The 57671-nt window shown below is 43.1% G+C and carries 54 protein-coding genes, 5 pseudogenes and 1 riboswitch (1 of these 60 running past the window's edge); of the genes and pseudogenes, 46 read left to right on the top strand and 13 right to left on the bottom strand.

What is annotated here, in order from left to right; genetic code table 11:
- A pseudogene (locus OCV68_RS07775) lies at positions 1–97 on the top strand (IS5/IS1182 family transposase); the annotation flags it as partial.
- Here the strand turns inward: OCV68_RS07775 and tnpB are convergent.
- Together tnpB and tnpA are read right to left on the bottom strand one after the other, a co-directional pair.
- Positions 83–349: an IS66 family insertion sequence element accessory protein TnpB gene (tnpB, locus tag OCV68_RS14755; protein ID WP_394803503.1), complete on the bottom strand. Its 267-nt coding sequence runs from the start codon at positions 347–349 to the stop codon at positions 83–85. The pseudogene OCV68_RS07775 and the gene tnpB sit on opposite strands and share 15 nt — an antisense overlap.
- The gene (tnpA, locus tag OCV68_RS07780) at positions 342–653 is read right to left on the bottom strand and encodes an IS66 family insertion sequence element accessory protein TnpA (protein WP_022476044.1); all 312 of its coding nucleotides are present in this window, start codon (positions 651–653) and stop codon (positions 342–344) included. The genes tnpB and tnpA overlap by 8 nt, the downstream gene beginning before the upstream one ends.
- Before the next feature lie 102 nt (positions 654–755).
- On the opposite strand from tnpA, the gene OCV68_RS07785 reads away from it, so the two are divergent.
- Positions 756–1226, top strand: a complete 471-nt coding sequence (locus tag OCV68_RS07785; protein WP_262571926.1) for a hypothetical protein — start codon at positions 756–758, stop codon at positions 1224–1226.
- A gap of 71 nt (positions 1227–1297) precedes the next feature.
- Here OCV68_RS07785 and OCV68_RS07790 read toward each other — a convergent pair whose 3' ends face one another.
- Complete coding sequence (locus OCV68_RS07790) at positions 1298–2245, bottom strand: alpha/beta fold hydrolase (protein WP_022476042.1); 948 nt, start codon at positions 2243–2245, stop codon at positions 1298–1300.
- 145 nt (positions 2246–2390) lie between these two features.
- Here OCV68_RS07790 and OCV68_RS07795 point away from each other — a divergent pair, with 145 nt between their 5' ends.
- Positions 2391–2933 (top strand): recombinase family protein, encoded by a 543-nt coding sequence (locus tag OCV68_RS07795; RefSeq protein ID WP_022476041.1) that lies wholly within the window; start codon positions 2391–2393, stop codon positions 2931–2933.
- Here OCV68_RS07795 and OCV68_RS07800 read toward each other — a convergent pair.
- The 3 genes from OCV68_RS07800 to OCV68_RS07810 are packed head-to-tail and all read right to left on the bottom strand — an operon-like array spanning position 2890 to position 3951.
- Complete coding sequence (locus tag OCV68_RS07800; RefSeq protein WP_022476040.1) at positions 2890–3504, bottom strand: hypothetical protein; 615 nt, start codon at positions 3502–3504, stop codon at positions 2890–2892. The genes OCV68_RS07795 and OCV68_RS07800 overlap by 44 nt on opposite strands.
- Positions 3505–3562: 58 nt before the next feature.
- Positions 3563–3847, bottom strand: a complete 285-nt coding sequence (locus OCV68_RS07805) for a DUF960 domain-containing protein (protein ID WP_022476039.1) — start codon at positions 3845–3847, stop codon at positions 3563–3565.
- A complete protein-coding gene (locus tag OCV68_RS07810) occupies positions 3820–3951 on the bottom strand; it encodes a hypothetical protein (protein WP_262571927.1) in 132 nt (43 codons plus the stop codon). The genes OCV68_RS07805 and OCV68_RS07810 overlap by 28 nt, the downstream gene beginning before the upstream one ends.
- A gap of 389 nt (positions 3952–4340) precedes the next feature.
- Here OCV68_RS07810 and OCV68_RS07815 point away from each other — a divergent pair, with 389 nt between their 5' ends.
- Positions 4341–4508 (top strand): helix-turn-helix domain-containing protein, encoded by a 168-nt coding sequence (locus tag OCV68_RS07815; RefSeq protein ID WP_022476037.1) that lies wholly within the window; start codon positions 4341–4343, stop codon positions 4506–4508.
- 131 nt (positions 4509–4639) lie between these two features.
- Here the strand turns inward: OCV68_RS07815 and OCV68_RS07820 are convergent, their stop codons facing one another.
- Together OCV68_RS07820 and OCV68_RS07825 are read right to left on the bottom strand one after the other, a co-directional pair.
- Positions 4640–5476 (bottom strand): HipA domain-containing protein, encoded by an 837-nt coding sequence (locus OCV68_RS07820; RefSeq protein ID WP_262571928.1) that lies wholly within the window; start codon positions 5474–5476, stop codon positions 4640–4642.
- Positions 5476–6012 (bottom strand): hypothetical protein, encoded by a 537-nt coding sequence (locus OCV68_RS07825; protein WP_262571929.1) that lies wholly within the window; start codon positions 6010–6012, stop codon positions 5476–5478. The genes OCV68_RS07820 and OCV68_RS07825 overlap by 1 nt, the downstream gene beginning before the upstream one ends.
- A 289-nt stretch (positions 6013–6301) precedes the next feature.
- Between OCV68_RS07825 and OCV68_RS07830 the strand changes: the two are divergent.
- The 20 genes and pseudogenes from OCV68_RS07830 to OCV68_RS07925 form a co-directional block, all read left to right on the top strand.
- Positions 6302–7111: pseudogene (locus OCV68_RS07830) on the top strand (YeiH family protein); the annotation flags it as partial.
- 183 nt (positions 7112–7294) lie between these two features.
- On the top strand, positions 7295–7969 hold the full coding sequence (locus OCV68_RS07835; RefSeq protein ID WP_262571930.1) for a response regulator transcription factor: 675 nt from the start codon (positions 7295–7297) through the stop codon (positions 7967–7969).
- Between the two features lie 14 nt (positions 7970–7983).
- Positions 7984–9534: a sensor histidine kinase gene (locus OCV68_RS07840; protein ID WP_262571931.1), complete on the top strand. Its 1551-nt coding sequence runs from the start codon at positions 7984–7986 to the stop codon at positions 9532–9534.
- Positions 9535–9566: 32 nt separating this feature from the next.
- Positions 9567–10052, top strand: coding sequence for an HD domain-containing protein (locus OCV68_RS07845; protein WP_262571932.1), 486 nt, complete (start codon positions 9567–9569; stop codon positions 10050–10052).
- Positions 10053–10128: 76 nt separating this feature from the next.
- Entirely contained in the window at positions 10129–10905 is a 777-nt protein-coding gene (locus OCV68_RS07850; protein WP_022476030.1) for a Fic family protein, read from the top strand.
- Between the two features lie 364 nt (positions 10906–11269).
- Positions 11270–11785 carry a VanZ family protein gene (locus tag OCV68_RS07855; RefSeq protein WP_262571934.1) on the top strand — a complete coding sequence of 172 codons (516 nt, stop codon included), beginning with the start codon at positions 11270–11272 and terminating at the stop codon, positions 11783–11785.
- A gap of 520 nt (positions 11786–12305) precedes the next feature.
- The gene (locus tag OCV68_RS07860; RefSeq protein ID WP_262571936.1) at positions 12306–13235 is read left to right on the top strand and encodes a sugar phosphate nucleotidyltransferase; all 930 of its coding nucleotides are present in this window, start codon (positions 12306–12308) and stop codon (positions 13233–13235) included.
- Entirely contained in the window at positions 13232–13990 is a 759-nt protein-coding gene (locus OCV68_RS07865; RefSeq protein ID WP_022476027.1) for a sugar transferase, read from the top strand. Before OCV68_RS07860 ends, OCV68_RS07865 begins: the two co-directional genes overlap by 4 nt.
- A gap of 257 nt (positions 13991–14247) precedes the next feature.
- Positions 14248–15498 (top strand): nucleotide sugar dehydrogenase, encoded by a 1251-nt coding sequence (locus tag OCV68_RS07870; protein WP_022476026.1) that lies wholly within the window; start codon positions 14248–14250, stop codon positions 15496–15498.
- A 117-nt stretch (positions 15499–15615) separates the two neighbouring features.
- Positions 15616–16923 carry a sugar phosphate nucleotidyltransferase gene (locus tag OCV68_RS07875; RefSeq protein ID WP_022476025.1) on the top strand — a complete coding sequence of 436 codons (1308 nt, stop codon included), beginning with the start codon at positions 15616–15618 and terminating at the stop codon, positions 16921–16923.
- A gap of 340 nt (positions 16924–17263) precedes the next feature.
- Positions 17264–18421 carry a glycosyltransferase gene (locus OCV68_RS07880; RefSeq protein WP_022476024.1) on the top strand — a complete coding sequence of 386 codons (1158 nt, stop codon included), beginning with the start codon at positions 17264–17266 and terminating at the stop codon, positions 18419–18421.
- A 13-nt stretch (positions 18422–18434) separates the two neighbouring features.
- A complete protein-coding gene (locus OCV68_RS07885) occupies positions 18435–19346 on the top strand; it encodes a glycosyltransferase family 8 protein (RefSeq protein WP_022476023.1) in 912 nt (303 codons plus the stop codon).
- Positions 19343–20506, top strand: a complete 1164-nt coding sequence (locus OCV68_RS07890) for a glycosyltransferase family 4 protein (protein ID WP_022476022.1) — start codon at positions 19343–19345, stop codon at positions 20504–20506. Before OCV68_RS07885 ends, OCV68_RS07890 begins: the two co-directional genes overlap by 4 nt.
- A 3-nt stretch (positions 20507–20509) precedes the next feature.
- Entirely contained in the window at positions 20510–20914 is a 405-nt protein-coding gene (locus tag OCV68_RS07895) for a serine O-acetyltransferase (RefSeq protein ID WP_262571942.1), read from the top strand.
- A gap of 52 nt (positions 20915–20966) precedes the next feature.
- Positions 20967–21329, top strand: coding sequence for an LbetaH domain-containing protein (locus tag OCV68_RS07900; protein WP_262571944.1), 363 nt, complete (start codon positions 20967–20969; stop codon positions 21327–21329).
- Positions 21330–21340: 11 nt separating this feature from the next.
- Entirely contained in the window at positions 21341–22489 is a 1149-nt protein-coding gene (locus OCV68_RS07905) for a glycosyltransferase family 4 protein (RefSeq protein WP_022476020.1), read from the top strand.
- Entirely contained in the window at positions 22476–23732 is a 1257-nt protein-coding gene (locus tag OCV68_RS07910; protein WP_022476019.1) for an O-antigen ligase family protein, read from the top strand. The genes OCV68_RS07905 and OCV68_RS07910 overlap by 14 nt, the downstream gene beginning before the upstream one ends.
- 128 nt (positions 23733–23860) lie before the next feature.
- On the top strand, positions 23861–25402 hold the full coding sequence (locus tag OCV68_RS07915; RefSeq protein WP_022476018.1) for a lipopolysaccharide biosynthesis protein: 1542 nt from the start codon (positions 23861–23863) through the stop codon (positions 25400–25402).
- A gap of 344 nt (positions 25403–25746) precedes the next feature.
- Positions 25747–25887: pseudogene (locus OCV68_RS14760) on the top strand (DapH/DapD/GlmU-related protein); the annotation flags it as partial.
- A gap of 276 nt (positions 25888–26163) precedes the next feature.
- Positions 26164–26661: pseudogene (locus OCV68_RS07925) on the top strand (IS256 family transposase); the annotation flags it as partial.
- Here OCV68_RS07925 and OCV68_RS07930 read toward each other — a convergent pair.
- Positions 26628–27776 carry an IS3 family transposase gene (locus tag OCV68_RS07930; protein ID WP_022476014.1) on the bottom strand — a complete coding sequence of 383 codons (1149 nt, stop codon included), beginning with the start codon at positions 27774–27776 and terminating at the stop codon, positions 26628–26630. The pseudogene OCV68_RS07925 and the gene OCV68_RS07930 overlap by 34 nt on opposite strands.
- Positions 27777–28231: 455 nt before the next feature.
- Between OCV68_RS07930 and OCV68_RS07935 the strand changes: the two genes are divergently transcribed.
- From OCV68_RS07935 to OCV68_RS07990, 12 genes are all read left to right on the top strand, one after another.
- Positions 28232–29632: an ethanolamine ammonia-lyase reactivating factor EutA gene (locus OCV68_RS07935; RefSeq protein ID WP_022476013.1), complete on the top strand. Its 1401-nt coding sequence runs from the start codon at positions 28232–28234 to the stop codon at positions 29630–29632.
- 22 nt (positions 29633–29654) lie between these two features.
- Positions 29655–31022, top strand: coding sequence for an ethanolamine ammonia-lyase subunit EutB (locus tag OCV68_RS07940; RefSeq protein ID WP_147621722.1), 1368 nt, complete (start codon positions 29655–29657; stop codon positions 31020–31022).
- Between the two features lie 17 nt (positions 31023–31039).
- Positions 31040–31828: an ethanolamine ammonia-lyase subunit EutC gene (gene eutC / locus OCV68_RS07945; RefSeq protein WP_262571946.1), complete on the top strand. Its 789-nt coding sequence runs from the start codon at positions 31040–31042 to the stop codon at positions 31826–31828.
- A 56-nt stretch (positions 31829–31884) separates the two neighbouring features.
- The gene (locus tag OCV68_RS07950) at positions 31885–32064 is read left to right on the top strand and encodes a hypothetical protein (RefSeq protein WP_262571948.1); all 180 of its coding nucleotides are present in this window, start codon (positions 31885–31887) and stop codon (positions 32062–32064) included.
- A 374-nt stretch (positions 32065–32438) separates the two neighbouring features.
- Positions 32439–33353, top strand: coding sequence for a nitrilase-related carbon-nitrogen hydrolase (locus OCV68_RS07955; RefSeq protein ID WP_262571950.1), 915 nt, complete (start codon positions 32439–32441; stop codon positions 33351–33353).
- Positions 33354–33368: 15 nt separating this feature from the next.
- A complete protein-coding gene (locus OCV68_RS07960) occupies positions 33369–33623 on the top strand; it encodes a hypothetical protein (protein WP_022476009.1) in 255 nt (84 codons plus the stop codon).
- Between the two features lie 89 nt (positions 33624–33712).
- A complete protein-coding gene (locus OCV68_RS07965) occupies positions 33713–35317 on the top strand; it encodes an ABC transporter substrate-binding protein (RefSeq protein ID WP_262571952.1) in 1605 nt (534 codons plus the stop codon).
- Positions 35318–35410: 93 nt separating this feature from the next.
- Positions 35411–36340 (top strand): ABC transporter permease, encoded by a 930-nt coding sequence (locus tag OCV68_RS07970; protein WP_022476007.1) that lies wholly within the window; start codon positions 35411–35413, stop codon positions 36338–36340.
- Position 36341: 1 nt separating this feature from the next.
- Positions 36342–37244, top strand: a complete 903-nt coding sequence (locus OCV68_RS07975) for an ABC transporter permease (RefSeq protein WP_262571954.1) — start codon at positions 36342–36344, stop codon at positions 37242–37244.
- 12 nt (positions 37245–37256) lie between these two features.
- Complete coding sequence (locus OCV68_RS07980) at positions 37257–38288, top strand: ABC transporter ATP-binding protein (protein ID WP_147621718.1); 1032 nt, start codon at positions 37257–37259, stop codon at positions 38286–38288.
- A gap of 12 nt (positions 38289–38300) precedes the next feature.
- Positions 38301–39287, top strand: coding sequence for an ABC transporter ATP-binding protein (locus OCV68_RS07985; protein ID WP_022476004.1), 987 nt, complete (start codon positions 38301–38303; stop codon positions 39285–39287).
- 68 nt (positions 39288–39355) lie between these two features.
- Positions 39356–40528, top strand: coding sequence for a hypothetical protein (locus OCV68_RS07990; protein WP_262571958.1), 1173 nt, complete (start codon positions 39356–39358; stop codon positions 40526–40528).
- 165 nt (positions 40529–40693) lie between these two features.
- On the opposite strand, the pseudogene OCV68_RS07995 reads toward OCV68_RS07990, so the two are convergent.
- Positions 40694–40828 (bottom strand): annotated as a pseudogene (locus OCV68_RS07995) (AbrB/MazE/SpoVT family DNA-binding domain-containing protein); the annotation flags it as partial.
- Between the two features lie 271 nt (positions 40829–41099).
- Positions 41100–41318, top strand: a riboswitch (cobalamin riboswitch).
- Positions 41319–41572: 254 nt separating this feature from the next.
- Here OCV68_RS07995 and OCV68_RS08000 point away from each other — a divergent pair.
- From OCV68_RS08000 to OCV68_RS08030, 7 genes are all read left to right on the top strand, one after another.
- A complete protein-coding gene (locus tag OCV68_RS08000; protein WP_022476001.1) occupies positions 41573–42664 on the top strand; it encodes an ABC transporter substrate-binding protein in 1092 nt (363 codons plus the stop codon).
- Complete coding sequence (locus OCV68_RS08005) at positions 42664–43656, top strand: FecCD family ABC transporter permease (protein WP_022476000.1); 993 nt, start codon at positions 42664–42666, stop codon at positions 43654–43656. Before OCV68_RS08000 ends, OCV68_RS08005 begins: the two co-directional genes overlap by 1 nt.
- A 6-nt stretch (positions 43657–43662) precedes the next feature.
- A complete protein-coding gene (locus OCV68_RS08010; protein WP_022475999.1) occupies positions 43663–44454 on the top strand; it encodes an ABC transporter ATP-binding protein in 792 nt (263 codons plus the stop codon).
- Complete coding sequence (locus OCV68_RS08015) at positions 44451–48134, top strand: cobaltochelatase subunit CobN (protein ID WP_262571961.1); 3684 nt, start codon at positions 44451–44453, stop codon at positions 48132–48134. The genes OCV68_RS08010 and OCV68_RS08015 overlap by 4 nt, the downstream gene beginning before the upstream one ends.
- The gene (locus OCV68_RS08020; RefSeq protein ID WP_262571963.1) at positions 48131–49156 is read left to right on the top strand and encodes an ATP-binding protein; all 1026 of its coding nucleotides are present in this window, start codon (positions 48131–48133) and stop codon (positions 49154–49156) included. Before OCV68_RS08015 ends, OCV68_RS08020 begins: the two co-directional genes overlap by 4 nt.
- Positions 49153–50970, top strand: a complete 1818-nt coding sequence (locus tag OCV68_RS08025; protein WP_262571965.1) for a VWA domain-containing protein — start codon at positions 49153–49155, stop codon at positions 50968–50970. The genes OCV68_RS08020 and OCV68_RS08025 overlap by 4 nt, the downstream gene beginning before the upstream one ends.
- Positions 50971–51215: 245 nt before the next feature.
- Positions 51216–51767: a hypothetical protein gene (locus OCV68_RS08030; RefSeq protein WP_262571967.1), complete on the top strand. Its 552-nt coding sequence runs from the start codon at positions 51216–51218 to the stop codon at positions 51765–51767.
- A 297-nt stretch (positions 51768–52064) separates the two neighbouring features.
- Here OCV68_RS08030 and OCV68_RS08035 read toward each other — a convergent pair whose 3' ends face one another.
- From OCV68_RS08035 to OCV68_RS08045, 3 genes are all read right to left on the bottom strand, one after another.
- Complete coding sequence (locus OCV68_RS08035) at positions 52065–52499, bottom strand: GGDEF domain-containing protein (RefSeq protein ID WP_262572048.1); 435 nt, start codon at positions 52497–52499, stop codon at positions 52065–52067.
- A gap of 6 nt (positions 52500–52505) precedes the next feature.
- Positions 52506–53228: a hypothetical protein gene (locus tag OCV68_RS08040; protein ID WP_262571969.1), complete on the bottom strand. Its 723-nt coding sequence runs from the start codon at positions 53226–53228 to the stop codon at positions 52506–52508.
- Positions 53229–53517: 289 nt separating this feature from the next.
- Positions 53518–54363, bottom strand: coding sequence for a helix-turn-helix domain-containing protein (locus tag OCV68_RS08045; RefSeq protein WP_262571971.1), 846 nt, complete (start codon positions 54361–54363; stop codon positions 53518–53520).
- Positions 54364–54494: 131 nt separating this feature from the next.
- On the opposite strand from OCV68_RS08045, the gene araA reads away from it, so the two are divergent.
- From araA to potA, 3 genes are all read left to right on the top strand, one after another.
- Positions 54495–55961 (top strand): L-arabinose isomerase, encoded by a 1467-nt coding sequence (gene araA, locus OCV68_RS08050; RefSeq protein WP_262571973.1) that lies wholly within the window; start codon positions 54495–54497, stop codon positions 55959–55961.
- A 140-nt stretch (positions 55962–56101) separates the two neighbouring features.
- Positions 56102–57076 (top strand): hypothetical protein, encoded by a 975-nt coding sequence (locus tag OCV68_RS08055; RefSeq protein WP_262571975.1) that lies wholly within the window; start codon positions 56102–56104, stop codon positions 57074–57076.
- A 212-nt stretch (positions 57077–57288) separates the two neighbouring features.
- On the top strand, positions 57289–57671 hold the 5' portion of the coding sequence (gene potA / locus OCV68_RS08060) for a spermidine/putrescine ABC transporter ATP-binding protein (RefSeq protein WP_147621705.1). The gene runs 661 nt beyond the window's last position; only the first 383 of its 1044 coding nucleotides appear in the window; the start codon lies at positions 57289–57291; its stop codon lies off the right edge, out of view.

Consider the following 57671-nt stretch of genomic DNA (forward strand, 5'->3'; position numbering starts at 1 on the left):
AATAAAAAATGAATTTGAAATTCAGCCTGTTCGTTGGGTAGTTGAACGAACATTTGGCTGGATGACTTGGTCCGGGCGTTTGTCAAAGGACTATGAAATTAGGACTTTTTACCAAGAAAATATTTGTATTATTTCCAATTTCCAAACCCTGTTGCGTCGATTTTAGCTTGTGAAGACAAGTTCTCAGTTTACGTGGATTTTTACCGCAGAACAGGAACAAGGCTTTGCTGTATGGGTCAAGGGATAGTTTGCCTTGTACTATTGCAGCAAGACCGTCTATACCTTTTCTCATATCTGTATATCCTGTCACTATGTAGACCTTTTTCTTACCAATGATACCGTTAAGCATTTCGCATCGCCATGATGAGTGATGTCATCATCTGCTCGCTTATGCCTTCGGGCATTTCGGCTGTCACTTCTCCGATACTGATCTTCACGCTGTGAGATTCTTCGGGAACTGTCATTACAGGCACAGGTATCTGCTCACATATTTCCTTTCGGAGTTTACGAAGATGATAGTAATACGTCTTTAAGTTGATTCCGTTCTCCCTGCACCATTCAGATACTGTCAGTCCGCTTTCACTGCACCGTTGGATCCTTTCAGCCCATTCTGCCTGTTGTCCCTGCTTTTTCACTATTGCGATTTCGTCCATTTTGCCCTCCTGCTAATTTAGTCCATCAGACCTTTTTAGTGTCTCATTTACTCCATTGGAGTTGGTGGGATGCTTAACTCTATTTTAGCATTTGGCTTATTTATGGGTAAAGGCGGGGGTGGGTTTGACGGGTACCTTGCAAAATTTATGGTCATGTCAACTCCGCAGATGGAATTGAGCGACCGTATCCACAAAATGGAGGAGCAGATTCCTGCAATCGAGAAGTATCATGAATTTGTGGCGTATCACAAGAAATATACTTCTCTGGAGGGCAAGGCGAAAACCAAGTACAAGAGCGATTTTTGTTATGAACTTGACGAGTACCACAAGGCTTACAAGAAACTGATAGAGCTATTTCCCGACGCTCATATACCGAAACTCAGCAAGCTGAAAACAGAGCTTGAAAAAGCCAGAACAGATTACGCACAGCAGAGTGCGGAGCGTAAAGCCCTGAAGAAAGAAGCGGACAGGCTTTCAAGGCTTGCACAACAGAAGCGTGACAGTCATAGAACGCTTGCCCGATATATGGAAAACGAACAAGCTGCCAAGAGAAAGAAAGGTCAGCTTGAATAAAAATACGGCAGGGAGAATGTTCTCCTTGCCGTGGTGATGTGTGTTGTTGTTCTAAGATAAATCAGAAGTTATCACTTAATATTACCAATAAATTCTTTTATTTCCTCGCTTATCTGCTCCTGCTTATAATTATGAACATAGTGTCCGCAATCGAGTTCAATAACAGATGCATTTGACAGTTCAGAAGCATACTCTTTTTGTATCTCCGACCAATTTTCAATGCCTGTTTCTTTTCCGTCAGATACAAACATCAACATTGGTATATCAGGCTTAGGCGCTCCGTCAATCTTTTTGACGGCATCGGGGATAGCAAGTCCTTCATTTATGACTGCATCGTTTACAGCTATTTTACAAGCTATGGCTCTATATAAACTTTTTTCATCTTCTGAAAGTCCTTGAGGAAGTGAGCTGTCAGAATAGTAAAATCTGACGATCCCCAGTTCCCGTCCAATAGCCGCAATTTTTTCAAATCGCTCTGTTTTTGAAAAATTAAAGTTGTCATAAGAGCGTGGCAGAGACATATCAAGACCTACAATTGCTTCGACTTCATCTGGATATTCTTGTGCCCAAAGTATTGCTTCAAGTCCGGACATTGAATGAGGACAGAGGATAAACGGAGCATCAATTCCAGCCTTTGAAAGAGCTTCTCTGTCCTGCCTTAGTATTGTATCAAATGACCTCTCAGTATTTACTACATCACTGAAACCGTAGCCAAATTTTTCAACAACTACTATCCTGTAATCATCATCTAATAAACTATAAAGACTTCTGAAATCAAGTATAGGAGAAGCGGTTCCTGAACCTGAAAGAAAAACTAATGTATGTTCACCTTTTCCCTCAGAGTATATGCACATATTGTGTCCGTCAACCTCTATCATTTCACCAAGAGGTTCTTCCAATAGTGTCTTTTCCTTATTCATCATAATTTTATTGTATGTGAACACTATTAGCAAGAAAGTGATTAGTAATATTATGATTACAAGAAGTACCTTACCAATTATCTTAAATGCTTTTTTCATATTAACATTGCTCCGTATAATTCCAGTTTTAACAAGCAAGCCGAGTGTCTGCCTTCATCAATAATTATACATCATAACTGCCAAGAAGTCAACCGCTAATCATCAAAAAGAAAAATATTATTACATCAGAAAGGAAACAACAACTATGAGCAAAATTGGTTATATCCGTGTTTCCACCGAACATCAGGAAACAGCGAGACAGCAGGAAATCATGTGCGATTATCAGGTTGACCGCATCTTCTCCGAGAAGATTTCGGGAGCGAATAAAGACCGCCCTCAGCTCAGGGCAATGCTGGACTATGTGCGTGAGGGTGACACGCTCTACATCGAGAGTATCAGCCGTTTGGGGCGCTCCACAAAGGACTTGCTGAACATCATCGACACTCTCACCCAAAAGGGAGTAAAGCTCATCAGCCACAAGGAGAAGATCGACACCGACACACCTGCGGGCAAATTCATGTTGACCGTGTTCGCAGCGCTCTCTCAGTTGGAGCGTGAACAGCTCAAACAGCGACAGCGTGAGGACATCGAGATTGCTAAGGCTCAGGGCAAGTACACCGGGCGAAAGCCTATTGAAATAGACTGGACGAGGTTCGGGCAACTCTATGGGGAATGGAAGTCCAAGAGTATCACAGGGCGTGACTTTATGCGGAAAATGGGCTTGTTTTGTGAGAACGGTAGCCCATAACAACGGCCTCATGGCATATATCCTCCCAAGGCATTTCAATGCAGTGATAATCAAGGCTCATGGGGTGTGTGACAAGCTCCATGCCCTCATCAAGACTGCCGTCCCTTTTGATATAAAGATTGGTGCAGTCGGCGTTTGCAATATCAAGCAGCTTTTCAGCATTGCTGTCTATCTCACCTCCACGGTCAAGCTCAAGCTCTACGCCCATGTACAAATCAGAATTTCCGTAAAAGATAGGGTCAGGCTTGTAGCTGTAGCAGTGGATATGGCTTCTGCCTCTGCGCTCATAGCAGCTGCGGCAGTAGGCGTAGTCATCGTCATCAAAGTAGCAGGCATCATCATCGTGTATAAGACGGCCGCAGTCATTGCAGACGGTGTAATGATTTTCACGGCAGTGAGAGCAGAGTGAGATATTGTCATCTCCCGCATCATCGTCACACCATATCCTGTCACCGCAGCAGTCGCATTCTCTTGTGTTTTCATAATAGCAGTCAGCGCAAAGCAGCTGACCGTCCATTTCATAAACATCATTCTCATTTATTGAGGATCCGCATATTTCACAAACTTTCATATGAATATTCCTTTCAAAAACAAAATGCCCGTACGGAGTGACCGCACGGGCATAAAATTCAGTATTCTTCAGCAAGAAGCATGGTGCAGTGAGTATCGTCATCAATGACATATACCTTTGCATTTACGGGATAAGGGTAGGGGAGAAGTACTTTCCTACAATACACAGGCTCCTCCTGCTCATGCAGAATGCTTTGCTCTCCGTCTTTGCCTGTGAGGGTAAAGATTTGCAGATAATCGGGAGTGGGTATCTGCTCTATCATTCCCCACATGGTGAGCTGCAGGGGGAGTGGAATAGAAGAGGCAACTCCACGGGTCAGAAATCGCTGAGATCTAAATCGCATATGTCCGACACTCCTTCCTTGATTACATCTGAGAGTATTCCGCATACAGCAATGCCTGCTGCGCTGAGTGCTGCCGAAACAAGTTTTGATACAATAGGGTTCATAATATTTCTCCTTCCTGACTGACAGGTACTGCAATTTATCGCACAAAAGCGCATAAAAGTTGCGGTACGAATAATGTAAAACTTCCTGAGATGCCTGTATTCACAGGCGCTTTGGCTAAGATGACATAAGTTCGACCTCCTTTTTGAAAGATTTGGTTTTATGATAAAATACGTGCTTTTTGCATGGAAAAGCTTCATTTCTGCCATACTTTCCAACATAAACAAAAATGCCCTGTGTGATCGTATATGGCGGTAAACACAGGGCATAAGCATGTATATCAAGTATATAATATATAATTATTTTTCGTTAAAATACGGTAAATTGCGATAAATTGCGACAATACGTTAAGGCGAGTATCATCGCCTGAAAATATGAAGGGGTTGATAATATGTACTTTAATACAAACGACAAATACATTACTCCCGAAGAGGTTGCCGATGAGCTTGGTCTGTCTCTTACTACTGTTTACAATCTGCTGAGAAAAGGTCAGCTGCCGGGGGTAAAGGTGGGGAGAAAGTGGTTTATTCTTAGGGAGAAGATTGAGAGGATTTGTTGAAATCTGCGCATTTTCAGAGCTTATACAAATGGCTGTTGCGGCATACGAGTGCTGCAACAGTCATTTTTTTCATTGACTTATATTTGTGCTTTCACGTTTTTTCTTATGATTTTTATAGTACGATCTGATCTTCACCGATCATCGGATTTTCTGAATGCTTTCTGGCGTGTAATTACACATTCCACTATTCTGTCAGCAATAATTCCTTTGTCACGCTCGGCATAATATTCCAGCATGGGTGCAATTATCTGCTTTATCTGTGTTTTTGTAAATTGTGGGATACGAAGCTGCTTTCCGAATAAAGACTGTGCGCTTTTCATCTGCCGGTTAAAAGTTGTATTGAATGGGCGTGCCCTTAACACGGAGATCAGAGCCTTTGGCATAATATCCATCTGTGACATCTGAGTATTTGAAAGCAGCGCCGCTCCATTGTCAAAGATAGGACAATATGAATACCCATTATTGCTTTTTATAACAGCAATATTATTTAAATGACGGTCGTCATTAAGAAAAAGAGAATCTATTTCAAACACAAGCGTAAGGTATTCGGGAAATTTATCCAGACCCGTATATTCCGCTGCTTTTTCGGCAAGATATTGTATTCTTTTCTTATCACTTGTCAGAGTGCTTAACTTTTCTTTCAGTGGTGCGTCAAGCACCTTGTTGAGTAGATTGCTTAAAGTTATTAATGACTGACCCTTCTCAAGAAAATTCTGACTTGAACATCCGATGCGGCTTCGTCTGTGGACAGTCATATTCTCCATATTATAACGCACGAAAGTAAAGGGTGTATCATTTTCTATGTTGCTGTATTCAAGCATTGCTGATACAGCACATTCGCTGAGGGCTTCATATCCGAACTGATCCAACTTATACCAACGGTCAGTATCATTATCATACCATTTTTCCTGATTGCCTTTTGATGATGTTTCGGCGATTTTGTCGTCTGTTACAAAATGCAGCTCCATTATAGTTCCTCCACATCTATCCATTGAGAATCTTCTGCCATTTTACCCTTGGTTTTCATTATTATTTTAAATGGTTCGTATTCGTCCAGACCGATACATTCAAGATATTCACGCAGACCGCTTCTTCCTGCAGGGACGCATCGTTCTTCAATAAATGCACAAAAATCGTCCCACGTGGGAAATTGCTTCTTTCCAAATGCCGTTTTTACAAGATCATCGGTGAAATTCTCCGCAAAAACAGTTTTGTCCGTATGGTCAGCATAAATAACCGTGCAAAGCTCATTGTTATCATAAAATGAGTATTTCTTCAATGTATGTCCTGATTGCTTGTGAAGTGCTATATACGAATCGGCAGTCTGCTTTTTGCAAATTGATATAGTATGACCATCAAAATGAAGTTCTGCTTCACGGTCATCTTTATCAAATCCAAGCGCTTTTATCCATGCTGTTGGCAGAGATATTTTGCAGCTGACAGAATTTTTCTCTGCAGTTCCGCCTGATGATGAGAAAATAACCTTTCCTGCACGTATTTCCATAATATCACCTCTTAAATATTATATCATATTCGTACCGAATAGTCAATAATATCAGCATAGTTTCCATAGACTGTCGGAAGAACTGATTAGTTAAAAAAATATATAAAGCCTCAAAAATTCACCCCCATACCGCATAATCTCTTAATTTTACATAATTTTTTAATTATATTATTGCAATTCTCACGGCAGGCTGTGTCAGATGAAGTCTTTCCGCAGCTATTCGGTAATTCATGCAGTCGCACAGCACTGCAAAGGTTTTTATCCTGTGATCTGTCAACCGTTTTTTTCTGTGGGAAGCAAAAGCCTTCCTGTAATAATCTGTACAATTTCCTCATCGCTCATAACGGCTTTTATAATGATGAAGCTGCTGAAAATTGAATCCAAGACAGCCGTGCTTATCGGAGTAGGCTCATCAATATGCGGAGGCTCGGCCATTGCCGCCACTGCTCCGGTTATTGATGCCGATGATGAAGATGTTGCCCGTTCAATATCGGTAATTTTCCTGTTCAATATCCTTGCAGCACTTATATTTCCTGCCCTCGGTCATTCCATAGGACTTGGCACGGAAGGCTTTGCTGTCTTTGCGGGCACGGCGGTGAATGACACATCGTCTGTGACAGCGGCAGCTTCAACAGCCGAAAATCTTTATCATACAAGCGGGATACTTTCAGCTGCCGTGACCGTTAAGCTGACGAGAACACTTGCCATAATTCCAATTACCCTTGCGCTTGCCCTTTACCGCACCGCAAAAGCAAAGAAAAGCGGAAAAACAGCTGATGGCTTTTCTTTTAAGAAGATTTTCCCCTGGTTCATACTTTATTTTATCGCCGCCTCTGTCATTACAACGGTCGTTACAAGCCTTGGTGCAAGCTCATTTTCTGCCGCATACTCCTCATATTTCATACCCGCAATGAAAAAGCTTGCCAAATTCTTTATTGCAATGGCAAGGGGAGCTATCGGGCTGAATACAAATATCGTGAGCCTTGTGAAAAAGGGCGGCAAGCCTATAATTCTCGGATTTTGCTGCTGGACTGTGATAACCCTTGTTTCTCTGGCAGTTCAATATATGACGGGAATATACTCCGGCAATATTTTATAAATCATATGATCTCATAACGTAAGACACAGCGCTCAGCAGGGTGCTGTGTTTTTTTGCCCTTTACAACCCGATTTCATAATGCTATAATAAAAATAACTTTTTTCTCAAAAGACCTAAAAGACACCCAAAGGATATACAAAGGATACACGGTCAGGGTATTATATTATCAAGGAGGGCGGAAAAATGGCTTACAGCGTGTTACTGGTGGAAGATGATGAGCAGATCAGGGAAGTCATCACAGACTACTTTGCTGCCAAGGACGGCGTTATATCCGTGGAAACAGCAGCGGACGGCGATAAGGGCATAGAGCTTATACATAACAATGAGTATGACCTTATCCTGCTTGATGTGATGCTTCCCGGAACGGACGGCTTTTCACTTTGCCGTTATATCAGAGCGGAAAGCAGTGTTCCCATATTGTTTCTCACAGCAAGGGGACGTGAAGAGGATAAACTCTACGGATATGACCTTGGCTGTGATGATTATATGGTCAAGCCATTCTCTTTAGCCGAGCTTTACGCAAAAGTCAACGCCATTCTGAAACGTTCAAAGGGAATGACTGTATCAAAAGTCATGACCTGCGGAAAAATATCCCTCGACCCTGTGAAAATGACGGTAATGGCTGACGGCAATGCCGTTGAGCTTCCCCCGAAAGAATATGAGATACTGAAATATCTCATGGAGCACAAGGATTGTGTTGTCGGCAGAGACACGCTTCTTGACAGGGTGTGGGGATATGATTATTTCGGAGCGGACAGAGTTGTGGATAATCACATCAAGAAGCTAAGAAAAGCAATGGGTCCCGCAGGCAGTCAGATAAAAACAGTTATTTCCAAAGGCTATAAGCTGACAGACTGAAAGGATATGATCTTATGAGAAAAAAGAACACTGCCAAAAGCGTCCGTATATCAAAAAAGCGTGTATTCGCAAAAAAGCTTGTCTCCACATTTATTGTATGTGCATTGTTTACAGCTGCAATTACAGCGGGAGTTGTTACATATATCAGAGGCGAGTGCATTTCCGTGTCAGGTCAGGCTTCGCAGAGCATCAAGCTCGGCTATGACAAAGGCTTGGGCGAGCCTTTTATCAGAATGGCAATTACTGAGCTGAGCGGACATAATGACATTACCGACACATTTGTTGCTGTGTATGATGAAAACGGTGATTATTATATTTGCCCCGAGGATACGGCGATCCTCAGCTTTAAAAAGGACGATGCCTCCGATATTCATTATTATGAGCCTGACAGCAGTGCGGAATGCGTTATTGAAGAGATGAAGTCCCAATATGGCTCAAATGCCGATGAGCTTGGCGATCTGTATGATTTTGCCTGCGACCGTTTCTGCCTAACGGATAACACCTTTATCCCGCTTGAGATAAGCGTTTACAGCGCTGAAAATAAGGTCGATACCATATTTACCGACATAGTTGTTCCCGAGGGAGCGGAGGTATATACTTCAGCTGACGCTCAGGTGTCAAGGCTTTTCTTTATTTACGCACAGGTTGACAAGGATAAGTTTGCATATGTTCAGCAGCTTGTAAAGGACAACGGAGGCATTGACAATACAATAGAAGAGTTTGACAGAATTACCGATATTTCAGGCATAGAGCTTGGCGGCAAAAGCTGTTACATAGGCGAAACGCTTATATTCAACTCCGGTGCCGTTGTCGGTAAAGCTCTGCGGTTCATTGTCCCTGTAATGATAGCCGTTACGCTGATAATAGCATATCTCAGAGCATCAAAGGAATATGCCGTCCTCAGCGCACATTATGAGATAGAGGACCGCCGCAGAGATATGACCAACAAGCTTGCCCATGACCTGAAAAGCCCTCTTATGGTGATATCAGGCTATGCGGAAAATCTTCAAAGCGGAGTAAGTCCCGATAAAAATGAGCATTATATCTCGGCAATTCTTGATAACGTAAGATATATGGATTCCATAATCGCAAGCGTTCTGGAGCTGTCAAAGCTTGAAGAGAGCGACATGGATCCAGAAGCCTCGGAGCTTGATGCAGCCGAACTGCTTCACGGCATTGCGGCAAACTATGAAAATGAGCTTGAAAAGAATGACCTGAAGCTTAGCATAAACGGAACCGCCGATTTCACGGCAGATAAAAAGCTTATGATGGACATTCTGACAAATCTCATTGAGAACGCCGTAAAATATACTGATGTATCGGGCAGTATAACCGCAGAATGCCGCAAAGGATACATCTGCATCACAAACGACTGCACGGAAGCTGATAAACTTAATGCCGATGAGCTTACAAAGCCTTTTGTAAAGGGCGACAACAGCAGAAACGGCAGAAAGGGGAGCGGTCTTGGGCTTTCAATAGCGGCCGAGGCTGCCCGCAGGCAGGGGCTTTCCCTTGAAGTAAAGGCTCAGGACGGAAAGTTTTCTGTTACAGTCAGCCAAAAATAAATAATTGACCAATCAAAGAAGGAGTGTCCTAAATGATAAACAAATTACACCTGGCAATGATAGAGCTGTACAGCGGAGACGCAAAGAGAATACAGCATTTCTGCAAGGTGCACAGCTATGCAAAACTTATCGGCGAATCGGAAAATCTGGACAGCAGGAGCCTGTTCATTCTTGAAGCCGCTGCCCTTACCCACGATATAGGAATTCACACCTGCGAAGAAAAATACGGCAGCTGCGGCGGCAAGCTGCAGGAAAAGGAAGGCCCTGCAATAGCTGCAAAGCTGCTCAGTGAGCTGGGCTTTGATGACGATGTTTCCGAGAGGGTACAGTTCCTGATAGCCCATCATCATACATACGACAACATTGACAGTGCGGACTATCAGATGCTTGTTGAAGCCGATTTCCTTGTAAACATCATGGAGGACGGACTTTCAAAGGAAGCTGCTCTGAGTGCGTATAACAAGATATTCAGGACAGAGTGCGGAAAGAAGATATGCAGGAATATGTTTGGGATTTGAGGTAGGTTATAGTTCTTTACATTTTTCTTTATATGTGTTAGAATGAAAGTAACCTAATAAGACTGGAGTAATTTGAATGTCAGTATCAAGACAACTTCTGCCGGTGCTGCTTTCTGAAAAGAAAAATGCTGTAAAAGGCGGAATATACAATAAGATGCAGGTGGATTTTGCATACAACTCCAATCGTATTGAAGGTAACTGCCTGACTTATGAGCAGACTCGCTATATATTTGAAACACATACAATAGGCGGTACTGCATCAGTGAATGATGTTTTTGAGGCAGCTAATCATTTCAGATGCTTTGACTATATCCTCGATACTCTCGATACTATAGATGAGCCTATATCCGAAAAGCTTATCAAAGAGCTTCATCGCAAACTTAAATCAGGAATTATTACAGACGATGATTCTGCTGTGGTAGGGGACTATAAGAAATATCCCAACACAGTGGGAGAGATAACAACTACACTTCCTGAAGAGGTTTCGGGGGCTGTCAGAGCGCTCATAGAAGAATTCAGTCACCGTAACGCAGCGGATATGTATGATGTGGCAGAGTTTCATGCCGAGTTTGAAAAAATACACCCTTTTTATGATGGCAACGGTCGTATCGGCAGGCTGCTTACACTTAAAATGTGCCTGCAAAATGGCATAGTTCCCTTTATCATCAGCGATCAAATGAAGCATTTTTACTATGCAGGGCTGAAAGAGTGGCAGATACAGCAGAAATATGCCCATCTGATAGATGTGTTCCTCGAATCTCAGGACGACATGAAAGCAGCTCTTGATTATTTCAGGATAGATTACGATCATACCGATGTAACAGCAAGAGAGCTTATAAACAAGAGAAAATAAAAGTCACACTGATATACTTATGTGTATGAAACACAGAGCATATCAGTGTGATTTTTTATTTTACATACGATAATATTCCTTAAAAATGTAAAAATGTTCCGCAATGACACTGAGTGACTATAAGAATGATGTATAATAATATTAAAGGGAGATATCCGTGTGCGCTGGGGAGCGGTACAGTCCGAATATCATCATTTTGAAAGTTCTGTCTGATAAAATTTCGTTAAGATATATAATTTTGGCGTACCGCAAATAGCAGTAATGAAAAATATGTTACAAAAGGCGACTTTACTATTTACAAATCGGCTTTTGGGGTGTATAATATTTAAAACCAATAAATGCCTTTTACCAAAATGGAGAGAACATGGAATCACATAGATCTGAAAAAAAGCGGACGATATTCTGGTCGGCTGCGGCGATAATTCTTATGGTCTGCATATTCGGCTTTTCCACCCAGAGCGGTACGGAAAGCAATGGGCTGAGTATGAAAGTGACCAAATTTTTTGCGGAGCTTCTTTTCTTCCGTTTTGACTCAATGGACATTGGGCAGCAGACCTTTATAATCACCGAATTGAATTTTTTTATAAGAAAGCTTGCGCATTTTACTGTCTATACAGCTCTCGGAATGGTTGTTTATACGGCTGTGGTATCTTCGGGCATTAAGCTCAGACACAAGAGGCTGTTCTCGCTTGCAATATGTGCATTGTACGCTTCTGCCGATGAAATACACCAGTATTTTGTGTCAGAACGAACAATGCGTTTGAAGGACGTTTTTATCGACAGTATGGGTTCGCTTTTGGGCATTATTATAATAAGTGTTATAATTATTGTATATATGTATATCAAACAGCGTCAATGTGACAGGCAAAAATCAGAATAAATTTTACAGAAACATCATATTTTGCCTGCACAGCACATGGTTAGCACTTTAAAGAGATGAAATGTGAAGCAAAAGTTAATATAAAAGCCGTATCTGCATGAATTTTGTTACAAAATGATTACTATGGCTTTTGAAAAATATTATTGCCATATTGCACAGCACCTATCGGCGGTCGGGTGGTATTTATTGTTATATAGCGCATTGACAAGAATAATGCCTTGTGATATAATTTAAAACAGAATTGGTACATAATTTGTTTTAATGTGTAACATTTCTTATTCGCTTCTTAATCAAATTGTATTTGCCTTGAAGATGAATTTTATTCGGCGTATAAACTGCATATTGGTGTGAATGGCTGCTGATGAATGTCATCATTATAACTGTTGCTGTTTCTGCAGTTACAGTCATACAGATGTCACAATCAAGTGCTGATATAGGCAGATTTTACCTGAATATGTCGAATTCTAAGGAAAAGTGACAGTTATATGTTATTGGAATTGTCAATGGTAAGGAGGACCTTATGCACACTTCACTTGTAATAATGGCGGCAGGGATTGGGTCACGCTTTGGAGGCGGTATAAAGCAGCTGGAAGCGGTAGGCCCCGAAGGCGAGCTTATTATTGATTATTCCGTTCACGATGCTATTGAGGCAGGCTTTGACAAGATAATTTTCATTATCAGGCGTGCAATAGAAGAGGACTTCCGAAATATCATCGGAAACCGCATTGAAAGTGAATGCGAAAAGCTTGGTGTAAAGGTCTGCTATGCTTTCCAGTCACTGGAGGATATTCCAAACGGCAGGAAGCTTCCGCAGGGTAGGACAAAGCCATGGGGAACAGGTCAGGCAGTGCTTGCGGGCAAAGAGTTCATCAATGAGCCGTTTGCCGTGATAAATGCCGATGACTATTATGGCAAGAAAGCCTTTGTTCAGATACACGATTTCCTTGTTGAGCATGGGAGCAGTTCTCCCGATATGCTCTGCATGGCAGGATTTATTTTAAAGAACACTCTCAGTGAAAACGGTTCCGTTACCAGAGGTATTTGCCATGTTAACGATGCGGGATTTCTCACTGATATTACCGAGACAAAAAATATCGTAAAAAAAGGCGATGCGGCATATGCTGATGATATGCTGCTTGATATAAATTCTCATGTATCAATGAATATGTGGGGATTTGCACCTGAGTTTATCGGCAGGCTTGAAAAGGGCTTTGAGGAGTTTTTTGACAGCATTGACGATGAGCTTACAGCTGAGTATTTGCTGCCAATATTTATCGGAAAGCTTCTTACGGAAAAAAGCATTTCCGTAAAAGTGATTGAAACCACCGACAAGTGGTTTGGTATAACTTACAAAGAAGACGTTCCGTCAATAAAAGCAGAATTCAGAAAGCTTGCTGAATGTGGGTATTACAGCGAAAAGCTTTTTGATGACATTAAGGTACGGGTATGATGAAATATTCTGGGGGGATAACATTGGATAATCTGCAAACTATTGAAAATGAAGCTCAGTCTGAAATAAAATCGGTTTCTGATACAATATGTGTATCTAAACCTGTATATGATTTTTTTAAGAGAGCATTTGATATTATATCAACGATTTTGGCAAGTGCTTTATTAATAATACCATTCATAGTGATTTCTGCTGTTATTGTTGCAAAAGATGGATGGAGTCCGTTTTATGTACATAAAAGAATTGGCAAAAATTTTAAAAGTATTGGTGTTTATAAATTTCGGAGCATGAAGAAAAATGCGGATGATATTGAAAAAATGTTGACTCCCGATCAATTAGCTGAATATAAAGAAGAGTATAAGCTTAAGGATGATCCTCGACTTATCGGATACAGAACAGTTGGTGATGGTGAAAAATGCTTTGGGGCCAAGCTGCGCAGGTCAAGCCTTGATGAGCTTCCACAGATAATGGTAAATATTCTTATACTTGGAAATATGTCGGTTGTTGGTCCAAGGCCTATACTGGAAAGCGAATTAAAAGAGAATTATACTTCCGACGAACAAAAGCTTCTGCTTTCTGTGAAACCTGGCTTGACAGGTTATTGGCAAGCTTATGCAAGGAATAATGTGGGATATTCGGATGGAGAACGTCAGAAAATGGAATTGTATTACGTACAAAATAGATCTTTTTTGCTTGATTTGAAGATAATTTTTAAGACGATTGAAGCAGTTTTACTTAGAGAAGGCTCAAGATAAATAAAATGGAAAAATTTAAAGCTAACAGTTAACTGAAAATTATTGTACCAATGGCAGATAACTAACGTACACCAATATCCGCTGAAGAGTGCCTTGAGCACATAAAGAATTTTTGATTTTGACTGACGCTTAAGGTGATATTTATGGCTGATTTTGGAAAATATTGAGATTTTACGTATCAATCTTGGTAATGATGCAAATCTTACAATAAAAACTGCTATTAGCTAGATCAAAATTTTTTTAGGAGATTATAGATTATGAAAAATGATTACAAAATTGCAGTTGCAGGCACTGGATATGTTGGCTTGTCAATTGCTACACTTCTTTCGCAGCATCATAAAGTAACTACTGTAGATATAATTCCAGAGAAAGTCGATATGATAAATAATCGTAAATCTCCTATACAGGATGATTATATTGAGAAATATCTTGCTGAAAAGGAGCTTGATTTGACCGCAACATTGGATGCAAAGGCAGCTTACAGTGATGCGGACTTTGTTGTTATTGCAACACCTACAAATTATGACAGCAAAACTCAGCATTTTGATACATCTGCTGTAGAGGCTGTTATAAAGCTGGTTATGGAATGCAATCCTAATGCTATTATGGTAATTAAGTCCACGATTCCCGTGGGTTACACAATTTCTGTGCGTGAAAAGTTCGGCAGCAAGAACATAATCTTTAGTCCGGAGTTCTTGCGTGAATCGAAGGCTCTTTATGATAACCTGTATCCTTCGCGTATTATCGTTGGTACTGACTTGAATGATGAGCGTTTGGTTGAAGCTGCACATGAATTTGCCGGTTTGCTGCAGGAAGGCGCTATAAAAGAGAACATTGATACTCTATTCATGGGATTCACTGAGGCTGAGGCTGTTAAGCTGTTTGCCAATACCTATCTGGCACTGCGTGTGGCATATTTTAATGAGTTGGACACCTACGCAGAGAGCAAAGGCCTGAACACTCAGCAAATTATCGATGGAGTCTGCCTTGATCCTCGCATAGGTAGCCACTATAACAATCCATCATTTGGCTACGGCGGCTACTGTCTGCCGAAAGACACCAAGCAGCTGCTGGCAAACTATGCCGATGTGCCGGAGAACCTTATTGAGGCAATAGTGGAGTCGAATCGTACACGCAAAGATTTTATTGCCGACCGTGTTTTGAAATTGGCTGGCTACTATGGCTACGACGAGGACAATGAGTATAACAAGGCACAGGAAAAGTCTGTTACTGTTGGAGTGTACCGCTTGACTATGAAGAGCAATAGCGATAACTTTCGTCAGAGCTCTATTCAGGGGGTTATGAAGCGCATTAAAGCCAAGGGTGCCAATGTTATTATTTATGAGCCAACATTGAAAGACGGGGATACTTTTTTTGGAAGTCTTATCGTTAATGATTTGAATAAATTCAAGAAGATGTCCCAGGCTATTATTGCCAATCGCTACGATAAGAGTTTGGATGATGTAAAAGAAAAGGTTTATACTAGAGATATTTTTCAAAGAGATTGATACTGCGAAAAATACGTATTGATTTTTTTGAAGAAATACTCAAGTGATTATTTTAATACTATAGTATAGTTATGGCTATCTATGACTGAAAAATGGTGATGATGGGGGAACAAATATATGAATATCATTTTACTTTCTGGCGGTTCTGGAAAGCGCCTTTGGCCTCTTTCAAATGATGTGCGTAGTAAGCAGTTCATTAAGCTATTTAAGTATGATGATAAATATGAATCTATGGTACAACGTGTATATCGGCAAATTACTTCTGTAGATGCAAATGCGAAAATTACAATTGCAACTAGCAAGTCGCAGGTTAGTGCTATAAAGAATCAACTTGGTGATAAAGCGTCTATTTGCGTAGAACCTTGTCGAAGAGATACTTTTCCAGCAGTTGTATTGGCTTCAGCTTACCTCCATTATGAGTTAAATATTAATTTAGATGAGGCAGTTATTGTTTGTCCTGTTGATCCGTATGTTGATAATACATATTACGAAGCGGTCAGGAAATTGCAAGATCTTGTGGAGCAAGGCAATGCAAATCTTACATTGATGGGTATTAATCCAACCTATCCCAGTGAGAAGTATGGTTATATTATTCCTGAAAATGCAGAGAAAGTTAGTAAAGTTAAAGAATTTAAGGAAAAACCAGATGTGGAGACTGCAAATGAGTATTTGATGCAAAATGCATTGTGGAATGCAGGTATTTTTGCTTTTAAATTGGGGTATTTGCTTGATAAGGCACACAGTATGATATCGTTTAATAACTATACTGACCTTTTCAATATGTACAATACACTTGAAAAAATTAGTTTTGATTATGCAGTAGTTGAAAAAGAGGATAGTATTCAAGTTTTGCGCTATTACGGAGACTGGAAAGATGTCGGCACTTGGAATATGATGGCCGAGGTTATGTCAGATGAGACCAAGGGTAAAGCAATTCTGGATGAAACATGCAAGAATACTAACGTTGTGAATGAATTGAATATTCCGATTCTCTGCATGGGATGTCAAAATATGATTGTTGCAGCCAGTGGTGATGGCATTCTGATTTCAGACAAAGAACGTAGCGGTTATATGAAGCCTTATGTCGAAAGGGTTGAAACTGAAGTAAAGTATGCAGAAAAGTCATGGGGTACTTATACTGTTATAGATGTGCAGCCTGGTTCTATGACGGTAAAGATTTCTATGAAATCAGGTGAAAAGATGAGTTATCACATGCATAATAATCGTGAGGAAGTGTGGACAGTTGTTTCTGGAAATGGCAAGGCGATCATTGATGGTGTAATATGGTGGTTGAAAAAAGGAGATGTTATAACTATTGATGTAGGCTGTAAGCACACAGTTGAAGCGATTACTCAGTTGGATATCGTAGAAGTACAATTGGGTAACGATATTAGTGTGAATGACAAAATCAAATTTCAATTGTAATATATGAAGGTAAGACTGTGTAAGATTAGATTCACATCGATATAGTTGTAAATTTAAATTAAATGAGTGATGAATGTTACTAGAATCTAAACAATATACCAGTGAAGATAGACTATGTCATATAGAATTAAGGATGCGTACAATTTGTATACGGTCTTTGTTCATAGAAGTGACAAAAAGTAGCTCTTTAAAATCTTAATCACCAAACAAATAATATGTTAAATAAATTAGATGCAAAGAAGCTGCTTTAATTTGATTAACTTCAGCTTTGAGCATATAAAACACAAGAATTTTGTGAAAATTTATAAGTTGGACAAGAAATATAATTAAGAGGAATGGTATGAAGAGAATATTACAAATTTCGAATTATCAATATCCGCATATTGGGGGTATTGAGCAGGTTGCACGGGATATTACTGATTCATTGATTGAAAATGAAAGTGTTCAGCAGAAAATCATTTGTTTTAATGAGGATGCTCATGACGGCGATTACATTTGTCATCGTAAGGAAACGGTTTATGATAAAGTGGATGGAGTTGATGTTATCCGATGCGGATGTTTTGCAAAAGTGGCCTCCCAATCAATTTCGCTGACTTATCCACGAGAACTCAAAAAAATTTTAATGGAATTTGATCCGGAGATTGTAATTTTCCATTATCCAAATCCATTTGTTTCAAGCTTTTTGCTTCCAATGCTTTCTAAAAAAACTAAATTAATACTTTATTGGCATCTGGATATCACAAAACAAAAAATATTACGAAAATTGTTCTATGGACAAACGATAAGATTGCTTAAACGTGCGGATAAGGTGATAGCCACAAGTCCAAATTACATTGTAGGAAGTCCGTACATGAGTCGATTTAAAGAAAAATGCATGGTTATCCCAAACTGCATTAGACCAGAACGACTTGCTGTTACGGATGATGCTAAAAATCGTGCAGCTCAAATTAAGCAAAAGTATAAAGAAAAAACTATATGCTTTGCTGTAGGACGTCATGTGCCTTATAAGGGAATCACTTATTTGGTTCAGGCGAGCAAGTTGCTTGATAATAGTTTTGAAATTTTGATAGGCGGAAAAGGCCCGCTGACTGATTCACTTAAAAAGGAAGCTGCTGGTGATTCGAAGATAACTTTTTTGGGACGTATAAGTGATGAGGATTTAATTGCGTACTATCTTGCGTGTGATATTTTTGCGTTTCCATCTATTACGAAAAATGAAGCTTTTGGCATTGCATTGGCAGAAGGCATGTATTTTAACAATCCCACTGTCACATTCACAATTCCTGGAAGTGGTGTAAATTATGTCAGTTTGAATGGTGTTACAGGCATTGAGTGTCCAAATGGAAATGTGGAGGCTTTGGCTGAAGCAATAAAGCTATTGCAGAAAGATAAAAAACTTGCTCAAAAATATGGAGAAGCTGCCAACGAGCGAGTGAAACGATTGTTTATGTTTAATCAGATGAAACAATCTATAAATTCTTTGATAAATAAAATTTAGGGAGTTTTAAAGTGTGGATTTTTGCTTTGTTGTAAATGATAAATATGTTACGCCGCTAATTGTTACTTTACAATCAATAGTTGATAATAACAGCGGATTTCATCGCTTTTTCATTATTTCTTCCGGTCTTATGGAAGAAAATGTTTTAAAATTATCGAAATGCGCTGAAGCGCTTTGTTGTAAAATTGAGGTGATTACAGTTGATGATACTCGTTTAGGAGAGGTTCCAATTCTTCGTAACGATTTTAATAAAACACCGTATTATAAGCTTTTATTGCCTCTATATCTTCCGCAGGACATAGATAAGGTACTATATTTGGATGTTGACATAATTATAAATAGAGACTTGAAAGAACTTTTTAACAGTGATTTGGGTTCCAATTATTTTGCGGCAGTTCCTGATCCTTTCATCAATAAAAGGAATCTTCAGTATGTAGAGTCATTGGGAATCATACCAAATGAGGGAAATCTATACTTTAATTCAGGTGTAATTTTGTTTAACATGAGCGTTTTTCGAAAAGTTTATAATTTTGATGAGGTATTGTCTTATATTAAAGCAAATGGAAAGAATTTTAAATTTCATGACCAGGAAGTGCTGAATGGTCTATTTTTTAAAAATTATATTCAGCTAGATGAAACATATAACTATTTAACAGTATTTCGTGGAGTAGGTGATGCGTTAGGTTATTTAGTTGGAATAGACAAGAATCCTACATATCATATTCTACACTATGCAAATTCATTTAAGCCTTGGAGTAATGCTTATTTAGGTAAGTATGAAAAAGAATATTGGAAGTATGCTTCGAAAAGCTTTGTATGTCAGGAAATATGCCAAAATAAGAAAAAACGAGTATTAAATCAAATAAATGCTATGCTTTCGATTGCGATGAGAAAAATAAATAAATTGTTTGGTAGGCGAAAATGAAAATATTATTTATTGCACACAATTCATTGTTGTCAGGTGGCGCTAACCGCTCGCTACTTATGGTATTAAAACAACTTAGGTTACAATATGGTGTAGAATGCAATGTCGTTGTGCCTCAAAAAAAGGGTGCGTTAATTGATGCACTTAAGTCAGAAGAAATTCGATATATCGTTGCTGTTCCTTATTATGGGGTTATCTCTGGATTTTATCACGATGGAAGGGATTGGCTGCGCTGTATTAAGGTTTGGATTGGCGGAATTTTGGAATGTTTAGGGGCTCTTTTTTTAATACCAAAATTAAAAAAAGAACAGTATGATCTTGTATATACAAATACGCGTGTTCCAATGATTGGTGCCATAATTGCGAAAGCATTAAAAATAAAACATATATGTCACGTTAGAGAACTTGGCCCTGAAAATCCATATTGGCCATTTTGGGACTGCCAGCAGATTTATGATAATTCAGATGCGTTAATATTAATTTCAGAAGCGGTAAAGCAACAGTTTGTACAGAAAACTTCGGAAGAAAAATTGCATGTGATACATAACGGAATAGATAGTACAATGGCATTAGACATTGCTCCAAAGGAAAATGGTGAATGGTTTGAATTACTGATTACTGCGCGCCTAATGGAGGATAAAGGACAATTAGAGGCTGTCAAGGCACTGGATGTGTTAAAAAAACGGGGCTATTCTAACATACGTATTCATTTAGCTGGTAGTGTACGTAATGCAGCTTTTAATTCGCAATATGTTAATGAGGTGAAATCATTTATTGAAGCTCATGATCTTAAAGAAAATGTTGTATTTCATGGTGAAGTGAAAGATATGATCTCGTTAAGAAAACAGATGCATTGCGAATTAGTTTGTTCAAAATGTGAAACATTTGGGCGCGTAACAGTTGAAGGGATGCGCAGTGGTTTGGCAGTCATAGGTTCTAATACAGGAGGAACTAAAGAAATTATTGATGATGGAAATACCGGACTTTTATATCAGCAGGGAAATCCAATAGATTTGGCTAATAACATTGAAAAACTTTATTTGGATCGTAATTATATGGATCAATTGGCTAAAAATGGATATATATATTCTCAAACACATTTTACTGCTGAGCAAAATGCAAATCAAATTTGGAGTGTTATCAAGGAGGTTTTGGGTTAAGAAATGAAGAAACAAGGCAAATACTCTAGATTGATTTATTTTTATACGAATTTGTATTGCTATAAGAATATAAAATGGAATTTTTTTGAAAAAATGAACAAACTAGTATTTGGTGCCGATATTCCAAAATCAACAATCATAGGTTCTGGAATTTATTTTCCCCATTATGGACTAGGGGTAAGGATAGGTTTGAATGTCGTTATAGGTAAAAACTGTACAATTTATCAAAATAGTCAAATAGGTGAAGGTGTTAACATAGGGGATAATGTTCTTATTGGTGCGGGTGCTGTAATAAAGTCTGGTAAACGAATTGGATCAAATTGTAATATTGGTGCAAACGCATATATTGATTTTGATGTATCGGATTATTGTACGGTTGTTGGCAATCCAGGTAAAATTATAGGGTAGGTTAAATATGTTAATTGTTTTGAGGTTGAAGGCATGGATGTATAGACATAGAATGAAGCCAATTGCTAAGTTATTTGATATTATTGTTAGAATTTTGTGGAAGTGTGACTTTCCAGCATCTGTAAAGTTTGGAAAGGGACTATCGCTATCAGGAAATGGCAGAGGTACAGTAGTACACTTTAGGGCAATTTTGGGACAAGATGTTATAATAGGTCAAAGCGTTACAATAGGAAGTAGAAATAATATTGGACCCCCAATTATTGGTGAGCATGTTAAAATTGGAGATGGTGCTTGTGTTCTTGGCGATATTCGTATAGGTGATTATGTTATTATTGCACCAGGAGCAGTAGTCATTCATGATACACCTAATAATTGCTATGTTGCTGGTGTTCCAGCGAAAATTATTGAACAATAAGGATTGATAATATGAAAGATAAGAATGTTCAATCTGTTGTGCTGATTGATTATTTTTTACCTAAGAATTTTTATACATATGAATTATGTTGTGAGTTGTCTAAATTTGCAGATGTAACATTGATTTGCAAAGATAGTTATGAAAAAAAATCGAATGAATTATTTAATATAAAGCCAGTTCTCCATTCTAAGCCAGATAGAAACAAAGTTAAAGCGTTTAAAAAATACTTATCAGATTTAATAAAAATAAAAAAAATAGTAGAAGAAATTAAACCAGATGTTCTCCATGTGGAAGGGATTATTCATCATGAATGTGAGGTTCCTTTCTATAAAATCTTAAAAAAACATGTGAATGTATTCTGCTTTACAGTGCATAACATTCTTCCTCACGAAGCAAAAAAAAGTGATGAAAAAAAACTAATTAGTATTTGCAGTTTGGCAGATATGCTTGTAGTACATAATGAAAGTAGCAAAAGATTGCTATTAGATCATATTGGAGACCAGAAAAAAGACAATGTATTTGTTATTCCGCATGGTTGCTATACAAGTTATCATATAAAGCATATGGAGACTGGCGAACCTGTAAAATTCTTGATGTTTGGATTGCTCAGAAAGTACAAGGGAATTGATATACTTTTAAATGCTATTGCATTGCTTCCTAAAGAAGTAACAAAAAGATGTCATTTTGTTATAGCTGGTAACCAGCAAAAAAACTATGATGACACAGATTATATAGCGATGCGCAATAGATTAAATATTGATGAGAAAATAGTTAAGTTTGATATTCGTTTTATTCCAGATGATACTCTTGAAAATTATTTCAATGAGGCAGATTGTATTATTTTTCCATATAGAGAAATATACGCTTCGGGTGCACTGTTGATGGCATATTCTTTTGAAAAGCCAGTAATTGCTAGTAATATTCCTGTTTTTTATGAAGAAACATGCATGGGAAAAAGTGGACTTTTGTTTGAAGCGGGGAGTCCGCAGCAATTGGCGAATGCAATAGAATCATTCGTAAAATTAGATAAGCAAAAGCTCAAGGATTATCAGGCGAATGTTAAACAATTAAAAGATGAGAAATATTCATGGGAGCAGTCTGCTAAGATTACTGCAATGGCATATCGTAAAGTAGAGGAAAAATATAATGAAATTCAGTAAACAAACGATATATTGCAATATTAATGAGCTTTTGTTAGTAATGTTGTTAACACAATATATGGGTGCTTTAGGAAATTTTGAAAATGCAATTCCTAAGCCAGTGGCACATGTTATATATTTGGTGTACAATACATTGTTTATGTTCTATGCTATATATGGCCTGTTTTATGTTTTGTACCAAAAGCAAAAATGGAGGGTTACAAAACAATATTTACTTTATGTAGGTTTTTTTGTTTATGTATTTATTTCTGGAATTGTGGTAACAAAAGATTATAATACTTTCTTTGAAGGAGTAGTTAGACTGATCGGAACGGCATCGATTGCATGTTATATTGGATATTATTTTTCTATGGAAAAAATTGCATCAATAGCTATTCGGGCACAAACTGTTGTCGTTGCTATGATATGGTATATGTATATTTTTCGTCCGAGTGATGTTTTATATTCTGATCCATTTTTCAAAGAGAACTTAGTAGGTTTATTTACTACAAAGAATACGTGTGCTTATGAATTAGCATTTGGTCTTGTGGTAACAGTGGCATGGTGTTTGTTTTATTCAAAAGGATCTAAAAGAGTTGCAGGTCTTTTGCTGCTTATAGCTCAAATTCCGCTTTTTATTATTTGCCATGCCGTTGGTGCTGTGTTTTGTATTGCTTTTACGTTTATTATTTTTGTTGTGTATTATATAAAAAAAAATAAAAATAAACTTGGCTCTTTATTTATTTTTATTACATCGTTATTTTGGGCATCAGTTTATGTCATTCTTCCGTTGATAGGAAGTATTTTGGCCTATTTTGGAAAAAGCGTTACGTTGACAGGACGAACATCCATTTGGAATGGCATATTGCAATACGCATCGGAAAGTAATTTTTGGATAGGTGCAGGTTATGGGACGTTTTGGATAAATGACAAATATGTATCGTCTTTATGGTCTATTTACTCTTCATTAGGATTGTCGCAGTTTGCGATTGGAGCACATAATTTACTATTAGAAATGCTTTTGCAAGTTGGAGCAATTGGTGTTATATTATTTATAGCTTTGGTTTTGCAGTCAATGAATAGAGTTACCGTTGAAAAAAATGACGGCAAACAGTTTCTGGTGTTAATTGTTTTGTTCTATACGATTAGAAGTCTGGTAGAGAGAACATTCAACTATATGTCCTATGATCTACTTTTCTTTTTAATTGCTATTTCGTATTGCATCTGGAGCAGAGAAGAAAAAATAATAGAAGATGATAAATAGAGCGCATCATATTTATACTGATAAGCAACAAAGTAACGGATGATATTTATTTTACTCTATAAGCGATTAGAGAATGCACCATATGGCAGTAATGGTGAATCTTTTGCAATTTTTAGGAGGAACTGCGATTGGAAGTAAGCAAAATAGGGAAACTATTAAAAACAATTGTTGTTACAGGAGTTGCGTTTATATTAAATTATTTGATAAATTTGATATTAACGCCTTATATAACAGATACAGTAGGAACAGCAGCATATGGATTTGTGTCTTTAGCAAAGAATTGTGCACAATATGCAACAGTTATAACTGTTGCGTTAAATTCATATGCTTCTCGCTATATTGCACTTGAATATCATAATCAAAATATCTGCAAAAGTAACGAATACTTTAGTTCTGTTTTTTGGGGAGATATTTTTTTAGCTTCAGTAATTACTGCTTTGGCGTTTATTTTAATTTCATTTTTGGAGCATATCTTTGAAATTCCAGAGTCTATCGTATTTGATGTAAAGCTTCTCTTTATGTGTGTTTTCATTAGCTTTTGGATTACAACTGTCTTTTCAGTGTTCAGTTGTTCGGCTTATATCAAAAATAAACTTGATAGTACAGGCATTTATAAAGGTTTATCCTATATTTTTGAGGCTGGAATATTGTTAGTGTTATACGGCTTTTTTCCAGAGAAAGTTTACTATGTTGGCGTTGGCTTAATTGCTTCTGCTTTTGTAATAGCAATATCCAATATTTATATTTGTAAAAGAAATACACCTGAATTGTCTGCAAGTCGAAGCTATTTTAAGGTTTCAGCGGTACGTAGGTTGATATTAGATGGCATATGGACTTCAGCTAATTCGCTGGGAAATATCCTGAATAGTGGTTTGGATTTGGTTGTATGTAATTTAATGTTAACACCAATTTCAATGGGAGAAATTGCTATTGTAAAAACGATAGATAATATTTTTCACAGCTTGTATCAGTTAGTAGCGCAAGCATTTCAGCCAATGTTTTTAAAAAGCTATGCGCAAAATAAAAAAGAACAGTTAATGTCGGAATTAAAAATATCAATGAAGATTTCTGGAATTCTTTCAAATATTGCATTTGCAGGGTTTGCCACGTTGGGGATGATTTACTATGAATTGTGGATCCCTAACCAAAATATTAATTTGATTTTTTCACTGACTATGATAACAATTGCAGCAAGTATTGTTAGTGGACCGATGACACCATTATATTATGTATATACGCTTACACTAAAAAAAGAATTTCCATGCATTACGACCATAATTGGTGGAATTCTGAATGTTGTGGGAATGTATGTATTAATTAAATTTACTCCACTTGGCATTTATTCAGTTGTATTAACAACGACAGTTGTAATGTTAATAACAAATTTTATTACGAATCCATTGTATATGTCATATGCACTAAAAGTGCCTTATTGGACTTTTTATCCATGTTTGATAAGAAATATAATATCTTGTATAGCTATTACCATAATTTTTAAATTGATATCTAATATATATCGTCCAAATACATGGATTGGGCTGGGAATATGCGGAGTTATATTTTGTATAATTGGTGCGATTATTCATTTGGTTATTGTGTGTGATAAAAAAGAATTGCAGATGGTTTTTAAAATAGTTTCTAAAAATAAAAAGGAGGATATAGAAAAATGAGTAAGATTCTTAACCGAATGAACCAGTTGAAAATAATTGGTAGGGATTTATGGATTAATTCTTTTGGCGGTAGTTACTGGGTCCCGAAATTTCTAAGAAAGAAAATATATCAGATAGCAGGTATTATCACTTATAGCGGTAACATAAATCCTAAGTGTTATTTTAGTTCAAATAAGGTTAAGATTGGAAATGATTGTTATGTAAATTATTTTTGCTATTTTGATGCTTCAGATTTCATAACAATAGCTGATGGAACACATATTGCAATGCAGTGTTCGTTTATTACTTCATCACATAAAATTGGTGGGGAAGAACGTCGAGCAGGATCTAATACAGTTGCTCCTATTTATATTGGAAAAGGGGTGTGGATTGGTGCTAATGTAACAATTCTTCCCGGTGTAACAATAGGGGATGGATGTATAATAGCAGCTGGTGCCGTTGTTAATAAAAATTGTGAAGCAAATTCGTTGTATGCAGGAGTACCGGCGGTTAAAGTTAAAACATTAGCTAGCTAATGTGATAGAGATTAACTGCTACAACGCAACCGCCAAACAGGCACACACCTGTGCCTGTGATGACAGTTACCAGCGAACCCCGTAGTGTGAAGACCAGGAATCTGCAAAAGTGATCCTCAACATTCCGGATATTTTTCGGCATTATGAGTCTGAATAATAAACTGTGTAAATGCCAATAATAACCACAAAGAAATTTGGAGGTAAATTGGTATGAAAAACAGAAATCACGGATTAAGCGAAAAGGAAATGGAGCTTGTTCAGCTTCTAATGGCAGACTGTGAAACAACAGGAGTTATTCAGGCAAAATTAAAGCGGTTATTCGTAGGAACGATCGAACAGATGCTTGAAGCTGAGATGGACGAACATCTTGGCTATGAGAAAAACTCTGCTCTCGGCAATAATTCCGGCAACAGCAGAAACGGTTATGGCAAGAAAACCATAACCAGCGATTACGGCGAATGTGAAATATCTGTTCCACGTGACCGCAACGGAGAATTTGAGCCTAAAGTCATTGAAAAAAGACAGACTCACACAGATGAAATTGAACAGAAAATCATGGCAATGTACGCAAAGGGAATGTCCCAGCGTGATATTGAAGATACCCTAAGAGAAATCTATGGTGCAGAAATTTCCCAGGGGCTTGTTTCCCGAATAACCGACAAAATTCTTCCTGAGGTAAATGAATGGCAAAACCGTCCTCTCGACAAAATTTACCCCGTAGTTTTCTTTGACGGAATAGTTTTCAACTTGGCTACTGTGTAATCTTCAGATTTTCTGTTCCTACTGTAAAACAATTCTTCCTTCATTCTTGCCCACATACTTTCGCAGAGGGCGTTATCGTGACATCTTCCTCCGGTACTGTTCATGCTTTGAACCAATCCGACGTGTTTTAGTGTTTCCCGGTACTTTTCGATTGTATACTGGCTGCCTCTGTCTGAATGAAGAATTGCGCCCCTTAATTCGGGATAGGACTTGACAGCATTCTTTACTGTTTCTACGCACAATTCTGCTTTCATATTGGTATCCATTGATATTCCAAGTGGGGCAAGATCAAAACAGTCAAAAATCACCGATGTATAAAGCTTTCCGTCTTTTCCCTTGATCTCTGTAATATCCGTTACACACTTCTCACAGGGCTTATTCGCCTTGAAGTCACGCTTCAGAAGATCGTCCGATTTCATTGCTTCACGGTCTGCCTTTGTGATCCCGTTAGGCTTTCTCCTCGGTCTGCGAGTTATTCCTATGTCATGCATTACACGATACACCGTACTTTCGCTGGGAACACACTCGCCATCAGGGTGCTTCAACAAAAGTGCCTGATGCATCCGCTTCCTGCCATATGTATCATTACATTCATCTTCCTCAACGATCTCCATCATTTCAGCCGCCAGAGCTTCGTATTTCCAGGGCTTGTCACGTTTTTTAAGATAATCGTAAAATCCCTGTCTTGTCACATCAAGCGCCTTGCAATAGAAAGCAATTTTTCCTCGCTCTGCTCCATCTTTGGTTTTCAGAGCAATGAATTTCATTCTTCCTTTTTTGCACACTTCTGACGGCTCGCTGCGAAAAAAGCGGTTGCTTCCGATAAAAAAATTATTTTCCTCTTGAAGCCGTTTGATTTCCTTTGCCTGTTCCTTGTTCTCACGGAGAAGCTGCTGCAGTTCTTCTTCAAGCTTGGATACATTGCTGTCGCTGCGTTTTTCAAGATGTAGATTTCCTTTGCGTGCCTGCTTTATCCAATCGTATAATGTATGATACGATATTCCTAATTCTATACTTGCATTTTTGCACCCTTTTTCCTCTGCAAGTTTCATGGCTTCCTCTTTGTATTCTCGGCTGTACTGTTTTACCTGTCCCATTCCTTGACACTCTCCTTCTTTTTTATTATATTTTCGTGGGTGGATTGTGTCAAGTTTTATTATACTACATCAGATTTTTTGTGTGACTCAGTGTGACTTGGTGGTACTCAGTGTGAAATTGGTTTGATAATATCATATAAAAATGAGGAATACAAGACAGTCAGATTCGTAAAGCTTGGCCTTGACGGCAATGAAACAGCTATGAGCTACATCGTTTTTTTGAATGCTGCAAAGAGTTATCCTTCTTTGATAAGATAGGATACCCACGATTTAAGGCGATTGTAAAAAATATTGTATTTGTTTTAATAATATATTTGCAAGTCTATATGCTGAAACTTGCAAATTTGTCTTGACATGGTAAGGATGCCGTGATATAATATTATCAGAGCAACACAGGCGTTGTGCAACAAGGACGTTGTACCTGTGGTGCTCTTTTTTTATAAGGATGTGATTATATGGACGAAACTATCCTCAGTGCAGGCATCGACGTGGGAACATCTACGACACAGATAATTTTCAGCAGAATGACCATTCAGAACACAGGCGGATTCGGCTCCGTCCCCAAGATCGAGATAGTGGATAAGGAAATAATCTATGAAAGCGAGATATATTTCACCCCTCTGCTGTCGGAAAATGAGATAGACGGCGATAAGGTAAGCGACATTGTGATGTCGGAATACAAAAAAGCCAATCTCACCCCCGATATGCTCACCACAGGCGCAGTTATAATCACAGGCGAAAGCTCCCGAAAAAGCAACGCCCGCTCGGTTACCGAAGCCCTTTCCGAAACAGCAGGAAATTTTGTTGTAGCCACCGCAGGCCCAGACCTTGAATCGGTGCTGGCAGGAAAAGGCTCAGGCGCAGCAAGACTTTCGGAGGAAACAGGAAAAACTGTTGCAAACTTTGATATAGGCGGCGGAACCACAAATATCTGCCTTTTCAGAGACGGCACTGCCATAGATACCGCCTGCCTGGACATAGGCGGAAGGCTTATCAAGGTCGATGAAAACGGCAGGGTGACATACATCGCACAGAAACTGAAAAAGCTTGCCGATATGAGCGGCATCAGTGTATCCATAGGCGATATCCTCACTTCCGAGACCGCAGAAAATATATGCAGAGAAATGACGGAAGTGATAGAACAGTCCGCAGGACTGAGAAAACCTGACAGCCGCCTGGAGCTTATGATAACGAACCATAGCATGAAAAGCGGCATAGTCCCCGATATCATTACTTTTTCCGGCGGTGTTGCCGACTGCATGGGCTATTCGGGAGAAAAGCAGTTCCCATACGGCGATATAGGCGTTTTCCTCGGTCACGCCGTGGCAGCTTCGCCCCTGCTTACCGAAAGAATGTCCGAAACGGCGGAGGAGACTATCCGTGCCACCGTTATCGGCGCAGGCAATTTCAGCATGGAGGTATCGGGAAGTACCATCGAATACACTTTCGGCAGTCTGCCAATAAAAAGCATTCCCGTTTCAAGGATAAAGCTTGAAACGTCAGAGGATATTCCCTCTGCAGGGGAGCAGATAAGAAAGGGACTTTCAAGGTATGAAAACCGTTTGACGGCAATATCAATGAAAGGTCTGCCCTGTCCCTCGTTCAAGGAGATAGAAGCTATGGCAGACGCTGTGTGCGCAGGTGCGGAAGGCTCCGACCAAAGCGTGCTTATCATCATTACCGAAGCGGATATCGGCAAGGCGCTGGGACAGGCTCTGAAACGTCGGATAAAGGACAGGGACTTTATCTGTGTGGACGGCATCTCCTGCTCGGACGGTGATTTCATCGACATCGGCGAACCGCTTGCCCACGGCAAAGTGCTGCCCGTCATTGTAAAAACCCTGATATTCTCATAACCCACAAGGAAGGCGGATAAAAATGTCATATAAAGTAAGGCTTTACGGCAGAACATATGAATTTAAGGATATACGGGAAGTTATGTGCAAGGCGAACGAGCTGAAATCCGGCGACTGCCTTGCAGGTATCGCTGCAGAGGACACCAAGGAACGAATTGCGGCAAAAATGGCTCTGAGCAATATCACTGTCCATGATATCCGTGAAAACCCCGCAGTGCCATATGAGCAGGACTCGGTAACAAGAATAATCCAGGACGACCTTAACATTCCAATTTATAACGAGATAAAGGGCATGACTATATCAGATCTGCGTGAGTGGATACTGGACAGCCGCACCACAGGAGATATGATACTCCGTGCAGGCAGAGGTATGACCAGCGAGGTTATTGCCGCAGTCTGCAAGCTGATGGGCAATCTTGACCTGATGTATGCCGCAAAAAAGATAGAAATAGTCACTCACTGCAACACATACCTCGGACTTCCGGGGACAATGGCTTCAAGATTGCAGCCGAACCACCCTACCGATGACCCCAAGGGCGTTGCCGCATCACTGCTGGAGGGACTTTCCTATGGCATGGGCGACGCTGTAATAGGCCTTAACCCTGCAACGGATTCGGCTGACTCCACAGGCGAGATACTCCGTCTTTTCAAGGACGTTATGGTGAAGTACGATATTCCCACCCAGAACTGTGTGCTTTCTCATGTTACAACTCAGATGGAAGCAATAAGGCAGGGTGCTCCCGCCGACCTGTGCTTCCAGTCCATAGCAGGCTCACAGAAATCCATGGACGCATTCGGCGTTACCGTGGAAATGCTTGAAGAAGCAAACGAGCTTATGCGCACCGAGGGCACGGGAACAGGCCCCAACTATATGTATTTCGAAACAGGTCAGGCGTCCGAGCTTTCCTCCGACGGTCACAACGGCTGGGATCAGCAGACCATGGAATCACGCTGCTACGGCCTTGCAAGGCACTATCACCCATTTATCGTAAATACAGTGGTAGGCTTTATCGGCCCCGAATACCTCTACGGCAGCGATCAGGTTTTGAGAGCAGGTCTGGAGGATAATTTCTGCGGCCATATGCACGGTCTGCCCATGGGCTGCGATGTGTGCTACACCAACCACAATACCTGTGACCAGAGTGCAATGGATAATCTGCTGGTAATGCTGGGGGCAGGCGGCTGCAACTATGTAATGGCAATTCCTCACGGCGATGATATCATGCTCATGTATCAGACCACAGGTCATCACGATGTAAAGGCAGCCCGTGAGATACTGGGACTTCACGCAAATCCCGAGTTTGAAAAGTGGATGCTCAAATGGGGCATAATCGACGAGGAAGGTCATTATACCGACCGTGCAGGTGACCCCACCATTTTCGGAAATTAACGAAAGGAATGACTGTTATGCCCGTTTTCCCGAAATTTGATTATGAAAACAATGATATAACGAAAATAAAAATGCAGGATTTCTGCCTGCTTAAAAACCCACAGGATCCGGAGCAGCTTGCGGTGCTCAAAAGCAAGACTCCTGCCAGAATAGCCATAGGACATACAGGAGCAAGATATCCCACCTGCTCCTACCTCCGCTTCAGGGCGGATCAGGCAGCTGCAGCGGACGCAGTTTTCTCTGAGGTTTCGGAAGAGACTGTAAAGGAGCTGGGACTGTTTGAGGTGCGCACCAAATGCGAAAACAAAAGTATGATGATAACCCGTCCCGACCTTGGCAGACTTTTTGACGAGGATACGCAGAAAAAGATATCCGAAAACTGCAAACATGATATCGACGTGGAGATATATGTGGGCGATGGCCTTTGCGCTCCCAGTGTGGCAGCGAATATTCCAGATATCCTGCCTGCGATCACAAAGGGACTGGAAGCCGAGGGTGTAACGGTGGGAACCCCGTTTTTCGTCCGTTACTGCCGTGTGAACACTACGAGAACTATCGCTCCGCTGCTCAATGCAAAGCTCACCTGTGTGCTTATCGGCGAGCGTCCGGGACTTCTCACAGCTGAAAGTATGTCCGCATATATGGCATATAATGCCCGTCCCGATATGCAGGAGTCGGAATATACGGTTGTTTCCAACATCAGCCGCCACGGAATACCTCCTGTAGAGGCGGCGGCTCATATCGTTGACCTTATGCTGGAGATACTTAAACAAAAGAAAAGCGGGGTAAACCTTTGTCTTAACTGATAGTATTAGCATTAACAAAGCGGTTCGGGTACATAAAACCTGAGCCGCTTTTATGCTTGTCGGATGAAAAGGAAGCTGCAGCAGGGGAGGAGAGCCTTGTTATCGTTATAGTCGTATATAACAGTTACATAACAAATGTTAAAAGAAAATATGCAATTTTAAGCTTGACGTCTTGCAAGGCGGAAAATGGAAAAATAATATGCTGCGGCAGCTCATGCAGGCTCGGATACGGCTAATTTGCCGATAATATTATATATTTTTAAGAAAATATGGCTTGCAAGTAAGATATATAAAGCTGTCATATCTGCAAATGAAATCCTTGTATAAAATGCCAAAAATTGAAAAATGCAATTTTACTCTTGACAAATTGCAAAACAGGGTATATAATGATATCAATGATTGAGAACATCAATAAGAGATGAGCTTAGTCAGACAAACCTTTAAACCCAAAAGGTTCTCTTTAATGATAGTTTCAGACAAAGGCGTCGTGTTATAAAAACACGGCGCCTTTTTTGAAGCATTTCGGAGAAGAGTTCTTGCAGCAGATATTATGCCGCAGGCATTCAGGAAGTATCTGCTGCTGCAAAGCCATTAAATAGGAGGAAGTATTATGAACATCGGATCGACTTACGCTCTTAACGGAAAAATCGAAACAGAAGCAATGAGTGTTGTAATGGCTCAGATCGCTCCCAAGAGTGCACACACCATGGAGGACGTTGAATTTAACACAAATCAGATTCTCAGCTATATGGATAAGGCTGCGGCAGGTTTTCCGGGATATGATCTGTTCATGTGTCCCGAGTGCGGCTTCCACGGTTTTGCTCCCGGCGACTGGCCAAGACTGGCTCTCACCCTTGACTCCGAGCCTATAAACAAGGTTCGTGCAAAGTGCAAGGAGCTGGGTGTCTGGGGTATCTTCAATCCTCTGGTACGTGAGAATGACGGTCAGTTTGTAAAGAATATGGCTATCCTCGTAAATGACAAGGGCGAGATAGTTCACAAGTATGTTAAGATGAATCCCTGGCTCCCCGATGAATGCACAGTTCCCGGAACCGAGTGCAAGGTAGTTGATGGCCCTAAGGGTTCAAAGATAGGCATTATCATTTGTGCCGACGGCGATTATCCCGAGATCTGGAGAGAGGCTGCGGTAAACGGAGCAAACGTTATCTGCCGAGTTTCCCACTACATGGCTCCTTATGATGAGGCTTGGGAGATCACCAACAAGGCAGGCGCTTACTGCAACCAGACTTATGTTCTGGGCTGCAACTCCGTCGGAATAGATGAGTGCTACACCTACTTCGGCAACAGTATGGCAGTAAACCCCGACGGTACAGTATTTGCAAGGGCTCCCAAGGGTATTCCCTGGCTCATGAAGGTAGATGTTTACCCCGGAATCGTTGATAAGATGCGTACACAGCCCGGTGCATACAACTTCATCTGGCAGTACAAGCATCGTGGAGCTGCCTGCCCCGACCAGAACGGTGCAGGCAGAGGCGTCAGCGATTACAACGCTTATACAAAGTAATGGGAGGTTATTATCATGGCTGTTTATACATCTGAAGCTCACAATCTTATCAAGGCAATGGGTAAGGCAGGTATTACCTTCCCCGCAACAAAGGCAGAGCTGCTTGAAAAGTTCGGCGATATGACCATTAAGGTGGATTTCGATAAGGAGGCTAAGATCTCCGACACCGTTAAGGAAATGGTACCCGAGGATTACAGCTGCGCTTGTGCATTCAGAAATGCGTACATTTCCGCACAGATGCAGGCTCTCAAGAAGGAACTGAAGTTCTGATACTCAAAGATCACGGAAAGATTTTTTGAAGTTTTAAGAGATTTTAAGGAAAGAAGATATAAAAAGAAAAAGATTTTAGGAGTGGTGGTATGAAAACGAAATTAAAAAGACTTACAGTTGCTGCGGTCGCAGCTATGATGGCAGCTACAGTTATGGCAGGCTGCGGTGATACATCAACAACTACTGACGGTTCTTCGGCAGCAGGCGGCGATACAGCGGCTGCATCCACAACAGGCGGCGGAAGAACAGCAGGCAGCAAGGATACGCTTGTTATCCTCTCCGCTGAGAACTTCCTCGGAAACTGGGATCCCACCAGCCATACGACCCTCGCCCAGCTTCACGCAGAGTGGATATGTTTTAACAGACTTATCCATATGGATACCGATACTCAGGAGCTTTCTCCCGAGCTTGCAACATCATGGGAATATATTGACGATGCTACTCTCCAGCTCAAGCTGAGAGAAGGCGTAAAGTTCCAGGACGGCAGCGACTTTGATGCTGAGGACGTAAAGGCTACTCTGGAAAAGCATTCCTCCAAGGACAGCGTTACCACCGCTTGGTGGAGCCAGCCCGTTAAGGTAGAGGTTGTTGACCAGTACACCGTCAACGTAAGAATGGAAGACGGCAGGCCCTATGCAGGCCTTATCAATATGCTCTGTATGGTACCTGTAATGTCCGCAGATGACATTGCAGACCCCGCAAAGCTTTCCGCAGGCTTCAACGGCACAGGTGCTTACAAGTTCGATAAGTACGAGAACGACACCATTTACTATTCCGCATTTGATGACTGCTGGGAAGGTGTTCCCAAGACTCCTTACGTTCAGTACAAGTACGTTGCGGATTCCTCCACACGTCTGGCAGCCCTCCAGACAGGTGAGGCTGATATCATCGAGCGTGTTGAGTCCGAGCAGGTAAGTGTTCTGGAAAACAATCCCGATACTGAGGTAATCACTCAGCTCACCACAGAGCTCAAGCACCTCTTCTTCAAGTTTGAGGTTGAGCCTATGAACGAAGAGCTTGTAAGAAAGGCTATCTCCTACGCTATCGACCGTGAGACTATCGTAAATGATATCCTCCAGGGCTACGGCGAGGTTGCAGACTGCTACGTATCCTCCACAGTCTGGGGCTATTCTCCCGTTGACAACTTCCCAACATATGATCCCGAAAAGGCTAAGGAGCTTCTTGCCGAAGCAGGCTACCCCAACGGCGAGGGACTTCCCGAAATGACCTATACGACCTCAGTTGGCTTCTATGTAAAGACCAAGGAGTACGGCGAGTTCATTACTGCAAATCTCCAGGCTATCGGTCTGAACGTAAAGTTCAATCCTGTTGAGACCGCTACATGGAACGATATGTATTATCAGGCAACACCCTGCACCATGATCGACGGCGGCTGGTGCCCTCCGGGACTTGAGCCTGACCTTAAGCTCAACCCCTTCTACAGATCTCCCGGACTTATCACCAAGTTTGTTGACGATCAGCTGGATGCTGTTATGGACAAGGAAGCTTCCGAGCTTGACAGCGAAAAGAGAAAGGAAATACTTGCAAATGAGGTTTATCCTCTGCTTGCTGAAAAGTGCGAAGATGTTCCTCTCTTCAACTCCATGTCCATCTACGGTGTGGGCAGCAATGTAAAGGGCTTCAAGTCCCTGCCTACCACAAGCTTTGAAGTCAAGGACGTAGTAAAGGAATAACATTCAGACAGAATACAGCGGGCAGTCATAAACACAAACGAATGACTGCCCGTTTCTGTTTTTATCAAATTTTTTACGCAGGGAGGAGTTACTGTGTTAAACACAACGATAAAACGTGTTGTTCAGGGAATTTTCATCTTATTCTGTGTAACGTTCATCAGCTTCGTGCTGCTGAGAAATATCCCGGGCGACCCTGTCAAGATAATGGCGCCCAACGCTACCGATGAACAGCGTGAGGTGATCAGGGCTGAGATGGGTCTTGATAATCCGATAATCATACAGTTCAAGGACTATATCGTAAATATCTTCCACGGAGATATGGGTCAGTCCTACTTCAAGAACGATTCCGTTAATCACATCATCGCAGGCACTATAGGAAAATCAGCGCTGCTTATGCTTAACACCGTGGTGCTGGCAGTTGCACTCAGCCTGCTGTTCGGTGTAATTGCCGCAGTAAACAACGGCAAGCTTGCCGATCGGCTGATATCGGGAATTTCCGTAGTGTTCCAGTCAATGCCAAACTACTGGGTGGCAACGATGCTTATACTGCTTGTTTGTGTAAAGCTTAATCTTCTGCCTTCCATGGACTATAAGGGCTACATAAGCACAGTGCTTCCGTCAATAGTTCTGGCGCTGCCGATAATGTCCGTTATGATAAAGAACATAAGGCTCAGTATGATCGACAGCCTTAATCAGGACTTTGTCAAGGCAGCCAGAGCAAGAGGCGTGCATAAGATGAGCGCACTTTTCAGATACGCTCTCAGAAATTCGCTTATCCCTCTTCTCACCGTCCTCGGCGGTCAGCTGGGATTCCTCGCAGGAAGCATAGTTGTTATCGAGTATGTATTCAGCTATCCCGGCATCGGCTATGAGATACTCAATGCCATCAACAGACGTGACTATAACCTGGTACAGGGTCTTATAATTGTATTTTCCACATTCTTTATCGTGGTCAATATGCTGATAGATATCGGCTACGCATATCTCGACCCGAGAATTCGTAAGGCACAGGGGGATTTGTAATATGACTGATGTAAGATCAAAAGCAGTAAATTCAAAGCCCGCAGCTGCTTCGGGCGGAGGAAAGGTCAAGGCCTTCTTCAAGTATATCGGCAAGAACAAGATGTTCTGCATAGGAATGCTTATCGTTATAATCGCCGTTCTTTCGGCAGTTCTGGCACCTGTCATCGTTCCCTGCGATCCGCAGCAGATGACGCCCTCCATAAGACTTACCAAGCCTTTTACGGACAGCGAGCATATTCTGGGCTGCGACGCAATGGGCAGAGACATTTTCAGCCGTATCCTTTACGGCCTGCGCACATCTCTTCTTATCAGTATAGGCGGCGTTGCGCTGGCACTGGCTATAGGCGTGGTGCTGGGCATTATCTCGGGCTTTTCACACCCAAACTTCATCGACACTCTGATAATGAGAATAACCGATATCCAGATGGGATTCCCGTTCATCGTGCTGGCTATCATTGCGCTTACCTTGTTTGAACCCAATCCTCTGAGCATCATCATAGTGCTGAGCCTTTCCGCATGGCCCGCTTATGCGAGAGTTGTGCGTTCCAGCGTTATGATGCAGAAGGACATGGACTACATCGCAGCCGCAAGAATGATGGGTGCAGGCAAGCTGAGGATTGCCGTAAAATATGTAGGCAAGAACCTTATGCCTGCGATCCTTCCCGTACTTCCTCTTGATATCGCAGCAATGATAATCAACGAGAGCCTGCTGAGCTATATGCAGCTCGGCATCAAGTCGCCCTCCATATCTCTCGGAAACATTATGGCGGACGGCAGACAGTACATCTCTACCGATTGGTGGATAACCGCTATCCCCGGTATCGTAATTATGATAATGGTACTGGCGCTTAACTTTGTAGGCGACAGTCTCCAGACAAAGCTTGACCCCAAGCTTCGCAAGTAAGGAGGGAACATCATGGACGTTAAAAAAGCTGAGATCGGCGATGTTCTTTTAAAAGTAACGGGTCTCAAGACCTATTTCAAGATAAACGAAAACCTTACCGTAAAGGCCGTTGACGGAGTAACCTTTTCACTGAAAAAGGGTCATGTTCTCGGCATCATCGGCGAGAGCGGCTCGGGAAAGAGCGTTACCTCCCGTTCCATTATGCGTATCGTTGACGAGCCGGGTTATATCGCAGGCGGAACCATTGAGTTCGGCGGCGAGGATATCCTTAAAGTCAGCGAGAAGCGTATGAGCGAGATCAGGGGCGGGGAGATATCAATGATATTCCAGGACCCTACCACCTCCTTCAACCCCTACCTTACCCTTGGCAGCCAGCTTACGGAAGCATACCTTGTCCACAAGAAGGGCGCTACCAAAAAGGAAGCCCATGACAAGGCGATAGAGGTATTGAAGCTTGTAGGCATACGCAACGGCGACGAGGTAATGAAGAAGTTCCCCTGTGAGTTTTCCGCAGGCTTCCGCCAGAGAATATTCATCGCCATGTCTATGATATGCGACCCGTCCATACTTATTGCCGACGAGCCTACCACAAGCCTTGGCATCACCATTCAGGCGGAGATAATCGAGGCTCTCAGCGAGCTTCAGAAGGAAACGGGCATTTCCATTATGATAATCACCCATGACTTCGGCGTTGTTTCCCAGTTCTCCGATGATATCTTTGTAATGTATGCAGGCCGCTGCGTTGAATCCTCACCAAAGAGAGATCTGCTTTTAAAGCCTGCCCACCCCTATACTGTCGGACTTATCCAGTCCGTACCACTGCTTGAAGCACGTAAGACAAAGAGACTGAAGTCCATCGAGGGCTTCCCTCCAAATATGGCAAAGCCTCAGCCCGGCTGCGCATTTGCTCCCAGATGTCCCTATGCAAAGGACATCTGCCGCAAGGAAGTCCCCGAGCTGAAACAGATAGGCGAGGACAGATTCTGCGCCTGCCACTTCCCGCTTCTTGACTATAATACTGCCGACGATACGGTTCTTGAATAAGGAGTGAGCTATATGGATAAATCATATCCCATATTATCATGCGATAACATTGTTAAATTATATCCCGTAAGACGTGGACTGTTCAGCAAGGTAGTCGGCAACAAGCGTATCGTTGACGACGTTTCGCTGGAGGTCGAGGAGGGCAAGACCATTGCCCTTGTAGGCGAATCAGGCTGCGGAAAATCCGTACTGCTGAGAATAATCTCCGATATCGAAAAGCCCACTACAGGTACTGTAAGATTTCATGGCTGCCCTCTGGACGAGCTTTATCCAGAGGACAGGGACGAGATGAAGAAAAGCGTCCAGATGATATTCCAGGATACCCTTTCTTCGCTTCACCCACGTTTTACCATTCAGGAGTCCATCGAGGAGCCTTTGAAGCTTTCGGGCGTATCAGACCCCGCAGAAAGAATGGCTATCATCAAAAAGACCTTTGATCTTATAGGTCTTGATACCGACTTCCTTACCAGATATCCACACCAGCTTTCGGGCGGTCAGAGGCAGCGTGCGGTAATAGCCCGTGCGCTGGTGGTAAATCCCAAGCTGCTGCTGGCAGACGAGCCTATATCCGCACTGGACGTATCACTGCAGGCTCAGATAATAAATCTGCTTATGGACCTCCAGAGCGAGCTTAACCTTTCGATACTGCTGGTTGCACATGACCTTGCGGTGGTTCGTCAGATCGCAGATGAGATACTTATCATGTACCTTGGTCATATCGTTGAGAGGGCAAAGAGCAAGGATATCTACAGCGATGCACGTCACCCTTATACCAAGGTGCTGCTCAAAGCGGCGCCCAGTATCAAAAAGGGCATAAACGATGAGGGCTTCAGCCTTGACCTTAAAGTCGGCGATACTCCGTCACCCGAAAATCCGCCCAAGGGTTGTCCGTTCTGCACACGCTGCATATATGCGGACGATGAGTGCATGGAAAAATGCCCCGAAAACGTGGAGGTTTCTCCCGGACATTTTGTTATGTGCAGCAAGTTCTGCGGATAATATCCATTGTACAGTACAGCGCCGTTCATATGAGCTATGAGCGGCGCTGCTTTACAAGGAGGGGGAATATGTTTTTCAAGGAAAGAAAGGGTGCTCTGCCTGCCTATATCGTCACGCTGATAATATGTACGGCGCTGATGTTCATAATGAACACCTTGCAGGACAGCATTGCTTCAAACCATTATATAGATAGTCTTGACGAGATAATCGCAGGGAAAAACGCAGGCTATGTATGGTCGGAGATACAGTGGCTGATAGGGGAGATACCCGAGGGTCAGGTAATGAGAACATGGGTCTGCGGTGTTGTGATGATAATATTTACGTTCATCGGATATTTCTTTGAGCGGACAAATTCACGCTTCCGCGGCACTGATCTTGTTGGCGGCAGCGGTTATTTTATTCCTATGCTTCTTGTCAGCACGGGAGCAATGCTCCTTGCAAACCTTGTTTATCACAGGGCGACCATGAACGGCTGGGCAGCAACGTTCATATCCTTCTGCAGCCTTGCTCCGCTGCTTTTTAACATATACGGCGGCGGTGCAAAAAAGATCGCCACCGAGATGATCCTCGGAGGACTTGCTCCTGCGGGCTTCGGAGCGTATATTGCAATGCCGTACATAGTAAAGCCGCTGGGACTGCCCGCATTTGTATCCGCAGCTATCGGCATGGCAGTGACAGTGCCGCTGTGCGTGCTGCTCTGCCGACATCTTCCGTGGATGACACCCATAGATATGAGCATATACAAAAGCTCTCCTGCGGATAACAGGAGCTTTTCGGACAGCAGACTGTATGTAAGGTGGCTACTGGCAGACCCCTCTGAGCTTATTTTCTGGGGAAGCAGCTGGGGAACAGTTGGAATGTATATCGGAGCAGTGCTGGCATGGTGGCTTGACCCGCTTGCTAATTCCTGTGCGGCGTATAAATTCCCCACAGTCATGTGCTGCCAGCTTATCACCATTGCCACAAGCATTTTTTTATGGTTTCCAAAGGTAAAGCGGGGAGAAAGCGCCTTTACATTTTCGGGCTTTGTAATAATCTCCGCATTCATAAACACCTACGAAATGAGTGTTCCTCTTATGATAATATCCATACTTGTTGCGGCAATTTTCACACCGCTTACTGCAATGAAGCTTTATGAAAAAACAAAGCTCCGCAGTCTGCCGCCCTGCTGTTCCACGCTGACTTCATTCTGTATTGTGTGTATCAGCTGGAGCCTGGTGCTGAGGGCGGTAACAATGTAAATAATGATTTGACCCTACGGCGTAATTGCCTTATCTTATAACTCTTGATGAATATTTATAGACTAATACTGCATGTTAAATTTATGACTGCAGATTCATATATGCTCAACAGGTTGAGGTCATTTTTTATTATGTATTGTTGCCTTTCAATCTCTCAGCCAGCCGTATAAGCCTGTCCGCCTGTGTAATTGTTGCCTGTAAGGGGTCGCCCTCTCTGATACGCATAGTTCTCCTTATCTCTTTGGGAATGACCACTCTTCCGAGATCGTCAATTCTCCTGACAATACCTGTTGCTTTCATAGTATCGTTCCTTTCACGTATAAATTCAAGATCGGTATCGCAGCAATATGATTGCGATGCTGACTTTTTCCTGAGTTTTTGGTTGCCTTACTATTTTTTCTGCTTTCATGTGAATTATTCATCTATGGTCATTGAGAGTATGGCTATTTGCTATTAAATTAAATATTTAAAAAGGAGGTGTTTATTTGAAAAATGAAATAACATAGGCATTTGAAGTTCATCAAGTCTCTATTGACAACCGAATAATAAGATGGTAAAATAATAAAAAATGAATAACTATCGGGATACAGGTGCAAAAGCAGTGCTTTTAACCAAAAGCTGCCAAGCCTAACAAGGAATCAGGTGCGAATCCTGAGCAAGGCCGTTGCCGTATTTTGTCTTAACGCATACATGACGTGAGTCAGTCACTGGAGAGTTTCTTCGGGAAGGCGTATGCGAGCCGTTCTGGCGGGCAATAAGTCGGAATACTTGCCTGTATCCTCCCCGTGCAGGGTATTGTTTATGAGGAAATTTTTCCTTTGTCTGCGGAACTCCGGAACGTAAATGATGGTATGATGTGAAAAATCGGCTGCTTTGGCGGCGCTTGTGTGTTGCCTTTTTTATATTTGGCAAAACCTGGCACGGCATATCATATCATAAAAAGTGAAAGAATTAAGCAAACGGACATTATCCATGCTGGGGCTTGGGTAATGTCCGTTTTTTATTTGCATAAATACATATAAGTTCACGAAAGGATATTGGATCATGAAAAAAAGAGTATTAACAGCATTTATGGCAGCGGTCGTGGCTTTATCGGCAGTGGGCTGTGCATCATCGGACGCAGGCACTTCATCAGAGGGAGCGGCTGAGACTACAGCGAACAATGCAGGGGTCGGTGGACTGAAAAATGCCGCAGCAGCCGACAAGGTCTCGGACAGTGAGGAAGCCATTCTCGTTACAGGCGATGACTATCCTCTCACGGTGCGTGATTATCTCAAATATGAAACGACCATAGAAACAAAGCCTGAAAAGGTAGCCGTGCTGTCAGGCACTCCGCTGAATATCTGGTATGACCTTGGAGGCAAATCCGTCTGTACCTCCGATGTAAGCGATAATGTCCGCCTTACAGAAGGATATGAGGAGGAAATAAAGTCGCTTCCCCAGATAGGCCCCGTGTATTCTGTTGATATGGAGGCTGTAATAGCACAGGAGCCTGACCTTATTATAGCACAGGTGGGCACCCAGACCACTCAGAGCTCAAAGCTCCGTGAGATGGGCTATAACGTTATCCAGTCGCATATCAGAGGCTTTTCTGACGTTGTTGATACATACCGTGCATTCGGAAAACTGCTGGGTCAGAGCGAGCTTGCCGAACAGCGCATCGCAGAGCTTGAAAAGGGCAAAAAGGAAATTACCGACAAGCTTCCCGATGATGATATATCAGTGGTAATTCTCTATGTTACTTCAAAATCACTTGCCGTAAAGCTTGACAACAGCATTGCAGGCGATATTGCAGGTATCCTTGAGCTTGATAACATCGCATCGGGTCTTGCCCCCGATACCGTAGGTTCAGAAACAACTCCGCTGGATATCGAGTACATCGTTGAAAAGGATCCCGACTATGTTCTTGTAACAACTATGATATCAAGCAATGAAGAGGCTAAAAAGACTGTCGAAGAGCAGTTCGCTTCAAATCCTGCGTGGAGCTCGGTGAATGCCATAAGCGAGGGCAGGGTAATTTATCTTCCCCAGCAGTATTATCTTTATAATGCAGGCCCGTATTATGTTGATGCCATAAAATATATGGCGCAGAGCATTTATCCCGATATTTACGGAGAGGTGGAAGAAACGTTCTGATGGAAAAAACAGATCTGAGAGAAACCGTCTCATTTAAAGCGGCGGTGCTTGTCATTCTTGCGGCGGCAGTGGTGTTTGCATTTATTCTTGGCAACGTTGTGGGAACGATGGATATTTCCGTTTCGGATATTATAGATACTGTTTCGGGAGATCATACGGGGACCAATAACAAGGTCATCTGGAACATTAGGCTTCCCAGAATGATTCTTGCCGCTCTTGTAGGTATAAACCTTGCGCTTTCAGGCTCAATACTGCAGGGCGTGATGAAAAATCCGCTGGCAGATCCGTCTATTATAGGCATAAGCAGCGGAGCTGGACTTTTCGGTATCGTAATACTTGTAATATTTCCCCAGTGGCAGAATTTTGTGCCCATAGCCGCATTCGGGGGAGCAATGCTTGCAGCGGCGATAATATACCTTCTGGCATGGAAGGGCGGCATCGACCCCACAAGGATAGTGCTTTCGGGCGTTGCGGTATCTGAGCTTTTCGGTGCGGGAATATCGGCGACACTTGTTTTTTTCAGCGACAGAGTTCACGGTGCGCTTACATTTATGAACGGAAGTCTTTCTTCACGAAGCTGGAGCGAGGTAAGGACCATACTGCCCTATACGATCGCTGGTCTGCTTCTGGCGTTCATCTTTGCGGACAAGCTGAACATACTTGTTCTCGGTGATGATACCGCAAGGGGACTGGGGCTTAATGTTGAGCTTACGAGGCTTGGCTTTACCGCTCTGGCGGCACTGCTTGCGGCATCTGCGGTAAGCGTTGTGGGTCTGCTGGGCTTTGTGGGGCTTATCGTTCCCCACAGCATAAGGCTTATCCTCGGAAATAACTACAGGATAATGTTCCCTGCAACAGCGCTCCTGGGAGCGGCGCTGGTCATGCTCAGCGATACCTTTGCTCGAACGGTTTTAAGCCCCACCGAGATACCTGTGGGAATAGTTATGGCTGTACTGGGAGTTCCTTTCTTCCTGTACCTTCTCAGAAAGTAGGCGCATATGGAAAATACTATTTTATCTGTGAGAGATCTTTGCGCAGGCTACAGAAATTCCCGTATCCTTGACGGCATAAGCCTTGATATACAGCGTGGAAAGATATATTCCGTAATTGGCCCCAACGGCTGCGGAAAAACGACCCTCATAAGGGCAATGAGCCGAAATCTCCGTCCGCAAAGCGGACAGGTTTTGCTTGACGGAAAGGATATTTTCCGCACCAATACAAAGCTTGTGGCGCAGAAAATGGCGGTGCTGTGCCAGAATGACACGAGCATGAGCGATATAACCGTTAAAACGCTGGTTGAATACGGCAGATATGCCCATAAAAAGTGGTGGTCAGGCACGGGCAGCGAGGATAAAAGCATTGTTGAATGGGCAATCAGGCGCACAGGCATGACAAAGCTGCAGGACAGAAAAATAAATGCGCTTTCAGGCGGCGAAAGGCAGCGTGCCCGTATTGCCATGGCAATAGCGCAGAAGCCTGAGCTTATGCTTCTCGATGAGCCGACGACTTATCTTGATATCGCTCACCAGCTGGAGATAATGGAGCTTGTGGCGGCGCTCAACCGTGAAGAGGGGATAACCGTTGTGATGGTGCTGCACGACATGAATCATGCGGCAAGATATTCCGATGAGCTGATCCTGCTGAACAGAAGCAAGGTACATACTATCGGCGCTCCGAGAGAGCTGCTTGAGAACGGCGAGCTTGAAAACGTGTTCAGCGTTGAAGCGGAGATACTTTCCGACAGCGAGGATAATTCGCCTGTATTTTATGCAAAGAGGAAAAAACAATGAAATTTACTTTTATAACCGTTTCCGCCCCTGCCCTGAAAAGTCTGATGAAAGCGGCAAAGGAGATAATGAGCCTTGAAGAGGAACTTCTGGAGCTGCGCCTTTACTATGCAGTCACAGAGTATGGCAAAGAAAAGACCGACAGGCTCATATCCGATATAAAGACCTCCGATATGGTATTTGTTGACCTTATGGGAAGCCCTGTTGAGACTGTAAAGGCTGTTTATAAGGGGCTTAGGGAATGTAATGGAAATGTTATCCCTTACGGCAATTCGGCAAGGGAATACCTGAAGCTGGGCAGCTTTTCCGCAGCGGGAATGATGTCAGGCGGCGGAAAAAAGCCCGATATGGCAGCTATGAAGAAAATGCAGTCCATGGCGGAGGCTATGGGAAAGATCATGCCCGGAAAAATGCGTGATATGAGAAATTACTCGCTTATCTGCAAGTATTTCTATGTTGCGGACTATAACAATATCCTGAATATGCTGTATCTCATACTGAGGGAATATGGAGGCGGGAAAAAGCTGCCCAAGCCCGCCGAACCGAGGGAGGTACCTGCGGCTGTGGTCTGCAGGCCAAAGGATATGAAATGCTACGGCAGCTTTAAGGAGTTTTCCACCGATTTTCCTTTTGATGAGGAAAAGCCTGTTATTGCGTTCCTTTACTATGGCCATATTTATCCTATGGACTATTCGGGGGCAGTGGCTGAGATATGCGAGCGCCTGCAGAAGAGCGCAAATGTGCTGCCTGTGGCAGTCTCGGGAATGGACGGCATAAATGACGGAACGCTGAAAAAGCTGCTGACAGAGTTTATGCCTGCAAAGACCGAGCTTATAATGAACTGTATGTCCTTCCGACTGAGCGCAGGCCCTATGGGCGGAAACATTTCAGCGGGAACAGATATGCTCAAAGAGCTTAATGTTCCCTATCTGCACCCGCTCTTTATGTCAAGGCGCACGGAAAAGGACTGGAATGATTCGGTGCAGGGCTGCACAGCCTCAGAGGTGCTTATATCTGTAATGCTTCCCGAGCAGGACGGAGCAATGCTTACGCTTCCGGTTGGTGCCAAAACAGAACCTATGTATGATGAGGAGTTTGACGTTACCTCCGACGAGATAAAAATAATCGAAGAGCGCCTTGAAGCTCTTGCAGACCGTGCGGAAAAATTTATAGAGCTCAGAAAGAAAGCCCGTTCCGCCAAGAAGATAGCGATAATATGCTATAACTACCCACCCGGAGAGTCCAATGTTTTCGGCGGTGCATTTCTGGATACATTCGAGTCAGTTTCGGCTATCCTTTCGCTTCTGAAAAACAACGGCTATACTGCGGAAGAGGCTGATGCACAAAAGCTCATGTCCGACTTTATAAACGGCGGTCTTGTCAATACGGGCAAATATTCCGATGATGATAAAATGCTCAGATATTCGCTGGCGGACTATAAAAAATTCCTGAACGGCTTTGCTGACAGAAATTCCGTAGTAAACGCATGGGGCGAACTGGGCGGAGATATCATGACCGATGATAACGGTGATTTCCTTATTCCTGCTGCTGTATATGGAAATGTGCTGGTGGGTATCCAGCCGTCAAGAGGGCTTCACGAGGATAACGACAAGCTTTATCATGATAAGTCTCTTCCGCCGCATCATCAGTACATTGCTTTTTACAGGTATCTTCACGATAAATTCGGTGCGGACGCTGTTATCCACGTAGGAACACACGGAACTCTGGAATTTTTAAAGGGCAAGGAATGCGGAATGAGCGGAACGTGCTATCCCGATATGCTGCTTTACGACACGCCGCATTTTTATCTGTATTACTGCGGAAATCCTGCGGAAGCAACTATTGCCAAGCGCCGCTCCCATGCCGCACTTGTGGGCTATCAACCGCCTGTATTTATTCAGAGCGGACTTTACGGCGAGTATGCGGAGCTTGCAAAAATGCTGGACGACTATCATCATCAGCTTGCATTTTCAAAAAGTGCGGCAGATGAAGTAAAGCAGAATATCGCCGCCCTTGCCGAAAAGCTAAGTTTGCCGACGGATATGGAAGAGCTTGAGTCGGAGCTTTACCGCCTGAACAGCTCCCTCATTCCCAAAGGTCTGCACATTTTCGGTCAGGCTTATTCCGATGAAGAGGCGCAGTGCTATGTCCGTGAGCTGCTGAAAAAGCCTCACGATGATACACCGTCGCTGTGCGATATCGCTGCCGAGGAGCTTGGCATTGACCTTGTGGGGGCAGAAGAAAAGGGCGGCGAGCCGCTCAGAAAAATAAACGCTCTGGCTGAGGAATATTTAGATAAATATTTTGCAGGCGAAAGTGTTCCCGAAAAGCTCAGCAGAACTATTGAGTACGGACGAAAAAAATATGCCGAGGTAAAGCAGAATGCCGAAAATGAGCAGCTGCTGAATGCACTTTCAGGCGGATATATCCCTGCAAAGGCAGCCGGAGACATATACCGCAGCCCTGAGGTGCTTCCATCGGGATATAATCTTTATCAGTTTGACCAGCGTTTTGTGCCAACTCTGACAGCATATCAGCGTGGCGCAAGAGCGGCGGAAAATACTATCAAAACCTATTTTGACAAATACAACCATTACCCCAATTCCACTGCGGTGATACTGTGGGGACTTGAGACATCCCGCACCCAGGGTGAGACTATCGGACAGATAATGGCTTACCTTGGCGCAAGGCTTGCAAAGGGAAATTCGGCATGGAACCCCAAATATGAGCTTATCCCCATTGAGGAGCTGGGCAGACCCCGTATTGACGTTACAATAAACATCTGCGGATTTTTCCGTGACCTTTTCCCGAATATCATTGATAATCTGGACGATCTTCTTCATCTTGTGAACGAAGCGGACGAAACGGACGGGCAGAACTATATGAAGGCAAATTCCAAAAAGCTTTATGCCTATCTGACCGACAGGGGATATGACCACGATGAAGCAGAAAGGCTTTCAGTAACAAGGATATTCGGACCCCGAGAGGGAGAATACGGCACGGGCATAACCTCCATAATCGAGACAAAGGCATGGGAAAAGGAAGAGCAGATAGGAAGCCGGTTCCTGACATCTCTGCATTATGCCTATAACCGAAAAGAACGTGGCGGAGACATGGGTGACCTTTACGAGCAAAATCTCAAAAGCGTGGAGATAGTCTCTCAGGTTCGTGACAACAACGAATATGAGATAACCGACCTTGACCATTACTATGAATTTTTCGGCGGACTTGCCAAATCCGTTGAGATGGTAAGGGGACAAAAGGCGGTAATGCTTATCACCGACACAACGGGAGCGGTGCCTGTTACCGAAACTGCCGAAAAGGCTGTAGCAAAGGGCATCAGGACAAGAGTGCTCAACCCCAAGTGGATAGACGGTATGCTTGCTCACAAATATCACGGAGCGCAGAAGATAGCCGACCGTTTTGAGAATGTTATGGGTCTTGCGGCAACCACGGGAGCTGTTGAGCAGTGGATATACAATGACCTTTGCGCAAAATATGCGCAGGATGAGGAAATGCGCCGCCGCATGGCTGAAAACAACCCATATGCTTACATGGATATTCTGGAGCAGATGGAGGAATACAGCCGTCGGGGCTACTGGAATGCGGATAAAGAGCAGCTTGAAGCCATACGTCAGGCTTATCTTGAAACAGAAAACAGGATAGAGGGTGAAGACCAATGAATAAAAGAGCCTATTTCCCATTTACGGCAATAGTGGGACAGGAAAAAATGAAGCGTGCGTTGATACTTAATCTGATAAATCCCGCACTGGGAGGAGTTCTGATAAAGGGCGAAAAGGGCACGGCAAAATCCACTGCTGTACGTGCGCTGACTGAGGTTCTCCCCGAGCGCATGGAAGCGGAGGGCTGTCCCTTTTCCTGTGACCCGTATGACAGGAGCTGCCAGTGCGACAGCTGCCGCAGCAAAAACGAGCTTAAAGCAGTCAAAAGGCATATGAGGGTGGTCGATCTGCCTGTCAGCGCCACAGAGGACAGAGTGGTTGGAACTCTTGACATTGAACGAGCGCTGAAAACAGGCGAAAAGCACTTCGAACCGGGAATACTTGCCGATGCAAACCGCAATATTCTTTACATTGACGAGATAAACCTGCTGGACGACCATGTTGTTGACGTTATACTCGATTCGGCGGCTATGGGCATTAACACTGTGGAGCGTGAGGGTGTTTCGTTCAGTCATCCTGCAAGATTTGTGCTTGTGGGCACGATGAATCCAGAGGAGGGCGATCTCCGTCCGCAGCTTCTGGACAGATTTGGTCTTGTGGTAGATGTAAGGGGCGAGACGGATATTGAAATGCGAACCGAGGTCGTAAAGCGCTATCTTGAATATGAGAATGATCCCGTGGCATTCCTTGAAAAATGGAGACCCGAGCAGGAAAAGCTTTGCCGCAGGATAACCGATGCGGGCAAAATGCTTGGGAGCGTTACTTATTCCGATGAAATACTGCGCCTTGCGGCGGAGATATCCGTATCTCTTGGGGTTGACGGACACAGAGCGGATATATCCATGATAAAGACCGCCTGCGCCAATGCTGCCTATGAGGGCAGGAATGCGGTTTCAAAGGAGGATATGAAGCTTGCGGCAGAGCTTGTGCTTCCCCACAGAATGCGCAGAAAGCCCTTTGAGGAGCAGCATATGGACATTGCGGCTGTTTTTGAGATGATAGAAAGCCGTGAGCAAATATGAGCCTCTTCCCGTATCCGTTCACGGCGATAGTTGGGCAGGAGCAGCTGAAGCTTGCGCTTATCATAAGTGCCGTTGACCCTGCAATAGGCGGCGTGCTTATTTCGGGAGAAAAGGGGACTGCAAAGTCCACTGCTGTAAGAGGACTTGCCTTTGCGGCGGGGAGAAAGGTCATTGAAGTTCCGCTGAACGTTACCGAGGACAGGCTTGTGGGTACGCTTGATCTGTCAGAAGCGGTAAACGGCGGAGTGAAACGCTTTGAAAAGGGACTTTTGTATGATGCTGACGGAAATTTCCTCTATGTTGATGAAATAAATCTGCTGGGAAACCACACTGCGGGTATTTTGGCAGAGGTCATAGCATCGGGGGAAAATATTGTTCGGCGTGACGGCATATCCTACAGCCACCCATGCCGATGTATCCCCATAGGGACGATGAACCCAGAGGAAAGATCGCTTCGCCCGCAGCTTCTGGATAAATTCGGGCTGTTTGTAAATGTCACGGGTGAAAATGACGTTGACAGGCGCACGGAGATCATCAGGCGCAGGCTTGAATACGAAAGTGATCCCGAAAGCTTCTGCAATAAGTATAGATCTGCAGAGGAGCAGCTTGCGGAAAGCATAAGAGAGGCTTCCCAAAGGCTTGCGTCGGTTTCGGTGTCGGAGGAAATACTCAGGCTCATTGCTCTCACCGCGAATAAAGCCTGCTGCGAGGGCAACAGGTGCGAAATAATCCTGACTGAGACTGCCAAAGCCCTTTGTGCATGGCGTGGCGATGATAATGTCAGCGAAAATGATGTTGCCGAAGCTGCCAAGCTGGTGCTTCCCCACAGAATGAGGTCTGCTCCGCCTGCAGAGAATATTGCCGAGCATGAAGAGCAGTCGGACAGTCGTGAAGAAACTCCGCCCGATAATGCCCAGGTGCAGTCCGATACACCGCAAAGCGACGCTGCCGATGACAATAACATCGGCAAGAGCCATAGTGATACCGAGATGGCAGGGGAGGAGCTTCCGCTTTCAGCCGAGAGCATAAATGCCGCAGGAAAGAACGGCGGCAGCGGAAAGCGCAGCAAGACCATTGCCAACGACAGCAGCGGTCGATATGTGCGCAGCACCGTTCCCCACGGAAAATGCCGTGATATTGCTCTGATACCCACACTTTGCTGTGCGGCGCTGAACCGAGGCAGCAGAACTCCCGAAAACGGTATGATGCTTGCTGTCAGAAGCTCCGACCTCAGGCAGAAGGTAAGGGAAAAGCGCACAGGTGCCACTATTTTGTTTGTGGTAGATGCCAGCGGCTCCATGGGTGCAAAGCGCCGTATGAGAGCGGTCAAGGGCGCAGTGCGTGGTCTGCTTTCGGAAGCATACAGGAAGCGTGACCGTGTGGGTGTGGTCTCATTCAGCGGAAAGGGTGCACAGATACTTCTCAGTATAACAGGAAGTCCCGAGCTTGCAAGAAAATGTATGGACCAGCTTCCCACAGGGGGAAAAACACCTTTGGCGGCAGGCATTTTGCAGGCAAATGAGCTTCTTCGAGCGGAGCGGATAAGGACACCCGATGCGCTTCAATATCTGATTCTTATTTCCGACGGCAAGGCAAATATCCCGCTTTTCGGAGATCCCTTTGAAGATGCCGTTTTTATGGCTGAACAGGTGCGTTCGTCGGGAGTGGGGGCAATGGTGCTGGATACCGAAAACAGCTATATCAGATTCGGCTTTGCAAAGCAGATAGCCGAGCATATGAATGCAGAGTATGTCAGGCTTGATGATATTTCAGGCACTGCTGTGGAGGAAAATGTCCGCAGCTTTATAAACTGACCTTTGTTTTAAACAGTATAACAATGAATGACAGCCGAAAGGCTTAATATAGTCATTATAAGAACCCGTCTTCACAAGCATATGCGCACGTCTTTTCGGCAAATTTTGCCGCAGACTGCGTTAAAAATCCTTGCCGGGCGAAAGCCCGCCTGCGGATTTTTGCCTACTCTGCAACAAAATTATGCTCGAAAATCCGCACACATTTCTTATGAAGACAGGTTCTAAGATTTTAGGAGGAATATGAAATGAAAAAGGTAATTTTAACTATTGCAGCCATCGCAGCAGTAATGTCAATGACAGCTTGTTCGGGTGATGCTGCCGTTCAGTCACAGACAGATGCGGCAAGCACTCAGGCAGAGCAGCAGGAAAGCAGCGTCGGCACAGCTGCATTCACAGACGAAAACGGTGTGCTTACTTATCTTGACACCGAGCATTCGCCATTTGACGGTGCAGGTCTGAAAATAACCGCTGACAAGGCAGCAAAGACAGTCAAATTCGTTAAGACCGACCTTAACGGCAATGAAACAGTCGAATACTACACATTTGACTATAACAGCAACACTGTTGAGGAGTATTATTATGTTTCTATGATGGGAACAGGCTTCTATTACACCTATGACCTTGCCGCAGGCGAGATAGTAAAGATAGAGGATTCCGACCGCAATGATTCCACTCAGAGCACAAAGGACAACGGCAGATACGACAGTGCAAACGAGAAAATGAAGGGCGACGTTGCCGCTATCGAAAGCTATTTTACCGAGCAGTACGGAGTATCTGTTGCTGATATGGTAAGCTGATTATCGGCAAAAAGTCTGAAATTCGTCGGTTGGAGACACAGCGCAGTCATAGTTTTGGAACAAAGCATATAGCATACAAAAAAGCATCGTCCGCAAAGTAGAATTTTCTTTGCGAACGATGCTTTTTAGAACCTGTCTTCATAAGAAATGTGTGCGGATTTTCGAGCATAATTTTGTTGCAGAGTAGGCAAAAATCCGCAGGCGGGCTTTCGCCCGGCAAGGATTTTTAACGCAGTCTGCGGCAAAATTTGCCGAAAAGACGTGCGCATATGCTTGTGAAGACGGGTTCTTATATGCTCAATGTTCAGTTTCGGAGACTTTATTCTTGTTTCTTCTTTTCCTCTCAGTCTTGTTATCATAAAGCTTGCCGTCAGCCTTGTCAACGGCTTCCTTAAAGTCATAGGAGTTTTCACAGACACATTCGCAGAATCCCATGGACATATCTATATGATAAGGCTTGTTTGCCGTCCGGTTGAGATGCTCTATGTACCTGCGCTTTTTGCCGATTATGCTTTCAATGCCCTCTGTTTTCTCGCTGAGGATAAATGCCGCAAACTCATCGCCGCCCATTCTTCCCACAATGCCGTTTTCACCGAATGCTTCTTTAAGGCACAGTGCAAGGCTTTTTATTGAAAAATCGCCTTCGGAATGGCCGTATCCGTCATTTACCAGCTTCAGGTTATCCATATCCGCATAGCAGACGATAATATCTTTTCCCTTGTTGTTTTCGATAAATGCCTATGCGGCTCTGTAAAATCCACGTCTGTTATAAATGCCCGTCATTTCATCTATCTCGGACAGATTTTCCAGAGCGATATTCTTCATGTGCAGCTTTTCGTTTATCCTGTCCTGCTCGGAGATAAGATTTATGAGCTTAACCGCAGCACTTACCTGATACACCACCAGTTCAAGGTCAGCAAAGAATTTGTCGGAGGTCGGCTCGCAGAGCAGCAGACCGTATTGATATTCTCTTGAATACAGGTCGGCAATGATGAATGTGTGACGCTCGGAATCGGAGATATATTTGTTTCGGTACATATATTCAGATGAAACGTCACGCTCATTGGCAGGGACCATGCTAAAGTTCATTCCGTCCTGATATGACATGAATTTCCATTTAAGATTCTTCGGAAATTCTCCGTTGTTGTGATATTCCGCAGGCTCATCAATGAGGAAAAGATAGCTTGACTTTATGTCAAGACAGTAAAACTTGTTCATCATACGGGCATAGCTCATTGCCATATTTTCATTGAACATAAGAGTGTCCCTTGTGAAAAGATTGGAAAGATGTGTGTGCTCCTTTTGGCTGTCTTCCAGCTTCTTGAAATCATTTATCATTCCGTTGGATATTTTTATTACAGTGTATTTGAATATCCTGTTGATAACAGAGACATTTTCGGCAGGAGCATTCCTCATAAGCCACTTGTGGCAGCCGTCAACGGACTCTATCATTCTGGGCACAAGCCACCCTTTGACACCCTGTTGCTGAATGAATCCATAATGTTTGCAACCAGAATGCCTATATTATAACGCTCGTTCATACTTTCATCTTTTTCACATTAGCCTTTGTGCCAGCCACAACGGATATGAGCATATTTCTGCTCCGCTGACAATAATATAAAATCCACAATGGTAATTACATAATTATAACATAATTGTATGCGAAATTCAACTCTTTAAAGAAAAATATACACTGCAGCACTGATGGGTTTTTCGGACAGACTGGAGCATTGAATTTATTAAGCATAAGCTATATCACCCTGCTCACCGGCAGAGTGGGGTCAAAGCCCTTGTCATCTGCAGTCGGACCGCCTATGAAAACATAGTCATCTGGCAGCTCCCGTGGGGTAAAGCCTGTGAGCTGCTTGAAAACACGGTTGAAGCTGCGTATAGTTCCGAAGCCAGCGGCAAGTGCGGCTTCTCCCGCAGGCATACCCTTGGACAGCATTTTTGCGGCGGCGCTTACACGGACGATGTTCAGGTACTCCGAAAAGGTCATACCCGACATTCTGCGGAAATACTTGGAGAAATAAGGCTTGCTGAAGCACATAAAATCGGCAGCCTCATCAAAGGTCATATCGGCGTAATGCTCGGAAATGTGGCTGAGAAGCGACTTGTATGCCGTGCTTTCCGAGGAGCTTTTCAGCGCCTCCGCCTTTTCATTTCGGAATATCTCAGCCATAACGGCAGAGGCAAGACCCGAACATATCACTTCATAATATTTTTGCCCCCGGGATATCTCCTGTCTGATTTTTTCAAAGGTATCCGAAAAATCATATTCGTTTTCCAGCAGGGGACAAACAGTTGTCTGCTCTCCGTATGATGAAAAAAGAAGCTCGGAGTCTATCTTCATAACAGTGATGATGCTTTCCGCTTCCGCCTTTATGTAATGCACAGCTCCGCTGCGGATAAAAACGCATCTGCCTTGGGATAGAGGATAGACCGTGTTTTCCGACATTACCTCTGCGCTGCCCTTTTGGGCAAAGATAAGCTCGCTTTCCATATGCCAGTGGGGAAGATTCTGCAAGCCCATGTAACGCTGGACTGTCACCTGTGAACGCCCCGAAAGAACGCTCTGCTCATATCGTGCTATCATGCTGCTCACTCCTTTTAGGATATTATACCACACAGGTTAATAAATGTCTATAATCGGCAAACAGTATTCTTGAAAAAATCCCGTTTGTGCGGTATAATAAGCTTAATATTATTTGCATGGAGGAAATGCTGATGAAAACCTTGTATTTTATTACCGGAAGTCAGGACCTTTACGGCGAGGAGACTCTTGCTCAGGCTGCAAAGGACTCAAAGGAAATGGCTGCATATCTGAATGAGCAGCTTTGCGGCATTGCAGGCGTTGTTTTTCAGCCTGTGGTAAGAAACAGCAGCGAAGCGCTGGATATCTGCACAAAGGCATCGTCCGACAAGGACTGCGTGGGAGTTATAATGTGGATGCACACCTTTTCTCCTGCAAAAATGTGGATAAATGCGCTTAAAGCGCTGAGCAAGCCTATGCTTCACCTGCACACCCAGTACAACGAAAGACTTCCCTATGACAGCATTGATATGGACTTTATGAACCTTAATCAGTCCGCTCACGGCGACAGGGAGTTCGGATTTATCTGCACACGTCTGGGCATAAAGCGTGAAGTCGTTTCGGGATATTACAAGCACGCCGATGTTATCGAAAGAGTGCGCCATTTTGCTCAGGCTGCCGTTGCAGTTGATTTTGGCAGGGGAATGAGAGTTGCCATGTTCGGCAACAATATGCGTGATGTTGCAGTTACAGACGGCGACAGAGTGGAAAGCGAGATTAAGTACGGCTGGAACGTGAATTACTATGGCATTGGCGATCTCTGCGATATCATCTCAGGCATCACAGATGAAGAGATAGATGCAAAAATGGCTGAATACACCGAAAAGTATGCCATGAATACCGACAATCTTGCCGCAGTAAGGGAGCAGGCAAAGTATGAAGCGGCGCTGGAAAAGTTCCTTGCCCGTGAGAATATTTCCGCATTCACAGATACATTCCAGGATCTTCACGGCCTTTCGCAGCTGCCCGGAATCGCTGCGCAGAACATTATGGCAAAGGGCGTAGGCTTCGGCCCTGAGGGCGATTATAAGACCGCTGCCCTTGCTGCCGTGCTTTTCAAGATGGCTGAGGGAAGAGACGGTGCAACAGGCTTCCTGGAGGACTATACATATGACCTGCCCGAAGGCGGCGAAACCGAGCTTGCTTCCCATATGCTGGAGGTATCTCCCGTATTTGCGGCTGAGCAGCCTAAGATCGAAGTCCACTCTCTGGGAATAGGCGGAAAATCCGACCCTGCACGTCTCGTATTTGAGGGAGTAACAGGCGAGGGAATCGCTGTTTCCATGATAGACCTTGGCGATCGTTTCAGACTGGTTTGCGCAGATATAACCCTTGTAAAGCAGCCTGAGCCTATGCCAAAGCTTCCTGTTGCAAGAGTTATGTGGAAGTTAAAGCCCGATTTTGCCACAGGCTCGGCAGCGTGGATATACGCAGGCGGAGCGCATCATGCGGTTGTTTCCACAGCGCTTACAGCTGATGATATCAGACTGTTTGCAAAAATGACAGGCACTGAGCTTGTTGTCATCAATGACAAGACCGAGCTTAATGCTTTTGAGCAGCAGCTTGAAATGCTTGACACTATGGCTTCTTTCAGAAGATAAATTATGCGGGATATGCACCTCAAAGGTCAAGGCTTTTGGGGTGCATTTTTTTATTGACACGGGTACAAAGTTGTAATATAATCATAATATCAGTTAAATATTTGACTTGCAATTTTAAATCGTTGAAAGAGGGCTTACAAATGAAAAGACGTTACATAATAGCGGTGCTGCTGATGTGTATGCAGCTGACAGCCTGCGGTGCGGCAGGGGAGAACGGTGCGGAGACCGGTACAAGCGAGATTTCAAGCTCCTCCGAGACAGTTGAGACCACTGAGACTACCGTGGAAGAATCATCGGAAGCGGAGACGACGGAAGCTCAGACCGAGATTACCACAGAAACTGCGCCTGATATGGACATAGAGAAGGTAGAACTTCTCAGCCTGAACGATGTCGAAGCTGTTTCGGGATATCCCGATGTATGCGATATAGACAGCATAAGCGCAAGGCAGAAAAATGATGTGGAAGGCTTTTACAGCTCTGAGTATGCTGCTGAAAATCCCGATTATAGTCAGCTTGCGCCGCTTGAAATGGTGTCTCCCGACTATGATACCTCAGAGTATAAGTATATCGCCGATGATTTTGACAATGACGGCGAGACCGAATACTATCTTATTATTGAAAACAAGCAGAACGTAGCCGATGATTTCTGCAACGGCGGTTTTGATGATATAACCAGCAGAAATTTCGGAAAGTCTGTGACCTTCTATTATATTGAGGACAGCGGTGAGGCTGAGTTTGTAAGCTTTATGAACTGTGTTTCATCCACCTCCGAGATAACCTCCTACAAGACAGCCGATTACGGCAGCGGCAAGCATCTGGTATATTGCTACTGGCCCGCCTATGACGGAGTAGGCGGCAGCGGAAATGCAAGGCTGTTTGACAAGACGTGTTTCTTTGATATGACATACGGCGGCGTGTTTGCTGACGGCGACGGCATTCTCAAAGCATCGACTTATACTCTTGTTGACGAATACATCTGGGACGGCGCTGATTATACAGTCATCGGGTATGATTATGATATGCCTGACGAAAACGGAGAGCTTATTGAGCTTGACGATTATCATGTCAATCGGACTTCGGGACCCGAAAAAGTAAATTGGTTCAGCGGCAAATAAGACTTTTGCCCCTCAGTGCAGATGCGCTGAGGGGCTTTTACTTTTTGCAGAGTATTCGACAAAAATATACAACATTTTACAAAATTTGTGGCTCATTTCGTTGACTTTGCCGCACAAAAGTGATATAATCAAAACTGTTATGCTTTGTTGAGTTACTTTTGCTGACTGACAAAGGCCGCTGACTTTATTTTTGCGGAAGGGTCGGGGTATTTATGGAAAATATTGTTAATCTGAAGGACATCGAGGTCGTTTTTGAGGACGGCGAGCGTATCCTGAAAAAAATCAATCTGGATATCAAGGACAAGGAGTTCGTAACCTTCCTGGGGCCGTCAGGCTGCGGCAAGACGACTACGCTCAGGATAATCGGCGGATTTCTTGAACCTACAAGCGGTGATGTTTTCTTTGAGGGTAAGCGCATCAACGGGCTTCCTCCCTATAAGAGAAACGTCAACACCGTGTTCCAGCGATATGCTCTTTTTCCCCATCTTAATGTGTATGAAAACATTGCTTTCGGTCTGAGGGTAAAAAAGCTGCCCGACAAGGAGATAGTAAAGCGTGTGGGCGAGATGCTGGAGCTTGTCAATCTGAAAGGCTT

This window comes from Huintestinicola butyrica (assembly GCF_025567215.1).
Lineage (GTDB): Bacteria > Bacillota > Clostridia > Oscillospirales > Ruminococcaceae > Huintestinicola > Huintestinicola butyrica.

Bases quoted from the DNA above. Each gene is read 5' to 3' on its own strand.
- tnpB (WP_394803503.1), bottom strand. From the start codon at position 349: ATGCTTAACGGTATCATTGGTAAGAAAAAGGTCTACATAGTGACAGGA.
- tnpA (WP_022476044.1), bottom strand. From the start codon at position 653: ATGGACGAAATCGCAATAGTGAAAAAGCAGGGACAACAGGCAGAATGG.
- OCV68_RS07785 (WP_262571926.1), top strand. From the start codon at position 756: ATGGGTAAAGGCGGGGGTGGGTTTGACGGGTACCTTGCAAAATTTATG.
- OCV68_RS07790 (WP_022476042.1), bottom strand. From the start codon at position 2,245: ATGAAAAAAGCATTTAAGATAATTGGTAAGGTACTTCTTGTAATCATA.
- OCV68_RS07795 (WP_022476041.1), top strand. From the start codon at position 2,391: ATGAGCAAAATTGGTTATATCCGTGTTTCCACCGAACATCAGGAAACA.
- OCV68_RS07800 (WP_022476040.1), bottom strand. From the start codon at position 3,504: ATGAAAGTTTGTGAAATATGCGGATCCTCAATAAATGAGAATGATGTT.
- OCV68_RS07805 (WP_022476039.1), bottom strand. From the start codon at position 3,847: ATGCGATTTAGATCTCAGCGATTTCTGACCCGTGGAGTTGCCTCTTCT.
- OCV68_RS07810 (WP_262571927.1), bottom strand. From the start codon at position 3,951: ATGAACCCTATTGTATCAAAACTTGTTTCGGCAGCACTCAGCGCAGCA.
- OCV68_RS07815 (WP_022476037.1), top strand. From the start codon at position 4,341: ATGTACTTTAATACAAACGACAAATACATTACTCCCGAAGAGGTTGCC.
- OCV68_RS07820 (WP_262571928.1), bottom strand. From the start codon at position 5,476: ATGGAGCTGCATTTTGTAACAGACGACAAAATCGCCGAAACATCATCA.
- OCV68_RS07825 (WP_262571929.1), bottom strand. From the start codon at position 6,012: ATGGAAATACGTGCAGGAAAGGTTATTTTCTCATCATCAGGCGGAACT.
- OCV68_RS07835 (WP_262571930.1), top strand. From the start codon at position 7,295: ATGGCTTACAGCGTGTTACTGGTGGAAGATGATGAGCAGATCAGGGAA.
- OCV68_RS07840 (WP_262571931.1), top strand. From the start codon at position 7,984: ATGAGAAAAAAGAACACTGCCAAAAGCGTCCGTATATCAAAAAAGCGT.
- OCV68_RS07845 (WP_262571932.1), top strand. From the start codon at position 9,567: ATGATAAACAAATTACACCTGGCAATGATAGAGCTGTACAGCGGAGAC.
- OCV68_RS07850 (WP_022476030.1), top strand. From the start codon at position 10,129: ATGTCAGTATCAAGACAACTTCTGCCGGTGCTGCTTTCTGAAAAGAAA.
- OCV68_RS07855 (WP_262571934.1), top strand. From the start codon at position 11,270: ATGGAATCACATAGATCTGAAAAAAAGCGGACGATATTCTGGTCGGCT.
- OCV68_RS07860 (WP_262571936.1), top strand. From the start codon at position 12,306: ATGCACACTTCACTTGTAATAATGGCGGCAGGGATTGGGTCACGCTTT.
- OCV68_RS07865 (WP_022476027.1), top strand. From the start codon at position 13,232: ATGATGAAATATTCTGGGGGGATAACATTGGATAATCTGCAAACTATT.
- OCV68_RS07870 (WP_022476026.1), top strand. From the start codon at position 14,248: ATGAAAAATGATTACAAAATTGCAGTTGCAGGCACTGGATATGTTGGC.
- OCV68_RS07875 (WP_022476025.1), top strand. From the start codon at position 15,616: ATGAATATCATTTTACTTTCTGGCGGTTCTGGAAAGCGCCTTTGGCCT.
- OCV68_RS07880 (WP_022476024.1), top strand. From the start codon at position 17,264: ATGAAGAGAATATTACAAATTTCGAATTATCAATATCCGCATATTGGG.
- OCV68_RS07890 (WP_022476022.1), top strand. From the start codon at position 19,343: ATGAAAATATTATTTATTGCACACAATTCATTGTTGTCAGGTGGCGCT.
- OCV68_RS07895 (WP_262571942.1), top strand. From the start codon at position 20,510: ATGAAGAAACAAGGCAAATACTCTAGATTGATTTATTTTTATACGAAT.
- OCV68_RS07900 (WP_262571944.1), top strand. From the start codon at position 20,967: ATGAAGCCAATTGCTAAGTTATTTGATATTATTGTTAGAATTTTGTGG.
- OCV68_RS07905 (WP_022476020.1), top strand. From the start codon at position 21,341: ATGAAAGATAAGAATGTTCAATCTGTTGTGCTGATTGATTATTTTTTA.
- OCV68_RS07910 (WP_022476019.1), top strand. From the start codon at position 22,476: ATGAAATTCAGTAAACAAACGATATATTGCAATATTAATGAGCTTTTG.
- OCV68_RS07930 (WP_022476014.1), bottom strand. From the start codon at position 27,776: ATGGGACAGGTAAAACAGTACAGCCGAGAATACAAAGAGGAAGCCATG.
- OCV68_RS07935 (WP_022476013.1), top strand. From the start codon at position 28,232: ATGGACGAAACTATCCTCAGTGCAGGCATCGACGTGGGAACATCTACG.
- OCV68_RS07940 (WP_147621722.1), top strand. From the start codon at position 29,655: ATGTCATATAAAGTAAGGCTTTACGGCAGAACATATGAATTTAAGGAT.
- eutC (WP_262571946.1), top strand. From the start codon at position 31,040: ATGCCCGTTTTCCCGAAATTTGATTATGAAAACAATGATATAACGAAA.
- OCV68_RS07955 (WP_262571950.1), top strand. From the start codon at position 32,439: ATGAACATCGGATCGACTTACGCTCTTAACGGAAAAATCGAAACAGAA.
- OCV68_RS07960 (WP_022476009.1), top strand. From the start codon at position 33,369: ATGGCTGTTTATACATCTGAAGCTCACAATCTTATCAAGGCAATGGGT.
- OCV68_RS07965 (WP_262571952.1), top strand. From the start codon at position 33,713: ATGAAAACGAAATTAAAAAGACTTACAGTTGCTGCGGTCGCAGCTATG.
- OCV68_RS07975 (WP_262571954.1), top strand. From the start codon at position 36,342: ATGACTGATGTAAGATCAAAAGCAGTAAATTCAAAGCCCGCAGCTGCT.
- OCV68_RS07980 (WP_147621718.1), top strand. From the start codon at position 37,257: ATGGACGTTAAAAAAGCTGAGATCGGCGATGTTCTTTTAAAAGTAACG.
- OCV68_RS07985 (WP_022476004.1), top strand. From the start codon at position 38,301: ATGGATAAATCATATCCCATATTATCATGCGATAACATTGTTAAATTA.
- OCV68_RS07990 (WP_262571958.1), top strand. From the start codon at position 39,356: ATGTTTTTCAAGGAAAGAAAGGGTGCTCTGCCTGCCTATATCGTCACG.
- OCV68_RS08000 (WP_022476001.1), top strand. From the start codon at position 41,573: ATGAAAAAAAGAGTATTAACAGCATTTATGGCAGCGGTCGTGGCTTTA.
- OCV68_RS08005 (WP_022476000.1), top strand. From the start codon at position 42,664: ATGGAAAAAACAGATCTGAGAGAAACCGTCTCATTTAAAGCGGCGGTG.
- OCV68_RS08010 (WP_022475999.1), top strand. From the start codon at position 43,663: ATGGAAAATACTATTTTATCTGTGAGAGATCTTTGCGCAGGCTACAGA.
- OCV68_RS08015 (WP_262571961.1), top strand. From the start codon at position 44,451: ATGAAATTTACTTTTATAACCGTTTCCGCCCCTGCCCTGAAAAGTCTG.
- OCV68_RS08020 (WP_262571963.1), top strand. From the start codon at position 48,131: ATGAATAAAAGAGCCTATTTCCCATTTACGGCAATAGTGGGACAGGAA.
- OCV68_RS08025 (WP_262571965.1), top strand. From the start codon at position 49,153: ATGAGCCTCTTCCCGTATCCGTTCACGGCGATAGTTGGGCAGGAGCAG.
- OCV68_RS08030 (WP_262571967.1), top strand. From the start codon at position 51,216: ATGAAAAAGGTAATTTTAACTATTGCAGCCATCGCAGCAGTAATGTCA.
- OCV68_RS08045 (WP_262571971.1), bottom strand. From the start codon at position 54,363: ATGATAGCACGATATGAGCAGAGCGTTCTTTCGGGGCGTTCACAGGTG.
- araA (WP_262571973.1), top strand. From the start codon at position 54,495: ATGAAAACCTTGTATTTTATTACCGGAAGTCAGGACCTTTACGGCGAG.
- OCV68_RS08055 (WP_262571975.1), top strand. From the start codon at position 56,102: ATGAAAAGACGTTACATAATAGCGGTGCTGCTGATGTGTATGCAGCTG.